This window comes from Actinomycetota bacterium, assembly GCA_040757835.1.
Lineage (GTDB): Bacteria > Actinomycetota > Geothermincolia > Geothermincolales > RBG-13-55-18 > SURF-21.
Window position 1 is genome coordinate 1 of sequence record JBFLWJ010000005.1, and the last position, 56,492, is coordinate 56,492.

Genomic DNA, 56,492 nt, shown 5'->3' on the forward strand with positions numbered 1-56,492 from the left:
CGCTAAGGCGAAAGGGGCAAGGTGCCCGTTCGGAGGCGTCCTCCCAAGCTAATAGTTTTCAGCAACCCCTTCCGAAAGGGGCATGGAGAGGCTTACCCTTGACTTGGGTCTTTAAAGGTGACCCCTTATTCTTATTCGTGCTTTTCTACGAGGTCGGCGCAGATGAGGCCCGAGCCGATGACCACCGGCACTCCCCCGCCGGGATGGGTGGAATTACCGGCCAGGTAGAGGCCCTTCACGCTGCGGGAGCGTGCCGCGGGGCGGAAGGCCGCCGACTGGGTGAGGTCCAGCTCCAGGTCGTAGATGGCACCACCGGGATAGAGGAGGCGCCGCTCGAAATCGTAAGGGGTTATCAGCTCCGCGACCTCGATGTGGTCCGCCAGCCCCGGCACGATACGGTCGAAGAACGCGACCGCCTTCTCCTTGCAGGTTTCCTTCTCCTTGTCCCAGTCCGTCCCCCGCAGTCCGTAAGGGCCCTCCATCACGACGTTGAGGGTGTGCTTGCCCTCCGGGGCCATGGCGGGATCGGAGAGGCTGGTCCAGCAGATAAGGCCCAGTTTCTCGTCGTGCAGGATGCCCTCCTCCCTCTCCTGGCTCTGCCGGTTCATCACCCCCAGGGGGGCGGCCATGGCGCTGAAGTGTGCGTCCAGGGGCGGACGGTAATCGAGGCCGAGATTGAGCATGCAGTCCGAAGCCGAGAGCTTATAGCTCCGGATGCCGTGACGCGCCAGCCAGGGCAGGTGCTCCTCGCCGATCATATCCAGGTAGAGGGTCTTTGCATTGACGTTGGAGATGACCACGTCCGAGGTTATCTCGCTGCCGTCGGACAGACTGACCCCTCGCGCCCTGCGGTCGCGCACCATCACCTTCTCCACGAGCCTGCCGGTCATCACCTCCATGCCGTGCGCCTCGCCGACCCTCTGGAAGGCCCTGGGTATCTGGATCATACCGCCTCTGGGATAGAACATGCCCAGGTGTTCCGCGTAGACGAGCATGGCGAAGATGCCGGAGGTCCTCTCCGGGGGCAGGTTCATATAGCAGGACTGGTATCCGGTGATCTGTTGCACTATATCGTGGCGGAAGAACTTCCTGATGGCGTCCTCGTAGTTGCCGCCGAAGAGTGGGAGGTACTTCAGGATGCGCGGACGGCTCGCGAACATCTTGAGCAGGTCGGTCATGGTGTTGGCGGGATTGACGAAGAAAGAGTCGATGACCTGGTCGTAGAAGTCGCCGAAATACGCCACGAACCTGCGCCAGTTCGTGGCCTCCTCCGGGGCGATCTTTGCGATGACCTCTGCGGCACCCTCCATGGAGAGGGGAACGCTCAGCCGCGAGCCGTCCTGGAAGACGAAACTGTAGATGGGGTCGCAGGAGACCAGGTCCACCTCGTCCTGGAAAGTTGTACCGAGCATCCGGAAGGCCACCTCGATGGGCTCCATGACCTCCACGATGCAGGCGCCGATATCGAAGGTGAACCCGTTTTTCTCGTAGCTCGCACAGGCACCGCCTATATCGTCCGACTGCTCGAGCACCAGGACCCGGCGGCCCTGGCGGGCCAGGATGGACCCGGCGCACAGGCCGCCGCATCCCGCTCCGATGACGATGACGTCGTAGTCGGCCACAGGTCATCACCCCACTTTATATTTGATACGTACAGGTGCCAGGCCAGGCCATGCTTCGCCAGGAATGGCGCTGGACAACGTTACGCCACCCTCCGGGTGCGTAATCGCTTTCGCGATGCATATATCGCGACCCCTATTCATATTTCTGAATGAGGTTCGCGCAGATGAGGCCCGAGGCCACTACCAGCGGCACCCCCCCACCGGGATGGGTTGAATTACCGGCCAGGTAGAGCCCCTTGATGGACCTGGACCTGGCCGACGGCCGGAACATGATGGTGGAGGTGAGGTCCTGCTGCAGGTCGTAGATGGCCCCCTCGGGCAGGAGCAGCCGCCGCTCGAAGTCCAGGGGGGTGGCGCAGTCCACGAACTTCACATGATCGGCCAGGCCCGGGACGGCGTTGCGTGACAGGTCCTCGATGGTCTTCTCGATGAAGGGCTGTTTCTCGCGGTCCCAATCCGTTCCCTCGAGGTGATAGAAACACTCCGGGATGATGCTCAGGATGTGGTGCCCCTCCGGCGCCAGCGCGGGGTCCTCGTGGGTGGGCCAGCAGATAAGGCCGGTGGTCTGCTCCGGCAGGATCCCCTTCTGGACGTTCTCCCACCAGTAGTCGTTCATGTGCTGCAGGGGGAAGGCCACCACGCCGTGATGGGCGGTGAGTGGAGGTTCGTAGTCCACCCCCAGGTAGAGCATGGTCACCGACTTGGAGTACCCGTAGCTCTTAATGCCGTAGCGAGCAAGCCAGGGCAGGTTCTCCTCGCCGATCATGTCCAGGTAGAGGGTCTTGGCGTTGATGTTGGAAATAACCAGGTCGGAGGTGATCTCGGTGCCATCGGCGAGCTCGACCCCGCGTACGCGGCGGCCGCTCACCAGCACCTTTTTTACCAGCGTGTCCGTGCGCACATCCATGCCGTGCTTCTCGCCCACGCGGCGGAAGGCGTTCGGTATCTGGACCATGCCGCCCCTGGGATACCAAATGCCCTCGTGCTCGGAGTAGGGGATGGTGGCGTAGAGCCCCGCCGTCAGCTCGGGGGGCAGCCCGACGTAGAGGGACTGGTAGGACATGGTGGACTGGATCTCTTCGCTCTTGAAGTAATTGGTGATCACGTCCTGGTAGCTCTGGGTGAAGAGCCCGGCGTACTTCATCAGCCCTGGCGTCTTGGCCATGATCCTCGCCATATCGGTGAGGGAGCTGGCCGGGCTCACGAAGAACCCGTCCATGGCGATCTTGGTAAGGCCCTTGAAATACTCCGCGAATTTGAACCAGTTCTTGCCGTCCTCCTGCGAATAGCGCGAGATGACCTCGCCGGTGGCCTCGACGGACAGCGGATAGGTGATGCGTCTGCCGTCCGGTAACACGAACTCCATCATGGGATCGCAGGGGATGAGGTCCACCTCCTCCTGGAACGTGGTGCCCAGCAGTTCGAAGGCCAGCTCGATGGGCTGGATCTCCTCCACGATTGAGGCCCCCACGTCGAAGTGGTACCCTTCCTTTTCGTAGGTCGAGCAGCACCCGCCGATGTTATCGCTCTGTTCCAGGACCAGGACCCGGCGCCCCCTGCGGGCGCAGATGGAGCCGGCGGTGAGCCCTCCCACGCCCGCTCCGATAACGATGACGTCATAATCGGCCATATGGCTCCCCTCCTCTTATGGGGTCAGTTCTTGTTTTTTGGATCCTTTTAATTTTGCTTGTTCTCCTATAACTCGCATTATCAGCCAATAATCCAGCATGTCATCTTCACACATACCGGGGTATCCAAAAAACAAGACCTGACCCCCAAACTCGGCTTAGGCGTAGTAACGGCCGGGCAGGTATGGTGCCTGCTTCGCCAGGTGGACGATGAAACGCTTCTTCGATTCGTCCAGTTGTGTGAACTTGAAGGCCAGGGCGGCCACCAGCACCAGCAGGATCAACGGCCTGAGCTTCTTCATCATCCCCCCACCTTTCACCTCTACGATCTCGTACTCGGACATCTTTACCTCCTGTTAAAGTCCCTGCCGTTTCGTAGCACCATTCCTCCTACGTACACGTGCCAGGCCATGCCGCGCAGACGCGCCATGGCGCTGGGACACCGCCGCGCCGCCCTGCGGGCGTCGCTGACGCTTTCGCGATACAGACTATCGATACCTCTGACATTATTCGTATTGATCGACCAGGTCCGCGGCTATGATGCCGGAACCGATGGTGGTGGGCACACCACCGCCGGGATGGGTGGAAGCACCCGCCAGGTACAGCCCCTTGACGCTCTTGGACTTGGACCGGGGACGGAACACCACCTGGGCGGCCAGGTCTTCCTGCAACCCGTAGATGGCGCCCCCGGGGTGCAGCAACCGCCGCTCGTAGTCCAGCGGAGTGATGATCTCCGCTTCCTTGACGTGGTCCGCGAGGCCGGGCACCGCCTTGCGGCCCAGGTAGTCGATGGAGTCCTCGAGGAAACGCTGCTTCTCCCTGTCCCAGTCCGTGCCGCTCAGGGTATGGGGACCCATGAGGATGACGTTGATGGTATGGCACCCCTCGGGCGCAAGCGAGGGGTCGGACTTCGATGCCCAGCAGACCAGGCCGAACTGTTCGTTGGGCAGCAGCCCCTTGCGGTAACGGTTATGCCAGTAGTCGTTCATCTCCTCGTAAGGGGCGGTGATGATGGTGTGGTGAGCGTCAAGGGGCGGCTCGTAGTCCACTCCCAGGCAGATCATGATGGCCGAAACCGAGGGTTCGTAGCTCTTGATTCCATGGCGGGCCAGCGGGTGCAGGTGCTCCTCGCCGACGAGGTCGAGGTAGAGGGTCTTGGCGTTGATGTTGGAGACCACCGCGGGAGCGGTGATCTCGGTGCCGTCCGCCAGCACAACTCCCTGCACCCGCTTGTCGCGCACCATCACCTTGCGCACTCGCTGGCCGGTGCGCAGTTCCATGCCGCTCCTCTTCCCGCATTCCGCCAGGCCCCGGGGGATGGCCACCATTCCTCCCCTCGGGTACCAGACCCCCTCGTGCTCCGCATACCCGAGGATGGAGAAGACGCCCGGCGCCAGTTCCGGGGGGAGCCCCACGTACCAGGACTGGAAGGACATAGTCTCCTGGACCTCGCTCCCCTTGAAGTACTTGCGCATTATATCCTGGTATGAGCTGGTGAAGAGGTCCTGGTAGTTGAGCAGCCCCGGGCTGGCACGGAAGATCCTGGCCATGTCCCCGAAGCCGTTGAGGGCGCTGGAGAAGAACCCCTTCTGGGTCTCGGCGAGAAACCCGCCCATGCGCTCGGCGAACTGCCGGTAGTTCTTGCCGTCCTGCTCGGATACGCGGGACAGGGCTTCCACCGTGCCGTCCAGGGAGAGGGGGACGGTCACCCTGGTGCCGTTGCGCATTACGCAGCTGTATACCGGGTCGCAGGGGATGAGATCCACCTCCTTCTGGAAGGTGGTGCCCAACCTGTCGAAGGCGTCCTCGATGGAGCCGATGACCTCCACTATGGACGCGCCTACGTCGAAGAGGAAGCCGTTCCTCTCGAAGGTGGAACAGCAGCCCCCTATGAGGTCGCTCTGCTCCAGGACCAGGACCTTGCGCCCCCGCTTGGCCAGGATCGCTCCAGCCGATAGGCCTCCCCCTCCCGCGCCGATGACGATGACGTCATAGTCAGGCATTTTCCTTCCTCCTTAATCCATACGTACCCGTGCGAGGCCGTGACATCCGGAAATGTCACGGCGCTGGACACCGCCGCATCGCCCTCCGGGCCTCCTATCCATACGTACCCGCTTTCGCGATGCATACACTGTCGAAACGTTATTCATAATTCGATACCAGGTCGGAGGCGATGATGCCCGAGGCCACCACCGACGGCAGGCCTCCCCCGGGATGGGTCGAGGCGCCCGCAAGGTAAAGGCCCTTGATGCTCTTGGACCTGGCCGCCGGCCTAAACACCGTCGAGGTCGGCAGGTCCATGTCCAGCCCGAGGATGGCCCCCTCGGGGGTGAGCAGGTGCCTTTCGTAGTCACTGGGGGTCAGGACATCCATCACCTCGACGTGGTCGGCGAGTCCGGGTATGGCCCTCTCGCTCAGCATCTCCAGCTGTCTCTCCCCATAGGCCTTCTTGTCACGGTCCCAGTCTATCTCCTTGACGTGATAGGGGCCGGACTGGACGATGTTGAGAACGTGGTGCCCCTCTGGAGCCATGGAGGGGTCCGAGAAGGTCGGGAAGCATACGAGGCCGAAGGTCTCCTTTGGCAGCAGCCCCTTCTGCATGTCCCCGAACCAGTACTCGTTCATCTTGTCCATGGTTTCCGTGATCAGGGTATGGTGGGCATCCAGGGGCGGCCGGTAGTCGAGCCCCACATTGATCATGGGCGCGGAAACCGAGATGCGATAGCTCTTCACCCCGTACCGGGCCAGCCAGGGCAGGTGTTCCTCACCTATCTTCTCCAGGTACAGCCGCTTGGCGTTGATGTTCGAGACCACGACCCGCGAGGTTATCTCGGTCCCGTCCGCGAGCACCACGCCCTCGGCCCTGCGGCCGCGCACCAGGACCTTCCTGACTTCCTGGTTGAGGCGGACCTCGAGACCGTACCTCTCACCGCACCTGCGCATGGCTTCGGGGATAGCGATCATGCCCCCCCGCGGGAACCAGGTCCCCTCGTGCTCCGCGTAGGAGAGGAAGGCGAAGATGCCGGGAGCCAGTGCGGGGGGCTGCCCGCAAAACTTGCCGGGGTAGGAGAGGGATTCCTGCACCCGCTCGTTCTTGAAGTACTTGCGCATTATATCCTCGAAGGAGCTGGTGAAGAGGGGAAAGAACTTGAGCAGGTGGGGGTCCTTGAGAAAGACCCTCGCCATGTCCGCCATGCTGTTGACCGGGCTGAGGAAGAACACCCCCAGGGCGGTGCGCATGAAATCGCCGATATAGTCCGCGTATTCAAGCCATGCCCTGCCGTCCTCGGGAGAGATGCGCGAGATGATCTCCGCCTTCTCCTCCACGGACGCGGGATAGGTCATGCGCGACCCGTCCGGGAAGATGACGTTGTACACGGGGTCGCAGGGCTCGAGGTCTACTTCCTCCTGCAGGGTGGTGCCCAGTCTCTCGAAGGCCAGCTCGAAGGGGGCCATGATCTCGAGGATAGTCGCACCCACGTCGAAACGGTAACCGCCGCGGTCATAGGTGGAGCAGCACCCGCCGATACTCCCGCTCTGCTCCAGCACCAGGGTCTTGCGCCCCTGCTTGGCCATGAGGGCCCCGGCGGTCAAGCCGCCCAGCCCCGCCCCGATCACGATGACGTCATAGTCAGACATAGTTTTCCTCCTTACGGACGTACACGCGTTTTGGGGTCAGGTCTTGGATTTTGGATACTCCCGTATCTCAGTCCAATCACACGAAATTCAGGCCCTCTATGCAGGGACTTTGAATATATTTCCATATTATGGTATCCTAGATCCAAGACCTGACCCCCTATATGCGGATACGCAGGTCGGAGAGCGGATAGCTCATGCAGGGGTGGATGTAGCCGGCCACCGCGTCCACCTGGCGGGCGAGTACCCGCTCGGGCACGAAGACCTTGCCCTCTATGAGGCGGGTGCGGCATACGGTGCATTCGCCGGCCCGGCACACCGCTTCCACGACGATGCCCGCCCGCTCCAGCGAGTTCATGAGCGGCTCGCCCGACCGGGCCTCGATGGTGCGTCCGGTGCGCTCCTCGGCCACCAGGAAGACCGCCGCGGGATCGGCTCCCGGCCACCCTGGCTCGGAGGTGATGTCTGCGGGCGGCCCATAGGCCTCGCGGCGTATACGGCGCCGCGGGACCCCCAGGGAGGCGAGTGCCCCCTCACAGAGAACGTACATCTGGGCGGGCCCGCAGATGTAGAAGGTCTTGCCCTCCACCTTTCCCACCAGCTTGGCGATCATCTTTGCATCCAGCAGGCCGCAGGGACCGGACCAGCCCTCGGTCACATCCGAGATGACGTAGTCCACCTTGAGGCCGGGAAGCTTCTCCTCCAGCCCTTTGAGCTCGTCCGCGAAGATTATGTCCGAAGGGTCCTTGCTGCCGTAGACGAGGTGCATCTTCAGCCCACCGCCCCCTGCCGCAGCCTCGCGGATGATGGAGGCGAAGGGGGTGATACCCGATCCTCCCGCCAGGAAGACCAGGTCGTCGGTGTCCATTAAGGGCTCGTAATAGAAGCTGCCGAAGGGCCCGGTGGACTCGAAACGGTCGCCCGCCTTCACCTCGTCCAGGAGGTAGCTGGATACGAAGCCGCCGGCCGTACGGCGCACGGTGATGTCCCAGTACCCGGACCCGGGGGCGGAGGCGATGGAGTAGGGGCGGGAAGTGAGGAACCCGCCCACCTCGCAAAAGAGGTTCACGTACTGCCCCGCCCGGAAATGCGGCAGCACGCCCTCGGCCGCCTGCATGCGCAGGGTCTTCGTGCTGGCCGTGTCCTCGATCACCTCGGCCACCTGCAGTTGGACACGGTCGGGGTGCAGGCCGGCGAGGGCCCGCTCCACCCGCGTGGTCGGGCTGTCGGGCAGCTCCATGCCCTCGATCTGCTTTTCCAGGTCCACCCGTAATCTCTCGATGGACTCGGGCTTGGCCCCTCCCGCCTCCAGGTCCTCGAGCACCTTGCGTGCGGTGAGGAAGCCGGAATAGAGCGAGGGCTCGTAGCCGCCGCCGATGTTCACCCAGGCGCCGGAGAAATAGAGCCCCTGCAGCGGCCCGGCCGCGGGCATGCGCACCAGCCCCGTGCCGGCGAAGGTCTCCTCGAAACCGATGATGCTCCCGCCAACGTTGCGTGAGTAGCGGATGTTGGTGAGCGGGGTGGCCACCTCGATGACCTCTATGTGGTCGCGCAATCCGGGGGCGACGTTCTCGGCCAGGTCCAGCGCCCTCGCGGCCACACGGTGTTTGGCGTCCGCGTACTCGGAGGGCTTGAGCCTCATCCAGGGCTCGGCGAAAGCGATGAAGGTGCATACGAGGTTGGAGGTGCCGGGCGGCGAGAAGTCGGGGTCCACGGAGTTGTAGGCGGTCACCGCGATATCGGATGGTTCCAGCGAGACCCCTGCCCTCATGTTCATCCAGTTTCCGTCCACGTCATAGCCGTCGCTGTAGAAGGTCTCGTGGTGGTCCAGTCCCAGCTCCTGATAGGGGCAGTCCACGCCCATGTAGAGGTTGACGGTGGAGGCGCCGCCGGACCAGGCGCCCAGGCGGCGCAGGTACCAGTCGGGTGTGTTCTCCCTCCCGATAAGCTCCAGGCAGGTGGCGTAGGGGTTGGCGTTGCTGACCACGGTGGGGCAGAGTATCTCCGTGCCGTCCTTGGCGACCACGCCCTTGACCTTGCCGCCCTCGGTGAGGATGCGGCTGGCGCCGTTGCGCAGCCACACGTCCCCCCCCATGTCCTCGATGGAATCGACGAAGGCCTGGGAGAGGGCCTGGCTCTTGCCCTTGATATGCCAGGGGCCGAAGCGCAGGTAGCTCACCGTGCCCAGGGCATAGGTCATGAACGAGAGCATCGAGGGAGGGTTGCAGTAATAGCCGCAGACCACGTTGAGCACGGTGCGTGCCCTCTCGTCCTTGATGAAGAGCTCCATGACCTCCTGCAGGTTCTTTCCGAAATAGGCGAGCAGGGTGGGGAACTCTTCCTGGTGCTCCATGACCATCTTCATGCCGACGCGGTTGGCGCGCAGTGCCTCCTGCGCGAACTTGAACATGACCTCGGTGAAGTCCCTGATGCCGTCGGCGTCGGCCGGGAAATACTCGGCCATGGCGTTCTCGAAGTTCTCCTTTCCGATAGGGACCACGAAATCCACGTCGGGCAGCACGCAGCGGTAGAACTCGGGGATGCGCAGGAACTCCACCCTGCGGGTGACGTCCACCGCATCGAGGAGCTTCCACAGCGGCCCCGGGTTGCTCTCGTCCCCCAGCCCCGAAAGCTCGTGTAGGGAGATCTCGAACTCGAAGCGTCCCCTCAGGAACGAGGAGGCGTAGCCGCCGGGCACGTAATGCCGCTCCAGCAGCAGCACCTTCTTTCCCGCCTTGGCCAGATTGGCGGCCGAGGAAAGCCCTCCCAGGCCGGCTCCGATGACCACAACGTCATAATCCTTCATCGTGTAACCCTCCCTTATCTCGCGGTCAGATCTCCCGCGGCCAGCAGGTCCGCAACGCGTTCCGCCTCCCTGACCATGCCGGAGACGATCTCGCTGACCGGTTCTATTTCGTGGATTATCCCGATATCCTGGCTGCAGACGATGATCCCCTCGTCGGGGTCTCCCGTCTCGAACATGCTGCGGGTGAGCGATCCGGCCACCACCTTGATTATCTCCTCGAAGGGTGCTCCGGCCGCCTCCAGCTCGGCCGCCTTCTCCGCCGCCCGGTTCCTCCACACCCGCAGGTTGTTGTGGACCGTCCCCAGCACGGTCACGGTGTCGGTCTCGCATGCCTCGAGCATGCTGCGCTTGAGGTCCGGGTGTATGGGGCTCTCCTCCGAGAGCAGCAGCCTGGTGCCGATGAGCGCTCCCTGCGCCCCCAGGGCCAGGGCCGCGGCCAGCCCCCTGCCGTCGGCGATACCGCCCGCGGCGATCACCGGTATCTCCAGCAGGTCCACGCAACGGGGGACCATGGAGAGGAAGGTGAGGCCGGCATCGCCGATATGCCCTCCCCCCTCACTGCCGAAGACGGTCACGGCGTCGTAGCCCATCTCCCCGGCGACGACGGCGTGGTGCACGCTCGTGCACTTATGCATAAGCACGATGCCCGCCTCCTTCAGCCGCGCCAGCAGCGACGCCGGCGGGCGCGAGCCGCTGGTCTCCACTATGCCCACGCCCCCTTCCGCGAGGATAGCGTCCACGTAGAGCTCGTTGTCTATGGGGCGGAGGGCGGGGAACAGGTTGAGGTTCACCGCGAAGGGCCGGGCGGTGAGTCCCTTCAGCCTGCGCAACGCTTCCCTGAACTCTTCCTGGGTGGGAAACATGGCCGAGGACATGATGCCAAGGGCACCGGCGTTGCTCACCGCCGCCGTGAACTCGGGGCCGGTAATCCACTGCATGCAGCCCCCGAGTACGGGGTGCTCGATGCCGAAGAGCTCGGTTATGCGGGTCTTTAACACCTTATCGCTCCACCGTTACGTACACGTGCCAGGCCTTACTCTCGCTCCGCTCGGTCCAGGCGTTGGGACACCGCCGCGCCGCCCTACGGGCGTCGCTGTCGCTTTCGCGATGCATACTGTAGTACCTATTTCTTATCTCCGGTTTGTTTTTCGAAAAATTTCTTTACGTCTTCGCGATGTTCCGGCGCCAGCACCGCCAGGGCCTGTGCGTGGGACTCGAAGTCGATGAGGGTCTGCAGGTCAACCGTGTATGCGGTGTTGAGCATGCGCTTGGTGAGGTTGAGGATGTGAGGAGAGCGTCCCGCCATCCTGCTCGCCAGCTTCATCACCTCGTCCGCTATCTCCTCATGGGGGACGATTCGGTTGATAAGCCCGATGCGCAGGGCTTCCTCGGACTCCACGATCCTGCCGGTGAGGGCGATCTCCTTGGCCTGGGCCATCCCTACCCGGTGGGCGAGGAAATAGGCGGAGCCGAAGTCAGGGACGATGGAGAGTTTGATGAAGCTGAGGTAGAAACGGGCCCGTTCGGTAGCATAGGTGATATCGGAGGACATGGCCAGGCCGAATCCCCCCCCCACCGCCCAGCCGTCCACTTCGGCGATGACCGGCTTGGGTCCCTCGTGCAGCTCGCGGATGAGGTGGCCCATGATCTGCATGTTGTCCCGCATCAACACCGGGTCCATCTTGTCGCCCATGATGGTGAGGTCAGCGCCCACGGAGAAATTGCCCCCCTCGCCCCTTATCACGATGACCCTGGCCTCGTCGTCGTCCAGGACGGACCGTAACCCCTTCATGAGGGGGAATAGCAGCTTGTCTCCCATGGCGTTCATCATCGGCCCGTCCATGGTGCAGCGGGCCACGCCGTCGACCATCTCTACCCTGAAAACCTCGGTCTCCATGTCTTACCTCCTAAGAACGATGACCGGTCCACCATGCGGTTCTTCTCCCAGGCCACATACAGTCATCTTCCCGCAGCTGGAGATCGCCACGCCCGTCCGCTCCGCTCCCTTCGCCCGTTGTGACGTTTTCAGCGCCTTGCCCCACCAGGTCCACTCCGGGGATCGGCTAGACCATCTCGAAGTGCTTGATGTCCAGCAGGCTGCCGGTGCGCTCCTCCTCGAAGACCGCCTTGACGCGCGCCCCGATCTGGATCTTCTCCGGGTCGGTCTCGTCGACGAAATGCAGCAGCACGGTGTCCGCGCCGTCCAGCATGATGGCAGCGTAGCAGTACGGCACCGGCTTCTGCTTGCCGGTGGCCGGGTCGACGAAGCCGAAACTGACCACTGTCCAGGTGACGATCTCGCCCTCGTCCGACACCGGCACCAGCTCCGTCAGCTCCACGAAGCACGGACCGCACACCCTGCGCGGCGGCACGTATACCTTGCCGCACTGCGGGCATTTCACCCCGACGAACTTCTTGTTGTCCCGCAGTTCGGTGAGGAATTTGGAGCCGTAGGTCCCGGCCGACCAGGCGAAGGGCTGCGCCATCTCGCCGCTCTCCAGCGTTATGAGGTCCTTTTTCTCCTCGCTCATCTCTCTCACCCCCTGGCCTTTTCCGGTTTCTCTTTGCCCAGGACCAGCACGTCGGACCAGAAGCAGCCCCCGAACCCCGTGGCCAGGGCCAGTTCGACGTCGGGGACCTGGCGGTCGCCCGCCCGTCCCTGTATCTGCCAGGCGCATTCCGCCACCCGGATGAGACCGGTGGCGCCGATGGCGTTGGAGGACATCACCCCGCCCGAGGGGTTCACCGGACACTTGCCCCCCATATCGAAGGTGCCGGCCCGGGTGAGGGCGGGAGCCCCTCCCTTTTCGCAGAACCCCAGGGACTCCATGTAGCGCAGCCCCGCGAAGGAGTACGGCAGGTAGAGTTCGGCCACGTCGAACTGTTCCAGTGGGTCGGTTATGCCCACCCGCCTGTAGACGTCCTGCGAGGATTTCTGCATGGCCGGGAACCAGGCCTCACCGGTCTTGAAATCCAGGTATGGGTCGCTGGTGTAGGCCCAGAGGTGGCGGTCGGCGACGCCATGGATCCAGGCCGGCTTCCGGGGAAACCCGTCCGCCACGTCCTCGGAGGCGAAGATAAGGGCGCAGGCCCCGTCGGTGCGCGGACACATGTCCCCCATCTTCACCGGCCAGGAGAGGTAGGGGGAGTTCATGACGTCGGCGATGGTCATGTTGAGGTGCAGGTGGGCGTAGGGGTTGTTGAGGGCGTGGGTGCGCTCGCGCACTGCCACGTAAGCCGCGTCCTCTTCGGTGGCGCCGGTCTCCTTCATGTAGGCGGTGGCCTCCATGGCCAGTCCCGCCACCGCGCCCGCGAAGATGGGGCGGTCCCAGAAGGGGTCGAAGGCGGTGATGATTGCGCCGGTGGTGTCGGACTCGGAGTTCTTCTCCCACCCGATGGCAAGCACGCGGTCGAAGAGGCCTGAAGCTACGTGGTAGTAGGCGGCCATGGCGATGGTGGTGCCGGTGGTGCCGCCGGTGGTCAGCTTCATGATAGGCTTCATGAGCGCGCCGCTGCCGTCCACCGACCAGGTGTCCACGTAGTTGATGCCCTCGAAGTGGTCCATGTTGCCGATGACGATGGCGTCGATGTCCTTGCGGGTCATGCCGGCGTCGTCCAGGGCCATACGAACCGCCTCGCCTATGAGTTCCTGGCCGCTGACGTCCGGGCGCGCCGAACGCTGGCGGGTCATGCCTACCGCGGTGACCGCTACTCGCTTGCCCATCACTTCTCACCTCCCAGGACCCATACGCAGTGGGATTGCCCGCAGGGACCGTTGATGCCGTGGGCCACGGCGGTCTTGACCCTCTCCGCCTGGTGCTCGCCCGCGTCTCCCCTGATCTGCAGCGCGCATTCGATGATACGGTTGAGCCCGGCCACCAGGACCGGGTTGCCGGAGAGGCAGCCTCCTGAGGCGTTGACCGGCAGCTCGCCGTCCAGGGCGGTCCTGCCCGACTCGGTGAGCTTCCCGCCCTCGCCCCGCTCGCATATTCCGAGCCCTTCGAGCCACAGGGGTTCCATGTAAGAGAAAGCGTCGTAGACCTCCGCAAGGTCGATATCCCTGGCGGGCTCGCTTACGCCCGCCATGGCGTATGCTTTCTTCGCCGCCTCCTCCAGGGCGCAGACGCAGTAGAGGTTGCGGTCCCCCAGTTGATAGGCGCTGCTGCAGTGGGCGACCCCTTTTACCCATACCGGCTTGTCCGTGATCTTCTTCGCCCTCTCCTCCGAAGCCAAGATGACCGCGGAGGCCCCGTCGGAGATGGGACAGCAGTCGAGGAGCTTGATGGGGTCCGCGATGTAGGGCGAGGACATGACCTTCTCCACCGTCAGCTCCAGGGGTAGCTGGGCGATGGGGTTCTTAAAGGCGTTGCCGTGGTTCTTCACCGAGACCATGGCGCACTGCTCCTCCGTGATGCCGTACTTCGCCATGTACGCCCGGGCCTGCAGGGCGGAGGAGGTCACCGCATCGATGCCCAGGGACCGCGCGAATATGGGATCGAACATGGCGTTGGTGATCAGCGGCATCTGGCTCTCCGAGCCCTTGTGGTGAGCACATACCAGGGTGGTGCCGTAGCTCCCGGAGAGGACGCGCATGACCCCGAAGAAGGCCCCGAAAGTACCGTCCCCTTCCACGGTGGTGACGTTCTTGTCGTAGGAGCCGCAGGCGTCCATGATGGCCATGGACGATATGGTCCGCCCGTCGAAAAAGTCGTTGGAGATGGTCACCACGTTGTCGATCTGGTCGATGGACATGCCCGCGTCGTCCAGGGCGGCGCGCGTGGCATCGAAGACCAGGTCCGGGTAGCCGTCCGCCTTCCTCTCCCGCTTGACCTGGGTCATACCCACTCCGACGACCGCCACCGGTTCCATCTACTCCACCCCCTTCGCCGGGCGGAAATACTTCACGTCGAGGATGTTGCCTTGCCTCGCGTCCGAGAAGACCGCCTCCACCAGCATCCCCACCTCCAGGTCTTTATCGTCGAACTCGCCGAGGAGGTGCAGAAAGCCGGTATCCGCTCCTTCGAGCTTGATGATGCCGTATCCGTAGGGCAGCGGCAGGGGCGCGAGCTGGGGGTGGTGCTTCCTGACGACGGTGTAGGTCTCCAGGATCCCCGATGATCCCAGCTCCACCCACTCCGAGCATTCCTCGAAACAGTCGGGGCAGTTGCGCCGCGGGACGTGATAGACCTTATCGCACCCGGAGCAGCGGGTCCCCAGGAACTTCCCCGCGTCGCGCAGCGACTCCAGGTAACGCGTGCCCACCTCGCCGGCGAACCAGCGGTAGGGCACCTTGATGCGCCCTTCCATGACCAGCAGCTCCTGGTCTTTTCTCCAGTCATCCATTCGTTCATCCTCCCCTTCTCGGTATACCTGCGATCCGGGTACTATCTTGCAGGCCTCTATCTCATCTTCTCTCACAGCCATTGAGGATGAGGTCGTAGAAGACGCCCGCGATGTCATCGGCGGTGGACCGCCCGTCCGGGCGGTACCAGTCGAAGAGCCAGTTGCACATGCCGGAGATGGCGCGGACCACCATGTGTACGTCCATGTCGCGGAATCTGCCCTCTTTTATCCCCAGGTCAAGAAGCTCGCGGTATGACGTCTCGAACTCCCTGCTCAGAGAGCGGATAAACTTTCTCTTGTCCTCCTGCAGCTCGCTCTCCTCGGCCAGGTAGACGGTGGTGAAGTCGCCGTGCTCCGAGAACATGTTGACGTGCCAGAAGATCAGTCGCCGCAGTTTTTCAACGGTGTCGCAGCGCTCGGCCATGATTGCCCTTACCCCGTCCATGAGCCTCTCTATGGCCGACTCGCAGACGGCATACAGCAGGTCGTGCTTGGTCGAGATGTAATAGTAGAGCGCGGGCTTGGTCACGTTAAGTTCGGCCGCGATGTCGTCCATGGTGGTAGCCCGGTAGCCCTTGGCCCGGAAGAGCCGGGCGGATACTTCCAGGATCTCGTTCCAGCGCGACTTGTTCATGGCCGTCTGCCCCTCTCAGTACAAGCCCATGGTGGTGGCGATGATCTCCCGCATGATCTCGTCCGTGCCGCCTCCGATGCGCGCGATGCGCACGTCCCTCCATGCCTTCTGCACCGGGTACTCCATCATGTAGCCGTATCCGCCCATGATCTGCATGGCCTCGTCAGCCACCTTGAACGCCACGATGGTGCTCATGAGCTTGGCCATGGATATCTCCTTCACCGGATAATCGCCGTTTTCGACCCTCCACGCAGTCTGGTAGGTGAGGGCCTTGACCGCCTCGAGTTCCGTCGCCAGGTCGGCGACACGGTGGGCGATGGCCTGGTTCTTGATGACGGGCTTTCCGAACTGAACCCTCTCCTTGCCGTAGTCGATGGCCTGCTGGAGGGTGAGTTCCGCGCTGGCTATCATCCCGACCGCGACCACGAGGCGCTCTCCCTGCAGCTCCCACATGATATTGTAGAAGCCGCGCCCCTCCTCCCCGAGCATGGAGTCCTCCGGTATGACCATGTCCTCGAAGAAGATCTCGGCGGTGTCGCTGGACCACTGCCCCACCTTGTCCAGCTTGCGGGACTTAACGAAGCCGGGCGTGCTCGTGTCAACCAGGAATATGCTCATCCCCTTGTAGCCTTTTTGTTCCCTGTCCGTGCGGGCGAGCAGGGTCATGAAGTCGGCCCGCCAGCCGTTGGTGATGAATATCTTGTTGCCGTTGACCCTCCAGCCCCCGGGGACCTTCTCGGCGTAGGTCTTGACGCCCGCAACGTCCGAACCGGCCCCGGGCTCGGTTATGCCCAGGCAGGCGATCTTCTCGCCCTGGATGGCGGGGACGAGGTAGGCCTGCTTCTGTTCCTCGGTGCCGAACTTGAGGATGGGGGGCGTGGCCATGCCGATCTGCACGCCGATACCCGTGCTCACGCCGAACGACCCGCACTTGGACAGCTCCTCCATGAGCACGATGTTGGTGAAGTAGTCCCCTCCGCCGCCTCCGTACTCCTCCGGGAAATGCAGGCCCAGGTATCCCAGTTCGCCCATGCGCTTGAAGACGGAGTCGGGGAAGAACCCTTCCTCCTCCCAGGCATCCGCGTACGGGACGAGTTCCCGGTCAACGTATTCGCGGACACTCTGCCTCAGCATGTCGTGTTCCTGGTTGAAAAACAGGCTCGCCGCTGTCATGGCACCTTCCTCCTCGGGGTTGAAGAGCTTCTTCCTTACGTATCTGCGGGCTCCTAGTGACGGAGTCGGGCATCTATCGATAACGTGAACTGTACATATGCTGGGACCATGTTTACTTAACGGTCAGTAAATATATATTAGAACGGCTTCCCCCTCATGTCAACCGGCATTAACCTGCGATTTTGAAGAACCACTGATTACCTGAGGTCGGCCTGATGCCGGGAACCGTGCGCGTACCGTGGTGAAAAAAGTGAGGATCCCGCCCGGGTGTCGCCTATATCAAGCCCACGGCCCGGGACGTCGCGGCGCCCGGGCTCACCCCGTCTGCGCAGCCACTTGCCCGAGAACTACCAGGTCGGTCTCCGTGAGGCTTTGCGAGCGGGACCGTTACCCGGAGGCCCCGGGCCGAGGACAACCGGGCATAAGGGTGGCTGAATGGCTGGAGTCGGTCCGGGTGTCGTTTGATATAAACCCACGGCCCGGGACGTGAGGCGCCCGGGCGACATTCCATCTGCGCTGCCCCCAGCCCGGGGAACTACCGGGTCGGTCTCCGAGAGGCCTTGCGAGCGGGACCGTTACCCGGAGGCCCCGGGCCGTAAAAGCACCTTGTGAGCGAGCCCGGTCACCTCACTCCCGGGCCTACTCCTCCCCTACGGAGCGGGCGATGAACTTCTTGATGCTGTCCACCATCTCCCTGAATGCCCGCTCGAGCCCCTCGAAGTCGCCGCCCTCGTGCACCTCGATCTCCACGTCCAGGTTGCCCTCCATTACCTCGCCCGCCGTAATCGCCAGAGCGTCTATGGGCTCGGTTATCTGCCTGCGGATGAGGGACCTCAGCACGAAGAAGGTGATGAGGATGACCAGCAGGACGGAGCCGGCGATGATCAGGCCGATGATCAGCACGGCCCGGTTCTTCTCGCTGGCGTAGAAGTCCTTTATGCTCGCCACGGCTTCACTCATGGGCACGAAGTGCGCGCCCCATTGCCCGGTGAAGAGGGGGTTCAGGTCCGACATATCGTAGAGGGAGAGGAGATACTCCCCCTCCAGGCCGAGCTCCGGCATACCTTCTTCAAGGTAGACATATGTCTTGCCTTCCGCTCTCACCTCCTCGATGGCAGCGAGTACCGCCTCGGGGGGCTTCTGCATTATCAACTCTTCGTTTGTGGAGACCATGACTAGGTCTTCCGAAACGAATGGTGGATTCGCCAAGCTGATATCCATCACCATGGCCAAGCCCAGCACCTTTTCAGCCACCAATTTCTTCATGCGCTCGGCGGCATCCAAAGCGAATTGGCTGGGTTCTCCCGTCTCCTCAGCCGTGTTGCTCATCTCGATCAGTTCTTCCATGGACAATTGCGAGAGGTCGCCTAATATGGACTCCGATTCCTTTTGCGCCACATACCTCAGGCCCGAATCGATGGTAGCCGCCTGTTCCTCGACCACCTTGTCGATGCTCTTGTCTACCAGGCGGTTGAAGGTAGCGTTGACGAAGAGGAAGGTCATCAGTCCCGAGACTATCACCAGGACGACCACCAGGCCGGTGACCTCGTACAGTATCCTGGATCTCTTGCTGTGAAGCTTGCGCGATTCCTTGCTCTCGGCCACGTCACTCACTCCCCTTACCTGTTCTGTCACGAGAAACATAATCCCTAAAACCTTCACTCGCACTAAACATCTCGGAGCGCGCCTGCTGCGGGTTGAGACGAAAGGACGGTATTATGTATGCGTAAGGGTGCGCGTTTCCGTCTCGAAGGATGATCTGGACCCGGTTGACAGCCGGCCCAACCCGGGGATGAGGACCGCATCCAAATGCATAATCCCACGCCCAAGAGCCTGTTGCGCAAACTGTTGCGCAAACCATGTGGCGGGCTGAAAAAGTGGGGTCATGTCTTCAGAATTCAATTTCCCCGCAGGCAAGCGGGAAGACCCGCCGTCTCCTGAAACAGAATTCGTGAAGACATGACCCCCCACGCGCCGTATCCGAGATTGCGCGACAGGCTCCCGGCCATATTTCCATTTATTACTAACATCATCCTTTCCTGCATCCCGGGACTTTAAACCCCCATGATGCATATCATGAGTTCGCGGCGCGCGGCGTGGAGCAGACGGCATCACCAGAAGTGTATGGTAGAATTATCACGGCGTCTCTGCTGGCAATGACGGTTCGATTTATTCGGGGGGTAGTCATGGGCATTACCAGAAAGATCGCGAAGTGCTCTTTCATCTCCGCGGCATCCCTGGGTGCGGCGGCAACGTGGCGCGTTTACCGGGAGCCCTTTCCCGAAGAGGACCCCGCCTGTCTCTCCCATCTCCAGAGCAGGGTGGAGAGCGTCACCACCACGGACGGGGTGACGCTGCGGCTCAAGAGGTACGTGAACGAGGGCGCCCAGCCGGTCCTCTTCGCCCATGGATTCACCGGCAACGGATTGGAGTTCGACCTCCCGCACCACGAGCACAACATCGCCCTCTACCTGGCGGAGCGGGGCTACGACGTGTGGATATCCAGCTTCCAGGGATGCGGGAGGGAGCCCTACATGTGCGGAGTCGGAGACTGGCGCCACTCCGTCGACCACCTCGCTTCCCTGGACGCGCCCGCCCTGGTCAACGGCGTCAGCGAGAAGACGGGGCGCAGGCCTATCTGGATCGGGCACAGCATGGGCGGGATCGTCCTCTACATGTACCTGCAGGGAGTGAAGCCGGTGAGCCTGGACGGCCACTTCCGCGTCGCCACCGACCCGGACCTGGCCAGGGAACGCAACGCGTCCCTCCTGGGGGGGGTAACCATCGGCAGCCCTCCCGGCCTGCACTGCGGCGGAGGGGACTGGATAGCCCGGTTGGAGCGCATACCCAACCTCGACAAGATCGCGGATGCTGCGGCCGGCCTCCTCAAAAAAGCAAGCGACGCTTCTCCCAAGGTCCCCATCAGCAGGCTGGGGGCTTTCGTCGCACGCTTCCCGCGCCTGGGCAGAATACTGGCCATACACGGTCCCGTCGCCATCGCCCTCTATAACGCCAGGAACGTGGACCCGGACGTGGGCTACAGCCTGATCAAGCAGGCCTCCGACAACGTCACCACCCTGATGACCGCCCAGATCGCCGTGCTGGCCAGCGATCCCGACCTCAAGGGCTATAACGGCGAGTGCAACTACACCGCCGGCATGGACCGGATAACCGCGCCCCTCTTTTTCATCACGGGCACCGAGGACTTCGTCGGCCCGGACAACGTGCGGGAATACGGCTACGAGAGGGTCTCCAGCGCGGTGAAGCGCTTCGAGAACTACCGGGGTTACGGCCACACCGACCTGGTCATGGGCAAGCGCGTCTACACCGAGGTCTACCCGGACATCCTGGACTGGATAGAGGGCATTGCTGGAACTTGATACTTCTGCCCGGTAAATTGCATCACGATGGTGACGGCGGCGCCGGGGGGCGACGCGGCGGTGCCTGTCGCCCGTCCATTTCCGGATGGCCGGACCCGGCACGTGCGCGTACGGAAAAGAATCGTCCAGTATTATTGAAGCAGTTACGATCGGTAGTCGTAGGTGCCGCGGAGAAGCCTGCGCAGCGCCACCTCGATGGAGTCCAGGCTGGGGCCGGGGGCCACGCCGCCGCCGCGTTGCCAGGCCAGGACCGCCCTCACGAAACGCAGCTTGGCGGAGAGCGGCAGCTTCATCAGCGCTTCCCGGAGCTCGGGCCGGGCCTGTCCCCTGAGCAGCCCCAGAAGCGACCACTCGCGGGCCGTCCTCTCCCGCTCGCCTTTGATGCTCGCGCGGTAGATCGCTCCAGGAGGGGATCCTCCGCTCGCGGCGGCGGCTTCTCCCGCCAGCCTTCCCGTGGCCAGTGCCGAGGATATCCCCTCCCCCAGGGCGTTCATGAAGCCCGCCGCCTCCCCGGACACGAGGACCCGCGAGGTCCCGAAGCAGAAGCGGTTGATGGCGGCGGTGAAGACCGCGCTGCACCCGAAGGTATATACCTCTTCGTGGGAGCGGAAACCGAAGTCCCTTGCCAGCATGGAGTGGAAGGCACTGCGGGTCGGGCCTATCTTGTTGCCCTTGCGGACGGTCGAGTCCACGACCATGAGGTCGTCCTTGAAATACACCGCCGGATACACGCCGTAGGCCGCGTCCATGAAGACGTGGAAAGCCCCCGGCTCCAGGTCGCAGTCGGCGCGGTGGTATTCGTGCCTGGTGCAGATGAAGGGGGCCCCGCCGATGAAACCGGGGTCGATCCTGCGGGCGACGGCGGAGACTCCGCCGTCCGCGGCGATGAGGCTGCGCGCGCCGATCCTGGTCTCCACCCCGTCGCGCCTGCAGACGACCTCCACCCCGTCCTTCCATTCCGAGAAATCAATGAGTGCGGTATGGTCCCAGAGCTCCGCGCCCGAGCACTCGCAGAGCCAGCGGTCGAACCTGTCGCGCCAGACGCTTAACCCGTCCTCCTCCACCTCTACGCGCAGGTTCCCGGCGTACAGCAGTATCTTGCGCAGATGGTACGGTTCGGCCTTGACCGCGCCTGGTATCTCGGGGTAGTGCAGCTCCAGCGCCTCCCGGGCTTCCTCGAAGATCAGGCCCGCGCACGGCTTGAACCGCGGCATGGTCTTCTTCTCGAGGAGGAGGGTCTTCAGCCCGCCCTCGACCGCCGCCTTCGCCGCGGCCGCTCCGGCTGGCCCTCCCCCCGCCACTACGACATCGTAATCAACGGGTCTCATACTCGTCCCCGCATCCCGGCGTCCTCAGGATCCCGCTTCGCCGATCCAGCCGTTGAGAGCTTCAACTATCTTCCTCGCCTGATCGACACTGGAGATGTTGAACTTCGCCTGCTGCCGGTATTCATCGTTCATCTTGCGATAGCGGCGAATGGTGAAGCGGTCCGGACCGTAGTCCTCCTTCGCCTGCTCCCACTGCCGGTAACGGAAGATGACGGTGGCCCAGGCCCCCTTGGAAAGTATCACCTTGTCCAGTTCCTCGACCACCAGCACGCCGTCCTCCTCATAGTTGATGGTGATCTCGTCGACGTCCGAAAACATCCCTGCCTCCTCCCGGTCAGACCTTCAGCTCGATGCACAGCGGGCAGTGGTCCGAGCCCATCACGTCCTCCAGCATATACGAGGCCTTCACCTCCTCGCGCAGGTCCTCGCTGACGAAAAAATAGTCTATCCTCCAGCCTATGTTCCTCTCGCGCGCCCGGGTCTTCAGATCCCACCAAGTATAATGGCCGGGCTCCTGGTTGAACATCCTGAAGGTGTCAACGTAACCGTGCTCCACGAGTTCGTCCATCCAGGCCCGCTCCTCCGGCAGAAACCCGGATACCTTGCTGTTCTCCCTGGGGCGGGCGAGGTCGATCTCCTTGTGGGCGGTATTGAAATCACCGCAGGCCACCACCCTCTTTCCCTTCGCCCTCAGCGCATCCGCATACCCCAGAAAGGCATTGTAGAAGTCCAGTTTATAGCGGAGGCGCTCCCTCGACTGCTTGCCGTTCGGGAAATAGATGTTGAAGAGTACGAACGCGCCGTAATCGGCCATGAGTGCCCTTCCTTCGCCGTCGAAACGCGGTATGCCGAAGCCGCTCCTTACTTCCAGTGGCGGCGGCTTCGAGTACAGCCCCACACCGCTGTATCCCTTGCGCTCCGCGGCGCTGTAGAAGGCGCTGTAACCCTCCATCTCCCTGAGACCGTCGGGCAGCTGCTCCAGGCTGGCCTTGGTCTCCTGCAGGCACAGGATGTCCGGCTGCATCTCCTGGAACCAGTCGAGGGAACCCCTGCCGTGGGCGGCCCTGATGCCGTTCACGTTCCAGGAACATATGGTCAATTTCTTCATGCGCATGGTCTCTTCATCCGCCCGCGAGCCGCTATTTCCCTCGTTAATCATACCAGAGCATGGGCACCTCTTCGTCTTCCGCGACCGCCGGCTGGGGCATCTCCCGGCGGCGGAGAGGACTTGAGCATCCCCGCTTCACGCTGCTCTTACCTCGCGCTCATCCCCGTCAACAGTTGTCCGGACCATATACGGCGCAGGGAATCGCTTCGGTGAGAAACCGACATTCGTGCCCCCTATTATCTGACATATATTTCATGCCGCGGGGTAGAATAAGGTTGACGGAGCGCTTTTTCTGATGGTCGCAGTCCACTCCGGCGCATATATCGTTTACGGTTATCCAACGGTATGGCGTACCGCTGTACTATTCTTCTCGAGGCGTCGTGGCCTCGGAAAAGTCGGAGGACGGAACGTGCGCGGCAGGCAAAGCAGGGAGACAGACCGGCTCCGCCGGGAGCTGGAGGAGCTGCGCCAGCGTAAGGCGGACCTGGAATCGTCCGCGGGCCTCTACCGCAGGCTGGCGGAGGAACTGCGCCACGGGGAAGACCTCTTCCGCTCCCTGGCGGACAGCGCCAACGACGCCATCCTGGTCCTGGACGAACGAGGCGTGGTCATCTATATAAACGGGGCGGGGGAAGCCCTGTTCGGACAGGCCGAGGAGGAAGTGGTCGGCAAGCGCATGCACGAGACGCTCATCCCCGAGAGGTTTCGCGACCGCTCCATACAGTCCTTCGCCGCCCACGGCGCCGGGGGCATGCCGGACATGATGGGCGCGGCCAGGGAGTTCCAGGCCCTGAGAAAGGACGGGACCGAATTCCCGGTGGAGGTATCCATATCCAGCGTGCGCTCGGGAGAGCGCACCTATTTCGTGGCCTTTTGCCGCGACATCACCGCACGCAAGCGTGCGGAGGAGGAACTCGCATCCCACCGCAGCCACCTGGAGGAGCTGGTGCAGGAGCGGACGCGGGACTGGCAGACCGCCACTGAAAAGCTGCAACGCAGCGAGAGCTACTACCGCTCCATCATCAGGAGCGCGGTGGACATGATCATCATCCTCAACCGGGACCTGACCCTGCGCTGGGGGAGCCCGTCGGCGAAGGCCATCACCGGATACTCTCCCGATGAGACATACGGGAAGAGCATCCTGGACTTCATCCACCCCGATGACCTGCGCGAGGGCAGGGAGGCCCTGGAGCATGTACTGGCCGATCCCTCGCGGCAGATTAAGATCATGGTGCGTTTCAGGCACAAGGATGGGTCCTGGCACTATCATGAAGCGGTGGAGAGCAACCTCCTGGACAACCCCGCGGTGGAAGGCATCGTCCTGAACAGCCGCGATGTCACCGACCGCGTAGCCCTTGACGAAGAGCTGCGCCGCAGCGAGCGATATTTCCGTGCTCTCATCGAGAACGCTTACGATATCATCGCCGTGCTCAACGCGGACGGGACCATGGGATATATCAGTCCCTCGCTGGAGAAAGTATCGGGGTTTTCCCTGGAAGAGCGGCTTGGAGAGGACGCCTTCAAGTTCTTCCACCCCGAAGACATCCCCAGGGTCGCGGAAGCTTTCGCAAGGGGAGTGCAGCAGCCGGGCCACTCGGACAGAGTGGAATACCGCTGGCAGCACAAGGACGGGTCCTGGCACTGGCAGGAGGCGGTGGCCACCAACCTCCTCGACGACCCGGCCGTGCGTGGGATCGTCGTCAATGCCAGGGACATAACCGACCGCAAGTCCGCGGAGCAGGCGCTGAGGGAGAGCGAGGAGCGTTATCGGTCCCTGGTGGATACGTCCCCCGACTCCATCATCCTCTCCACCCTGGACGGCAGGATACTCATGGCCAACCGCTCGAGCCTGGAACTCATAGGCCTCGGCGACCCGGACGAGCTGCTGGGGACAAATGTCATCGAGCTCATCGCCCCGGAGGAGAGGCAGAAGGCGCTGGAATCGATGCGTTCGAGGGTTCTGGCCGGCAAGGTCGTGACCGGCGAATATACTATATTGCGCCGGAGTGGAGGGAGTTTCCCCGGCGAGATAACCGCCACCCTCATCAGGGACGCCGAGGGAAATCCAGCGGGCTTCATCGCTATCACTAGGGACATCACCGACCGCAGGAGGGCGGAGTTGGCGCTGCGGGAGAGCGAGGAGCGCTACCGTTCCGTGGTCGAGACCTCACCGGACGGGATCATCCTGGTCGACCTGGAGGGGAGGATCACCATGGTCAACCGCTCCGCCCTCAACCTCTTCAGGTGCAAGGAAGAGAGCGAGATGGTGGGCAAGAGCGTGATAGAGTTCATGGTCCCGGATGAATGGCCGAAGGCGGAGGAACCTATGCGCCAGCGAGTCGACGTCCTGGGGGAGCCGATCCTCTTCACCTCGGTAAGGGCGGACGGGTCCCGCTTCCTGAGCGAGAGCAACTCCAGGATTATCAGGGACGCAGGGGGAACACCAGTCGGTTTCCTCAGCATAACCAGGGACGTCACCGAGCGCAAGCGCGCCGAGGAGAGGCTGCAGAAGCTGAACGAGTGCTTCCTCGGGATGGGGCCCGACCCCCTCGAGAACATACGCCTGCTGGCGCTGACCGGCAGGGACATACTCGCGGCGGACATGGTGAGATACGGCAGGATCGAAAAAGGCGATTTCTATGTCTTCTCCTCCCTGGAGGACGGGGAGGGGTTTATGCCCATAGGGGAAGTGGATGATTATCTCTGCTACAAGCTCCTCCTCCATGGAGCCAAGGGGCCCGTCACCACCGGGGACGTCGAGGAGGGCATCTTCGCGAATGACCCCGATGTGCGGCTGCACGGTTTCGCCTCCTTCCTCTTCCATCCTATCATCGTGCGGGAGGAGAGCACGGGATGTTTCAACATGCTATACAAGGACGCGAGGGAGTTCTCCAGGATAGAGATGGACACCATGGCCATGCTGGCACGGGCTATAAGCATCGAGGAGGAGCGTTACGCCTTCAATGAGAGCCTGCGGGATTTCGTGGACATCGCCTCCCACGAGCTGCGCCATCCCGTGGCGCTCCTGAGCGGCTTCACCGAGACCCTGGAGGCACACGGCAGCGAGATGGACGATCCGACCAGGGAAGAGGTCGTCGGAGCAATACGCCAGGCTACGGAGAGGATCGGCCGCATGGTCATGGGACTGATGAACGTCTCCCTGGTTGAGCGGGAACGTTTCCACATCTCGAAACGCCGGACCGATCTCATCGCGCTCGCGGACCGCGTATTGCGCGAGATGAGGTCCAAGGCCCCGGAGTGGGAGTTCGAGCTGAAGCCCGCGGACAGAACCCTGGAGTGCGAAGTAGACCCCGAGAGGTTCCACGACCTCCTGGTCATCCTCCTGGACAACGCGGTGAAGTACTCCGACCAGGGCACCGTGGTGGAGGTGGTGATCGAACGGTACGGCGAGGAGGTTGCCGTCTCGGTGCTTGACCGGGGGGTCGGAGTCCCGCCCCAGCACCGCGATAAGGTCTTCAACCGCTTCTACCAGGTGGAGGAGGCCCAGTACCACTCGACCCCAGGCCTGGGGCTCGGCCTCTTCCTGGCCAGGCAGATCGTCGAGGTCCACGGTGGCAGGATCTCATGCGAGCCGCGTGAGGGCGGCGGCTCCATCTTCAGCTTCACCCTGCCCTTGACTTGACCATCCGCATCTGCGTTGATGTAGCCAGCGATACTTCGCATACGGCCCGCCGCGGAGTGCAGGTGCCCGGGGAGGCGGCTGGAAGGAGTGAGCGGCATGAGGAAAGCCGAAGTTTTCCTGGGGCCCGTGGCCTGCTTGTGCTCGGGCGTTTTCGACCTGCGGGACCAGGAGAAGCATTCCCTGGCCGAGATGCTCATCGCCGCCTTGAGGGAGCGCGCGGACCAGGTGGAGCTGCGCGTGTTCAACCCCTCCGAGGACAGCGCCTACGCCGAGTATGTCAGAAAGCTCCGTGGTTACCTGCGCCAGGCCGGCGAGGACGATCTGGCCGACCGCATCGCCTTCTCCCTCGAGCAGATAACCCCGGCCATCGCCGTGGACGGCAGGCTGGACTGCTTCGGGACCGTTCCCCCCGTAGATGAGTTCCTCGAGAGGGTAACCGAACAGGCGAACCTGTCCGGATAGGGGGTGAGGCATTGAGAAGACTGGAAGAGGTGCCGCGGGAGGAACTAAAGGACCTCCTGGGCAAGGGATGGCTGACCCATGACGGCACGTGGTTTTACCATACCTGTCTTGACTCCGGCATGGAGCAGGCCAACCGGGTCAACCGCCAGGCGATAAGGTCCCTCGCCGCCATCGAGATGGCCCGAGCGAGGAAGGCGCTGTGGGTGGAAGATGAGGACCTGCGTGGTTTCGAGGGGCTGCGGCTCTTCGTGTATGAAGCCCTGCGCATGACCCTGCCGGAATCGGTCTTCTCCCGGGCGAGCTTAACCTTCGTCCCGCCCAACGTCATCCACTGGGAGTGGATGGACGGCGAGTGCTTCGCCTACAAAGCCATGCGGCAGATGGGGGTCATCGACGAATACGAATGCGGAGTCATGTACCGTATCGAATGCTGGCTGGAGAGTTTGGGCATCCCCTACACGGTGGAGCCTAAAATAGAGAGATGCATCATGCACCAGACCGGACACTGCCGGGGAGACTTCACCATCGATATCGCAGGGGGTGAATGATGGATACCACGCCGCTTTACGAAGAGCGCAGGGAGCGCGTGCTCAAGACCATCGCGCTGGAGAGGACCGACCGCACTCCAGTGGTCCTCGAATATTCCGGCTTCGGGGCCGGCGCCATCGGAGCGCGCCTGGGCGATTACGTAAAAGATATGCCGACAGCCACGCGGATGATGATCCAGGCCTGGGACGCCGTGGGGGGCGCCGACGCCATGGAGTATGCCACCTACACCCCGGACATGCTCAGCCTGGCGTGGCTCTCCCGCATACACGTGCCCGGACGGGAGCTGCCTTACGATGAGGCCTGGCAGGTGCAGGAGAAGGAACTCATGACCTCGGGGGACTACGACCGCATCGCCGAGGTGGGCTGGAACGCCTTCATGGTCCCCTTTCTCGAGGAGAGGGTAGGCCTGGATTTCGGGCAGGCCCTGGGCGGCTTTATCCAGTACGCGCCCCAGGCCATCGAGGAGTGGGCGGCGCACGACGCCCCGGTCCTGGTCATGGGAATCATCACCACCCCCTACGAGATGTTCTGCGGCGGGCGCACCCTGGCCCAGTTCGTCCTCGACCTCTACCGCATGCCGGACAAGGTGCAGGCGGCCATGGACGCCGCCCTCCCCGAGATAGCGCCCATGGTGGTCAATGCCAACAAGCAGTTCGGGTTCCCGGCCATGTGGATAGGCGGCTGGCGCTCCGCCTCGGAGATGCTCTCCCGCCCCCTGTGGGAGCGCTTCGTCTGGCCATACCTGGAGAAACTGGCTTACGAGGTGCTCGACTCCGATATCATCGTCATCTTCCACCTGGACTCCGACTGGACCCGCGACCTGGACATGTTCAAGTCTCTCCCGGCGGGAAAGTGCGTGCTCTCCCTGGACGGCTCCACGGACATCTTCAAGGCCAAGGAGGTCCTCGGGGACACCATATGCATCATGGGCGACGTCTCCCCCGTCCTGCTCTCCCACGGGACACCCGACGAGGTCTACGAGTACAGCCGCAGGCTCGTGGAGGGGCTTGGCCCCACGGGCTTCATCCTCCACTCCGGCTGCGACATCCCCATCGACGCCAGGGTGGAGAACGTGCAGGCGATGATCGCCGCCGCCACCGGGAAATAGAGACCGCATGGACCTTGGCCCGTACCGCGAGGCGACCTTCCTGCGGCGCCCCAACCGCTTCCTGGCCGTGGTGGAGATAGACGGTGTGCGCCAAGAAGCCCACGTGCCCGACCCGGGACGCCTCACGGAACTGCTCTTGCCCGGTGCCCGGGTGCGGGTGAGGCCCGCGGCGGCCCCGGGCAGGCGCACCTCCTGGGACATGATCGGGGTGAAGTGCCCGCGGGGCTGGGTGAACATCGACTCCCGCCTCCCCAACCTGCTTTTCGCGGAGGCGCTGCGGGCGGGCGGCCTGGCCGAGTTCGACCCGGATTGTTCCATCAGACCTGAACCCATCTACGGCACGAGCAGGCTGGACTTCCTGCTGGAGAGCGACGGGTCTCCCTGCCTGGTTGAGGTCAAGGGATGCACCCTGGTCCGCGGCGGGGTAGCCCTCTTCCCCGATGCGCCTACCCTCAGGGGCACCCGCCACCTGGAGGAACTCATCTCGGCCGCCGGAGGAGGATACCGTACGTGCATGGTCATGGTGGTCAAACACCCCGGGGGCGAGGTCTTCTCCCCGCACGGGGACACCGACCCGCTCTTCTCCGCCACCCTGCGCCGCGCCGCTTCCTCCGGCGTGGAGGTCCTCGCCTACCTGTCCCCCTGGAGGGGCAGGAGGATGCTGCTGGAGAGGCGCCTGCCGGTACGTCTGGATTGACCGCCTCCGCACCGAACGGCTCAAGTAAGGGGTCAGGTCTTGTTTTCTGGATACCCCGGCACCCTGGTTGAAGTACCGCTTTTCACAGGGCCCTCTTGCTGCATAGATATATGTTTCCCATATTATGGTATGCAAGAAACAAGACCTGACCCCATTTTCACATTATAATCGAGTTGGTCGAGTCGGCACGGATCAGGCTGGGAGGTCGAAAGGGATGGAACTGCGATGGGACCCCTTCCTGAGGACCTGGGTGATGGTGGCGCCGCGCCGCCAGGAACGGCCGCTGCTCGAGGATGAAAGGTGCCCCTTCTGTCCGGGCTCGGGCAAGGTCCCCGACGATTACGATATCCTCGCCTACGATAACGATTTCCCTTCCCTGGTCCTGGATCCCCCCCCGCCGGATATCGACGGAGACGACCTGTTGCCGGTGAGGCCCAGTCTCGGTAAATGCGAGGTCACCTTGTACTCGCCCGACCACGACATCACCCTGCCCGAGCTGCCGCTGGACCATATCGCCAGGCTGGTCGGGCACTGGGAGGAGCGCTACCGCGAGCTGGGGAGCATGCCCGGCATCGATTACGTCTTCATCTTCGAGAACCGCGGCGAGGCGGTGGGGGTGACCATCCACCACCCCCACGGCCAGATCTATGCCTATCCCTTCATCCCGCTGCGGGTCAGGACCGAGCTGGAGTCAACACGCGCCTACTTCGAGGCTCACCACCGCTGCCTCCTGTGCGACCTGCTCGAACACGAGCGTAAGGCGGACGCGCGGGTGGTATGGAGAGGTGAGGGCTTCACCGCATTCGTGCCCTCCTTCGCCCAGTACGGCTACGACGTCATCGTCATGCCCGACCGCCACCTTGGGTCCCTGGCGGAGCTGGGCGCGGCCGAGAAAGGTGGCCTCGCCCGCGTGCTGAAGTGCGTGACCGGCGCCTACGACAGCCTCTTCGGCATCCCATTCCCGTACATGATGTGCATGCACCAGAACCCCACGGACGGGAAGGACTACCCCCATTACCACTTCCATATCGAGTTCTATCCGCCCATGCGCGACCGCGACAAGCTGAAGTTCAGCGCGTCCTCCGAGACCGGCGCCTGGGCCCACATCAACACCACCGTCCCCGAGGAAAAAGCGGCGGAACTGCGGGCGGCCGCGAAAAGGTTCGCGGACCGGCAGGGCATGGATGCCTGACGGGGGTGAGGGCTTGCTGGAGGCGGCGGAGATAGAGGAAAGGCGGGCCGAGTTCGAGTCCCGCTTCGGGGAGGGCACCGCTGCCGACCTCTACTTCGCGCCGGGGCGCGTCAACCTCATGGGGGACCACACAGATTACAACGGCGGCCTGGTACTCCCCCTTGCCATAGCGGAGGGCACCTATGTGCTGATACGGCCCAGGGATGTGCCCCCCTCGCGGCTCTACAGCGCCACCACCGGTGAGGCAGCGGAATTCGACCCGATGGGGATAGACAGGCGTGGGGACTGGGCCGACTACGTTCGTGGCGTGTTCTTTATCCTCTCGCTTACGCGGGGGGAGCCCCCTCCTTGCGACGCCATGTTCTTCAGCAACCTCCCCCTGGGAGCCGGCCTCTCCTCCTCCGCCTCCCTGGAGATCGCCGCCGCCCTGGCCGCATCGAGCCTGGGCCTGCAGCTCCCGCCGGAGGAGGCGGCGCAGGCCGCATGGCGCGCCGAGAACGAGTTCGTCGGCATGAACTGCGGGGTGATGGACCAGTACGCCGTCGCGCTCTCCCGTGAGGGCCACCTCATCCTCCTCGACTGCCGCACCCTCGCCTATGACTTCGTGCCCTTCGACCTGCCGGGTACGTCGCTGCTCATCGGGCACACCGGCACCGGACGCTCGCTGGTGGACTCTCAATATAACCAGCGGCGCCGGGAGTGCGAAGAAGCCCTCGGGCTCATGGCTGCGAGGTTAGGGCCGAGGGATGACCTGAGCGCCTTCACCATGGAGGAGTTCCAGGTGGTGAGGGATACGCTGCCCGAGGTCTCGCGCATGCGCGCCGAGCACGTCCTGCGCGAGAACGCACGCGTCAGGGAAGCGGCGGCCTCGCTGCAGGCGGGCGACCCCGAAAGACTGGGCCGGCTCATGAACGAGTCCCATGCCTCCCTGCGCGACCTCTACGGGGTGTCGTCTCCCGAGCTCGACTCCCTGCAGGAAATATCCCTGGCCCAGCCGGGGGTGTGGGGTTGCCGCATGACCGGAGCGGGCTTCGGGGGCTGCGTCATCGCTCTCGCCCGCGACGAGTCCCTGCCCGCATATCTTGCCGGGGTGCCTGGCCTCTACCGCGAGGCCAGCGGGCGCGAACCGTTTTTCATCTCCGCGCGGCCGTGCGCGGGCGCCCGCAGACTGGCCTGAAGCCCGGCACTTTTCGGGAGCGTGGGGAGCTTTTCGGGGAAGTTATATCTACAAGAGAATGCTTACCCTCTTATCGCCGTCGTTTGTTTGGGTGTCCATATACCAGATTCACTGGCGTGGATGCTCCTAAAGAGGCATGAGATCGAAATTCGAACACTTAGGATGACGACGGAACCGGCTCAACCGAGGCCTAACTTCTTCAGTTTCACGGCCTTGTCCTCCAGACCGCGGTAGAAATTCTCGGAACTGGCGGAACTGCTACGGATGGCCGACCTGGGACACTTGTTCAGGCAAGCCCAGCACCCGATGCATGAGTTTGAGAAAACGGGTAAGGGATCTGGCGGCCTCCACATATCCCTCCAGGCCCTCGGGCTTTATGCACCGTTGCTAAATGGACACGATTTGGACACCGCGCCCTTCGAGCTGGATGAGCTTACATTATTTACCATACTATATTTCTTACAGCTCCGTAAGGATTAAGGCGGGGTGATAAACCTCGACTCACAATACTGACTAAAGATATGGCTTGTTCAGGAGCAACATGCATATCTGAATACGCATTTTCACACCGAGAGTTTCAATTGCAGGGATTTCCGGGGAAGCTTAACCGCTCGTGGTCCTGCCCTTCATTAAGCGAGTATTTCCCATATGCGGCTCCCGATGTTATTTTTCTACACTCCTTGAATACAGATCAGCATATCGGAACCCTCTCCCCTCCCCCACCGCTCCTCCAGATATAGTAAAAGTGGATTGCTAAAATTCTAGCATCAACCTCACTTGCCCGGGAGACCCGTATAGCTCCTCGAAGCTCTTATGGGTTTTCTCCTTGTCTACCTTGAATCCCACTTTTTCGTACGCTTTCTTCGATGCCAGGTTCCCTATCCAGGTTGTGACCTGCATCCGGGGATAACCCTCGCTCTTGGCCTTCTCGATCGCGTCCTCGAGTAGAACCGTGATGACCCCTTCCGACATCATGGTTCTACCCAGAATCAGGCAAGTCAAAACGTCAGAGTGCCGGTATTCTGCCTTCCCCATGATGCTCTTCCCCTTTTTCGCACGGAGAGTTTCAACGAGAAGCTGTACGGCTCTCCCGGGATGATAAGGTTAGTGCTTGAGCTCTAGACAGACGTGGGCTTCTGTTGAATATATGCATCAGCCGGATGGAAGCAGGTGGAACTCGACGGAGGCGGGCTCTTTAACCCTGCGTGAGGCATCGAGGACCTCGATACCCACCATGTTTCCCTCCTCGTCGAAGTCGATGATGACTCCGGGTTTCTCCTCATCGCTCTCGACTATAGGATTTTCGTTGAACCTTATGGTAAGGGTATCGGTCTCCTTGTCATAAGTTACCTTCATGCCTCGTTCCTCCAGTACTTGTCGACCTTGCTCGTCCGATAGACGGTAACCACCTCGATTAGCCGCCTATCCACATCTACGAAAACCCGATACAGATAAATGCGAGGTGGGTCACCATCCAATCTCCGGGCTTGATACACCTTCCGGCCTTTGCGAACCTCATATTCCTGCTCATGCATTTCAATAATCTCATATACCGTCTCTTCTGGTATACCCCTCCTCGACATCTCTCTCAGCGCATGATCCGTAAACCGGAAATACATGTCGGTATTCTTCCTATCCTTCTATGCCCTATATCTATCTGAAAACAGCGTAACATGCAGCAATGACCTGTCCGGTTGCAGATTGAAGGCTGGGTTCAGGTCATCTTAACGTTCGGAAATGGGCACGATTTGGATACAACAGAGAACTCGTCCTTTTGCGACTCCTTCATGTATAGCAACCTTTATCCGTAAAAGCGCAGCTTAAGGCAGTGATTAGAGAAGAGCTAGGATCTTGGTTCTGCCGGGTTTCTTTCAGAGCAAAACGCCTTTCGAGCCATGTGATCCTTACATATATTACCATCTATCTATAAATGTAATATGGGCAACAGATTACGGTCATTCCCCATATTTAACATGCCATTGGCTGCTATGATAATAAGAGCAGCAGAAGGTATATGTTGACGGAGCAGGCATGAAGCGAATCCGAAAGGCTGGGAATGGTTGATCGAGGCTAAGAGGCCTCGATCGATATCCGGAGGCTTTCATCGTCGCCTTTCGTGTAGCTGGCCTTCGCTGCACGGCCGGCGCGTATTTCGAACATGCCGTGTAGAAGGCCGGCCACCAGAAGATATGGATATGCGTTCTCCACTACTGCCTCCAGATGGTCATCATCGAGACGGCAGTCGGTGAGTTCGCCCAGGCCCCTTATGGCCAGGAAGCTCCTTATATCGGTTTCTGACTCTATCTCCTCGCTCCGCAGGGCGCTCTTCGTGTAATCCTTCTGGGCTTCCAGGATGACTGGTATGATGTCCTCTCCCAACTCGACCTCCAATTCCTTGAAGATCGCCTCGAGGTTGCTCGTGCTGAGAAAGGTCATGCGCCTTCCGGTCTTCCTGTCCGTTATGATCCCCTCCTCATGGTCATAGATGACCTCTTTCAGATAGAGAGGGGTGTCGCACTTCGAACACCTGTCAAAGCGGACCGATCCGGGCTTGGGGGCGATGTATTCCGGTTGAAGCCGGGAGCTTATCGTTTCGTCTTCCGCTCCCCGGCTTATCGTGCAGAGAAGACCGTTTGCGGTCTCCTCGAAATCAACGGCGGCCGGTAGTCTTTCGAGCGCGTTGAAAGCAGCCGCAAGATCCCCGGCCAGCAGGGGTTCGCTATAAACATTCCTGCAGTAGATGGTGACGTGGTCTCCCGCCCTGATGTCCCGGACCTCGAAATGACCGAGCCCGAATGTGGCTCCCATGGTCGCTACGCTGTTGTAGACGATCCGCCTTCCTATCGAGCGAGCCATGACGCCCCTTATTCCAGACAGATACTCTTCGAGAAGGCCGAGGATGTCTTTGCGCCTTGCTTCGATGACGATCCGAAAGATAGACTTGCCGATCATCGCCTCGATATTCTGGAACAATCCGTTCAGGCCGTCTACCTCATAAAATGCACTGCGTTCCCGGGCGGTATCCTTATCTTTGTCGAAGGTCAGGATAGCCCCGTTGTTCTGCCAGCGGTTCTCCCGGGATATACTCTTCGGCACTCCGCATTCCGGACATACCCTTACTCTTTTCACGACGCCTCTCCTATAAGTTCCGTATGATAAGCCCGAATACGGTCTCAGGCCTGGCTCTCGCTCTTTGCTTTCACCGCGCGCGGCAGGAAGAACCACTTTCTGCCGTTCCCCGCCCCCGCGTGGTCGCCCACCTCGTGGGAGCGGCCGCTCGAGAGGGAGTGGCGGTAGAGCAGGTTGAAGGCGAACCAGTAGCTCCAGTGGCGGTGGTAGTACATGCGCCTGGCGATGGAGCGGTAGGAGTAGAAGTCCCTCTGCACCTTGTGGGTGCGTTCGGTGAGCCAGGCGGCGCTGAAGTTCTTCGGCGTATAGACCACCCTGGAATCCCAGGAGGGCTCGAACCAGAACTCCGGCTCAACCCTGCCCTGCTCCATGAGTTCGCGGTATAGGCGCGTCCCCGGATAGGGCACGAGGTGGGCGAACTGGGCCACCTGGATCTGGTTGCGCATGGCGAAATCCAGCGTGTCGGTGAAGGCGGACTCGTCGTCTGAGTCGAACCCGAAGACGAAGGCCCCCATTACGTGGATGTCGTATTTCCGCAGCAGTTGCAGCGCTTCGCCGTACTCCTCGATCTTGTTCTGGGACTTGCCCATCTCCGACAGGGCTTTCTTGGACATCGTTTCCAGCCCGATGAAGAGGAAGTGGCAACCGCTCTCCGCCGCCAGGGCCACCAGCTCCTCGTCGCGGGCGAAGGTGATGGAGGCCTGCGACCCCCACCTCAATCTCATGGGGATGAGTTCCTTGAACAGTTCCTTGGCGCGCCGGGGGTTGGCCGCGATGTTGTCGTCCACGAAGGGCACCACCTTGTGGCGGATACGGTTGTGGCGGGGCAGGGACTCCACCTCTTCCAGGATATTGTCCACCTCGCGCATGCGCACGCGCCGGCCGTTGAACGCGGTGACAGAGCAGAAATTGCAGGCGTGGGGGCAACCGCGTGAAGTCTGCACCCCATTGGCGCTCCAGTATCTCCCGGGATCGATGATGTCCCGGCGGGGCGGCACCGGCCGCGAGAAATCGATGAACTCCTCCTGGTGGTAGAGTGGCTGGAGGTCATCCGCCTGGAAGTCCTCCAGGACCCGCGGCCATATGCTCTCGCCTTCCCCCACCACCACCGCGTCGGCGTGGCGCAAGGCCTCCTCCGGCATCATCGACGCGTGGATGCCCCCCAGCACCACCTTTGCCCCCCGGGCGCGGTAGCGCCTGGCGATCTCGTATGCACGGGGGGCGGTGGCGGTCATGGTAGTGATCCCCACCAGGTCGGGGACCTGGGAAAAGTCGATACGCTCCACGTTCTCGTCGATGAGGCGCACATCGACCTCGGGCGGGGTATGGGCCGCCAGGTACATGAGGCCGAGGGGTGCGAGCAGTCCTTTATTGAAGAGATATGTCTCGCCCTGCTTCGTGGGGGCGATGAGATTTAATTTCAAACGTTCTTTCTACTTTCTCGTCCCACCTTGATATACAATGGCTGATTATACGCTTCAGCATCGCTAATAACAATCGACCATATCAGTATCGGCCGCCCCGCGCCCCATCTTGAAAGCACGGCATGATCGCGGTCAACCAGTTAGCTGGTGACAGTCTCCTCACGTGCCGGGAGACGCCGGGCCCAGCCTGCGAGGGTGGCCGGAAGGGACCGCCGACGTGTGGCGGAAGCCTGGCCATGACGGAAAACGGCCGTGTCATCGCCTTGGCTGTTATTATATTGACAAGCAGAACACGGTGATTTGCCCCGCCGAGATGGTTACAGTGCGCGGTTAGGGGCACTCGCTCGAGAGGAGGAAGCGTGAACGGGAGATCATCCGCCAACCTTCTTGCCGGCACTGCGCTCAGGCTCATGGCCGCGAACTACAACCACCGCTCGTCCCTCCGGGATTACCTGCGGGGCAACGGCTCCTGGCTGGACTTTGTGATCGGGTTCCGCACCGAGAGCGGCAGCGTGGAGCAGGCCCTCATCTCCCGGGGCGGCAAGATGAAGGTCAAGGGAGCCATACCAGCGGACGTGGACGCGCTGATGGTCCTTTCCGGGGACGATGTTATCATGAGTATCCTCAGCGTACCCCCCAACGAACTCCTTAACATGCTGCTCAAGAACCGCTATCGCGTGGAGGGAAACCTCACTTACCTCACGCTCTTCAACTTCTACGTCTCCCTGGTCACCGACAAGATGAACCGCAAGCGACTGGAGAAACAGGCGCGCGAGGACGCCGAGGAGCGCCTGCGGCAGTGTCCGGACCCCGATCCCGAGCTGAGGAAAGAGATGCCGAGGCGCAAGAAGGGCCTGCTGCGGGGCGAGAAGACCGACCCCGGGGTGAAGTACCTCGAGGACCCTTACCTCTCGCACCTGTGCCTGGAGGACTTCCCCCGCCTGGAGCGGTTCCTGGACATCCATTTCACGGTGAAACCGGAGATCTGCCATGAGCGGCCCAAACTGCTCACCGACTGGTTCATGGCCAACGGCTTCGAGACGGACAACAGCGGCAACGCCTGGGTCCCCGAGCTGCGGCAGGGACACGCCTTCAAGCACCTCATGGAGGGCCGCAAGCCCATCATCAGGAGCGGCGACCTCGTTGCCGGAACCACCACCTCCAGGGAGATAGGTGTGGTGCTCTACCCCGACACCCACGGCACCCTGATCTGGTCGGAGCTGACCACCTGCCCCGACCGGCCGCTCTTTCCTTACGACATCTCCGCGGAGACCGTGGAAGTCCTCCACCACCATGTCTTCCCTTACTGGACGAAGCGCAACTGCCGCGAGTGGGTGAGGGACAGGTATGGCCAGCCCCTCTCCCAGAAACTGGACGAGCGCTTCGCGGTCTACTTCATGTGGAAGACGGCGGCCCTCTCCCACACCATCGCCGACTTCCCCAAGCTGCTGCGCCTGGGCACCAGCGGCATCATCGCCGAGATCACCGAGGAGCTCACGCGCGACACCGGCGCCTCCCCGGAAAAGAGAGACGCCCTGCGGGGGATGGTCCTCTGCCTGGAAGGGCTCACCTCTTATGCACACAACCTGTCGGAGCAGGCGCGCAAAGATGCCGCGGAGGAGAGCGACCCCACGCGCAGGGCCGAGCTGGAGCGCCTGGCCGAGATCTGCGCCAAGGTGCCCGAGAATCCCGCGGAGACCCTGGACGAAGCGGTAAACGCCATCTGGATAGGCTGGGTGGGGCTGCACATGGAGAGCACCAACGCCGGGCTCTCCATCGGGCGCATGGACCAGTGGCTGCAGCCCTTCTTCGAGGCGGACATGGCCGGGCTCCATACCCCCGCGGAACGCGACGAATACGTCAGGCGCGCGGTGGAGCTGGTAGGCTGCTTCTACATGCGCTGCACCGACCACCTCCCCCTCATCCCCGACATCGGCAACTACCTCTTCGGCGGCAGCTCATCCGACCAGGCCATCACCCTGGGAGGGGTGACGCCGCAGGGTGAGGACGCGGTCAACGACATGACCTACATCTTCCTCAAGGTCACCGAGATCCTCGGCATCCGCGACCCCAACGTCAACGCCAGGTACCACCCGGAGAAGAACTCCGAGACCTATCTCAAACGCCTGTGCGAGGTCAACCTCATCACCGCGGCGACCCCCTCCATGCACAACGACGCGGCGGTCATGGAGTCCCTGGCCGAGTTCGATTACGCGCCGGAGGACCTCAGGGACTGGGCCGCCACCGGCTGCGTGGAGCCCACCCTCTCCGGCAAGCACCTCGGGCACACCAACAGCATGATGATGAACATGGTGGCCGCCCTGGAGATGGCCCTTAACAACGGCAAGCACCCCCTGATGAACTGGGAAGTGGGGCCGAAGACCGGGCGGCCGGAGGCCGGGGACTTCCCCACCTTCGAGGACTTCTACGCCGCCTTCACCACCCAGTTCAAGTTCCTCATCGACAACTCGGTGGAATACAACAACATGCTTGGAGAGGCGCACAGCGTGCTGCGCCCCACTCCCCTGCTGTCGTCGCTCATCTCCGACTCCATCGCGAGCGGCAGGGACGTCACCAAGGGTGGAGCCCGCTATAACTCCTCGGGGGCGGCCTGCATCGGCCTGGCCGACGTCACTGATTCGCTCATGGCCATCAAGAAGCTCGTCTACGACGAGGGCCGGGTGAGCTTCGCGGAGATGAAGAAGGCCGTCGACGAGAACTTCGCCAACGACCCCGCCCTGCACGCCATGGTCACCAGGAAGGTGCCCCTCTTCGGCTCCGGCAGCGAGGAGGCGGTGGCCATGGCCGACCGCGTGGCCGGCTTCGCCCACGACACCTATGGGGCTCACCGCAACTTCAGGGGAGGCCCTTACACGGTGGGCTTCTGGTCCATGTCCAACCACGTGGCCTTCGGGACCCTCTCGGGCGCCCTCCCCTCCGGCAAGCTGGCGGGGAAAGCCTTCACGCCCGGGCTCACCCCCCAGCCCATCGCTTCCGCGAACCTGCTCGACAACATCAGGGACGTGGCCAGCCTCGACCCCCACAACATGAACAACAATATCGCCTTCAACGTCAAGGTTGTGCCGGGGGCTTCCGACAACCACCAGCGCGTAGTGGACAACATGTATTCGTACGCCAAGACCTACTTCGACCTGGGCGGCATGCAGATGCAGATGAACGTGGTCACCTCGGACATGCTGCGTGACGCCATGGCCCACCCCGAGGACTACCGCAACCTGCTGGTGCGCATCTCTGGATACAACGCCTATTTCGTGACCCTCAACCGCGACATGCAGATCGAGCTCATCGAGAGGGCTGAGTACGGGATATAGGAGCGCGGGGTGGCGGAAACAAGCGGTGAGAAAAGGCGGCCCCTCATCCTCGAGGTAAAAGGGAACTCCCTGGACGACGGTCCCGGTATCCGCACCGTGGTCTTCTTCAAGGGCTGTCCCCTCTCCTGCGTATGGTGCCATAACCCCGAGAGCAAAGGCGCGGGCCAGGAGATATCATTCGACCCCCAGGAATGTGTGGGCTGCGGCACCTGCCTCGAGGTATGCGGGAAGGGCGCCCTGGACCGCGGCAACCCACTTTTCGTGGAGCGTGAGAGGTGCGACCTCTGTTTCGAGTGCGCCGACGCCTGCCCGTCAGACGCCCTGTCCAGGGTGGGCAGGTACATGGAGGTGGAGGAGATCGTGGCATCGGTGGAGAAAGACCTCCCCTTCTTCCGCACCTCCAGCGGCGGGGTGACCCTCTCCGGTGGCGAGCCTACCCTGCACATGGGCTTCGCCTCCAAGTTGCTGCGCCGGCTCAAGGATCTTGGGGTCCACACCATCGTGGAGACCTGCGGCCACTTCGACCTCGGTGAGTTCGAGGAGAAGGTGCTCCCCTTTACCGATGCCGTATACTTCGACCTCAAGCTGAGTGACCCGGAAGAGCACAGGCGGCACTGCGGCATCTCCAACCAGGTGATCCTGGAGAACTTCTCCAGCCTGTTACGCGCGAGCCTCGCTGGGGACCGCGGCCTTCTGCCCCGCATCCCCCTGGTACCCGGGATCACCACCACCAGCGATAACCTCAAGGGGCTGGCGGCGCTCCTGCGCCGCGAGGGAGCGGGAGAGGTCGCGTTGCTGCAATACAATCCCCTGTGGTTCGAAAAGAGCCACAAGATCGGCAAGCGCAACCCCCTGGAGGGGCGCGAGGCCACCACCACCTGGATGTCCCCCGCCGAGCTGGAACGCTGCCGCTCCTTCTTCGAGGGGCTGAAGGTGACGTGACGCGCGGTCCCGCCCGGGCCGTTACGCGAACCGACGCCGCCACGGCCTTGAAAGGGCCGGTATCATCACGCTTTGTGATACCATGAATCCGGAAATCGCACAGCGACCATCTCGAGCGTCACCGGGAGGTGATCCGGATATGATTACCGTCTTCAAGAGACTCAACCTGCTGGTGAAGATCGGGATTATCGGAGGCCTGCTCGGCGGCCTGGCGGGTCTCATCGTCGTCTTCATCGTCGATCCCATCATCGGCGTGATCTGCGTCGTTGTCTTCGTCCCCTTATTCTATTTCTCCCTCCGTGCGGCCTTCGGTTCGATGATCCTGCAGGAGGAACTCAGGGAAACGGGGGTGCAGGCCGAGGCGACCATCCTGGAGGTAAGGGAGACCGGCGTGACCGTGAACCAGAACTACCCGCTGGCGAAACTCACCCTGCAGGTGCGCCCGCCCCAGGGGGAACCGTTTACGGTGACGATGAGGCAGCTCATCAACCGCTTCGACATACCCAACATCCAGCCGGGGGCGGTGGTTTCGGTCCTCTACGACCCGAAGAACCACAAGAAGATCGCCCTCGGCAGCAAGGGCGAGATGGCCGGCACCCCGAGCCAAGCGGGCACGCCGGGCCAGGCCTACCCCCCGTCGGCAGGCGTCCTGGATGCGCAGACCTTGAGCCTGCTGCAGCAGCACCTGCCGCCCGAGCAGATGCAGGCCGTCACGGCGGCCCTCGCCAACCAGGACCCGGAGAAGACGCGCATGGTGAGCGATTTCCTCACACGGGAGGACCAGAAGAACGCCGAGATCCGGGCCACCGGCAAGCCGGCCAGGGCGAAGATCATCACCGCCGCGCCGCTGGGCATCAACGCCAACGGCAACAACCCGGCCATGACCTTCGTGCTGGAGGTGTATCCCGAGGGAGAGCAAGCCTTCCAGGCCCAGACCACGGGGGTCATCGCCGAGGTCTCGGTGCCCAAGTACCAGCCGGGAGCCGAGATATACGTCAAGTACGACCCGGCCGACAGGTCGCGGGTATCCCTGGACCATTCCTGAGATCCGGCGAGGAAGGCGGCAGGCATGGGATTGTTCGAGGAACTCAGGGACATAGCCTTGGGGCAGGGCATCGATTATTTCGGCATCGCCGACCTCGCACCGGCAAGGGAGGCCATCCGCGAACAGGGGGGTGATGCGGTAGCGGGATTCCCCCGCGCCGTGTCCATGGGCATCGTCCTCCCCCATGCCGTGGTCGACCAGCTCCCACACCGTTCCGATCCCGATGTGGCCGCGAACTACCTGCACCACGCGTACTATGTCATCAATCAGCGCCTGGATGTCGCCAATTCCCGCATCTGCAGCGAGCTGCAGCGGCGCGGATACCGTCCCCTGCCCATCCCCACCAAGGAGCACGAGGACGAGGAGCGCCTTTGCGCCATGTTCTCGCACAAGCTGGCAGCCCACCTGGCGGGGTTGGGGTGGATCGGCAAGAGCTGCCTGCTGGTGACTCCGGAAGCCGGCCCCAGGGTCCGCTGGACCAGCGTGCTCACGGACGCGCCGCTTGAGCCCACCGGAGGACCCATGGAGGAACGCTGCGGAAAGTGTCGCGAATGCGTTGATGTCTGCCCGGTCGGCGCCTTCACCGGCCGTAACTTCGTCGCGGACGAAACGCGGGAGATGCGTTACGAAGCCCGCGCATGCCGCGGGTATTTTGATGAACTCGAGGGGGAGGGGCGCCTGCCGGCATGCGGACTATGCCTCTACGCCTGCCCCTTCGGCAGGAGATAGCAATCGCCACCCGGCCACGGGCGTCATATCCAGTGCTTAGTGCGGCCAGCGGCAGGACTACGGATGGGCAAACGGACCGGTAAGGGAGAACGAGGCAGAGGAACTTGTATGAGCGTTCACGGTAACGGGGCTCCATGTTCGAACCGGCTGAACCTGGCGGTGGCCATAACCCTGTCCCTGCTGATGGCGGCCATCGCCGCCCTCGCGGCCGGGTGCGGCGAGAAGGGGGTCTCCCTGGAATATGAGCCCCAACCAGGGCTGTGCGTGGTCAAGGTGGAGCGCGGGGGCGGGCTTCCCTACCCGGGCGACGACCTCATGCCCCTCTTCCAGCTCTACGGTGACGGCCGCTGCATAAGATATCAGGAGGAGCCCGGCGGCGGTGGCGGTTACGTGCGGGGCGAGCTGGACGAGGCGGCCATGGCCGGCCTGCTGGGGGAGATATCGCAAGCGGGTTACTTCGACCTCGAGGACTCCTACGTGGACCCCGATGCATACGACGTCTCTTACCGCACCATCACCGTGGACCTGGCGGAGACGGAAAAGACGGTCGTGGTCGATATGCTCAACGAGGTCCCCACTTTCGACGAGGTCTACGAGCTCATCCTGCAATACCCTGTCGGCGCGACGAGCGTATACGTACCGGAGCAGGGCTACCTGGTGGTGGTGAAGTACCCGCTCGAGAGCGTCGAGGACGCCGTATCCCTGGACCCGAACGGCGACGTCTTCAAGCTGCTGCCCGACCTGGCCACCCTGTACCGGGCCGCCGCGGACCACGTCGCGGTGGCGGTGGACGGCGCCACCTTCATGAAGCTGAAAGAATACTATGACTCGCAGGCCCCGGAAGGCCTCTATATCCTTCAGCCCGACGCCGTCGTGGCCGTCTACCCGGTCTACGAGCCGCGCATCGTGGACAAGCCCTGATTCAAGCCCGGCAGCCACCGTCCGATAACAAAGTAAGCTCGGGTTTCTTATCGAGACGAGGAGGGGGACCATGAAGCGGAAGCTTTTTTGTCTGTTCACAATACTCGTGATCGTCGCTGCCGGCAGCCTGTCGGGATGCGGCGGATGTGGCTGCCAGGACGAGCACCCGGTGTACCTGCCGCCTGAAGACTTGCCGCAGTCCGACTATTCGGGCTCGTTGCCCTCCGAGGCGGAATTGGGGGCGCCGGTGTACAGCGACAATCTCGATCCCTCTTCCGTCCAGTCCTCCAAGACCGAGACCGATGGTGAGGTCACACATGTGGGGGTGGACTATTCCACCTTTGACGATTTCGATACCGTACTCGCCTGGTACGAGGGCCAGCTGGGAGAGCCCAAAGAGACCCAGGAGATAAATGGGCAATACACGGTCTGGTGGATACTGGTGAAGGACGGCAAGCAGGCCGAGGTGATCATCACCGGCAAGGATGACGGCACCGCCATCAGCATTCTGAACGACAAGTTATAGGGGGCCCCGGACGGCCGGGGCGGCCGCCTGTCGCCGCCTACCTGTAACCCACCGTGAACATGGTCCAGGGCTGGGTCGGGCGGTCCTTGAGGTACCTCTCCAGGTAATCCCGCTGCGGGTTCTTCTACAGGTATTCCGAGGCCACGAAGGGCATGCCGCTGGAGTTGCCGAAGCGGGTCCAGAAACTCATGTTCCTGGCCATTGAGCTGTCCATGACCTTGCCGTCGACCGCTCCCGAGGGGTGGTAGGGCATCCTGTCCGGCCAGTACTCGAAGGCGTCCAGCTCATAGTGGCCGCCCATGGTGCGGGAGCAGGGGTGGTCGTCCTGCCCCAGATAGACGTCGTAGTGGTCGGCCAGTATCTCCCGGGCCACCGCGACATCTATGCTTCCCCTGTTCTCCTCCATGAGCTGGGTAAGACGCACGCGGCGAGCCCCCATGGCCGTGCGGATGTCGTAGAACCCGGTGTCGGAGCATTCCAGGTTGCGCAGGACCGGATCGAAGGGGGCGTTGCAGCCGATAAAGTAGCCGTCCCTGGTCTTCTCCACGTCCTGGTACTTCAGGCCCTGCTCGAAGCGCATGATCTCACCGCTTTCCATATCGCCCAGCAGCCAGCTGTTGGCGTAGCCGCCGTTGTTTTTCTTCTGCATGATCTCCACGAAGGCGTCCAGGTCATCCGCGTACTGCATGGCCTTGCGCACGCGGAAGAACTCCGCCTCCTCGTTGGGGTCAGAGTCGCTGTAGCCACCCAGGGTGGTCTCGGTGCCCATGATGCCAGCGCCGGTCACGAAGAAATGGGTCATACTGTCGATATAGCCGGGTACGCTCTGCATGAACATGCGGTGGCCCTCGGAGGGCTCGATGTCCAGGATGACGTTGAAATACTGCCTCTGGACGAAGAGGTCCCAGGAATTATGGGCGATGACTACCCCGCCGTCCGCGGTGTAGGAACCGGGGCGATGAAGGCGCTGCAGTGCTCGTTGTCGGACTGGTCGTCGTAGGCGCCGGCTTCCTCGTTAGGCCACCAGTAACCGGTGATCTCCATATCGCCGTTCCAGGCCAGCACCTCCTGCCAGGTCATCTCTGCCCCGGCCTGTGTGGCCCCGTCGGCGATACCCTTCATCTCTTCGATGTATCCTCCACGGCGTTGGGCATGAAGACCCGCTCGGCCTGTTCGACGAAGTAAGCCCATTCCTTTCCGGTGTCCTGGAGGGTGGTGTATTCCAGCATCTCTTTTATCTCCGCAAGCTCGGGAGCCACGAGGTAGCCGTGCTGGAAACCCCTCTCGTAGGGCTCGCCCTGGATATGGAGGTAGACCCAGCCATTGTAATCGAAACGGTATCCGCCCTCGTATGAGACGATGGCGTCCGGGTCCGGTACGGCGACCTCTTCCTGGCTCTCCTGGGTGCCCCCACCGCACCCCATGAGCAACGCGGTTATAAGGATAAAGACCGCTATGGGGGTGATGAGATAGAGCACCTGCCTCCTGGTCATGACACCCTCCCTCTTTCCGGTGACATCCGCTGTGAAGATACGGACGATCACTACACCCTGCCGTAGAGTTATTCCTTGCCACCTGCGTTATGCCCTTCCCGTGCCGGCCCGGCACCTCTCCGCCAGGGTCATCATGAGGAGGCGAAGCCGGCAAAGCGATCTCGGAGTGCCCGTAACGTGCCAGGTGCGCGAAATGGTGATCGGCGGCGCCGGATATCCGGATCTGTCTTGCAGGCTTTATGGTATCTGTTTTTTACTAGTAAGTACTACTTTGATATTAATTATTCATGATACGAGGAACATACGAAGCCGTGGTCGCCGGGGCCGGTCCGGCGGGGTTGGCCATAGCCGGGGCCCTGGCCCGCAAAGGCCTGCACGTAGCCTGCTGCGATCCCGACCCGGGGCGTGTCTGGGAGAACAACACCTGCGCCTGGGCCGACGACATCGAGCCCCTGGGACTTGCGGGACACTGCGGGCATATCTGGCCCGCGAGCCGCATCATCTACGGCGAGAAGACCAGCCAGCTCCTGGACCGCGGCTACGCCATCTTCGATAACGAGAGCCTGAAAGGCCGGCTGCTGCACCCCTCCGTCACCACCGTGCAGGGCAGGGCCGTAAGGGTGGAGCACGACCGCAAGGGAAGCGACGTGGTGCTGGAAGGCGGAGGAAGGCTACGGGCGGACGTGGTCATCGACGCCACCGGCCACGCCCACGCCCTGCTGGAGGTGGCAAGGGACGCGGACTCCTTCCAGAACGTCTATGGCATCCTGGCCCGGGTGGACCGCCACCCCTTCGACCCCGGCGAGATGGTCCTCATGGACTTCCGCCATAAGTTCCTGGGTAGCCGCAAGCGTCCTCCCACCTTTCTCTATGCCATGCCCTACGACCGGGAGCTGGCCTTCTTCGAGGAGACCTCCCTGGCGGACTCCCCAGGGGTGCCCTTCGAGATACTGCAGGGCCGCCTCTACCTGCGCCTGGCCAGCCTGGGCATCAAGGTGCGTGAGGTCGAGTCGGTGGAGGTGGGGGCTTTGCCCATGAACCAGGCCGTGCCCGACCTGGACCAGCGCGTCATCGGCTTCGGGGCGGCCGGCGGCTTCGTGCAGCCCTCGACCGGCTGGAGCGTGGCCCATTCCCTGCGCACGGCCGGCCCTCTGGCCGATTGCATCTCCACGGCGCTGGGCGAGGGCAAACCGCCCGAGAAGATCGCACGTCAGGCCTGGAGGATGATATGGACGCGGCCGCTTCTGCGCATGCGCGCTTTTCACCTACGCGGCGGCGAGTTCTTCGGCCGCATCGGCATCCGCACCCTCTCCCTGTTCATGCGGGGCTTCTTCAACGCCCCGGGAGATATGTGGAGGGTCTACCTCTCCAACGACTGCACCATCGCCGGGATCAACCGCTGCTTCCTGCCCGGCGGTTCGCGCTAGTCGTTCATGTGGTAGGCGCCGACGGTGGCGTAGACGTACTTCTCCCACACCCGCTCGAACCTGGCCTCGTCGATCACCGGTTTGCGGATCATCTTCAGGCAGAGGTCCATCTGCTCGGGGGTGCTGGACGTCTTGGAGTACAGCTGCAGGGCGTAGCGGGAGAAGTCCCTGACCATGAAGTCGAACATGGACTCCATGAGGTCGTCCTCCACCCCGTAGATGGGCTGGTTCTCCAGCAGCAGCTGCCCGTAGGCCACCAGGGTGAAGAGCTCGCCTAATGTGAGCAGGAAGTCGATGTCCTTGCGCTGTCCCTCCGTGGGCGGGGCCTTGAGTAGCAGTTCCCTCAGCACCTCGATCTGGTCCTTGAAGATGCTCACGTTGGGCAGGCCGGCGGGCCCGTAGGCCAGCATGAAGTCGTGGAACTGGATGCCGCCCAGTCCCTTGGTGGGCCCCTGCTGGAAGAGGAAGTCGTCGTTGGCGAGGTCGCTCCGCTGCGGGATCTCCGGGAAGGGCGCCGGGTTGAAGAAATAATTGGGCATGAACTTGATGATCAGAGCCATGTTCACATGCACCGTGCCCTCGAGCTTGGGCAGGGCGCGGATATCGCGGGCTGCCATCTCGAAGTAGGTGTCCTTCTCGAACCCCTTGGCGGCGATGACGTCCCAGAGCAGGTTGATAACCTCTTCGCCCTGGGTGGTGACCTTCATCTTCACCATGGGGTTATAGAGCAGGTACCTGCGGTCCTCGGGCGAGGCGGAGCGCATATAGTCCGCCGCCCGCAGGGCGAAGAGTTTCATAGCCACCAGGCGGGTGTAGGCGTCGGTGAGGAGCTGCCGGATGTGGGGAAAGTCGCTGACGTGCTTGCCGAAGAGAACGCGGTTAGCGGCATGGTCCATCGCCTCGTAGAGGGCGTGGGTGCAGATGCCGATGGAGGCCCAGCCGAGGTTGAACTTGCCCACGTTGACGGTGTTGAGCGCGGCGTCCCAGGCGTCCCGGCCCATGGACAGGATGTCCGTTTCGTGGATGGGGTAGTCGTTGAGGGCGTACTCGGCCACGAAGTTCTGCGAGTTGACCACGTTCTTAACCAGCTCATAGCCGCCGTGCTTAGAGCTGACCGCGAAGAAGACGTAGTCTTCGGTGCCCTCCATCTTGCCGAAGGTGGAGACCAGCGCCGCCTCGTTGCCGTTCCCGATATAGTACTTGCGGCCGTTGGCGCGGTACTCCCCCCCGCCTAGCGCCTTTAGCGACATCTCGGTGGAGTAGAGGTCGGCACCGTGCTCCTTCTCCGAGAGCCCGAAGGCGAAGATGCCGCCGTCCCGCAGCAGCTGCGCCGTCTTCTTCTTCATCTCCTCGTTCTCGCTCATCCACAGGGGCCCCAGGCCGAGGATGGAGACCTGCCAGGTGTACCAGTAGGCCAGCCCGTAGAAGGCGAGGATCTCGTTGAAGTCGCAGTTGCGGAAGGTGTCCCAGCGCGCGTCCTCGCCCAGCGCGTACCGCGACGGGGTGAGCAGGTCGGAGAAGAGCTTCTCGTCTTTCTGGAACTCCAGGAAGTCCGAATACCATGTCCTCTCGTGGTCGTCTTTCTTTATTCTACCTCTGCCTTTTTCCTCGAAGAAGGCGATGGTCTTCAGCATCATCTCCTTGGAGCGCTCGTCGCCCGGGTACTCCACCTTGTGCTGCTTGGGGTTCAGAAGGATCACGGTAACCACTCCTCGGTGTTTGAGGCCCGTTCCTGCCGGAGGAAAGAGGGCCTGGAGTCATCAGTACTCTCATTATACCCGGGAAGCCAGCCGCGTTTACCTTGCCTGTGCCCCGGCAATAATATTTCCCGTCCGTGGGCTAGACCTGTTGCAAAACAAGGAAAGGAGCACTGCTGATGGACGGACCGCGTATAGCAGTAGTATCTTGCGGGTCTTTCAGGGAAGACCTCGAGGAATTGAGAGCGGAGGGCCTCCTTGAAGACATCGAGGTCTTCTACACCGAGCCCTGCCTCAAGGAGAGGCCGCGGAAGCTCGAGGAGCTGCTGACGGCGAGGATAGAGGAGGCAAAAAGAAGGGCGGACTGTATCCTGGTAGTTTACGGTGACGGTTGCTTCATCGACACGTCGGACTTCTCACGCGGCATCGACAGCCTGGTGGCGGACACCGGCGCCGAGCACGAAAGGATCCGGGAGCACAGCTGCATCGAGATGATGCTCTCCGATGAGGACAAGGAACGGCTCGCGGAGGGCATGAAGGTCTACTGGATGATGCCCGCGTGGGTAGAGAACAAGGACGATGTCTTCGAGGAATGGGACCTCGGGAAACGCAACCAGACCTTCCCCCAGAACGACACGGCCATCGTCGTGGACAGCCGGGGCTTCTTCGACCGGCTCATGGAGGAGGACCCCGAGAGGATCCTTGATTTCTCCGACTGGATGGGTATCCCCCTGGACGCCAGGGCTATCAACCTGGACCGCTTTCGGGAATTGCTGCAAGCAGCCTTGGAGCGGTTGAAGGAAGCGTGAGTGCGGCGGCCGCTGGCATCTCCGTGTTTTCTCTCATCCTCGACCCCCATACGAGCTCACATGATAACATGAAGCCCACGGGGGATAGTCGGGGGATGGGCATGCTGGAAGAGGACATCCGCAAGCGCAAGATCTACGCTGCCGCGCCGAGCACCTGGTATAAGTTCTGCACGATCCTGCTTTTGGGAAGCGCCTGCAGCAGGAACTGGGACAGGACTTCGGTCCACCCGGTACTGGCAGTGCTTCCTAGGATTCGGAACGCTTAACGCGGCCGCACTTTCACCCCGCAGCAACAGACCGGATACCGACTGTGGCACGGGCCGGGGTTGACCCCAAACGTGTCACGTTAACTCTGGTCGTAGAGGTCGAGGAAGTTCTGGAGCATTTCCATGCGCCTGCGGATGGCCTCGGCCCAGGCGGCCAGCCGCCTCTTTCCCTCCGCGGTTATACTGTAGGTGCGACGGCGCGGCCCCCTGCCGCTTTCGTCCCAGCGGGAGCGCACCAGTCCCCTCTCCTCCATCTCGCGCAGCTTGCGGTAGACCGCGCCGGTGTCGGGGACCGGGCCGGGTAAAGGGATCTCGTCCATGCGGCCGATGAGCTCATAGCCGTGGGCGGGACCCTGCGAAAGCAGGAAAAGGATGCGGGACTCGATGAAGCGCTTACCCGGCCCCTCGCGCATATATGTTTCGACGTCGGATTCCGGGGAATCCTTATCTTTGTCGCCACCTGTAGTACGGCTCTTGGCCATCGGCGCTTCCAGTTTGATATATGTATTTGATATATATATATTATTCACATATATTAAGGCCTGTCAACCTCGGCGGCATGACCGCCTCATGAGAGTCCCGGGAGGAGGAGATATGAAGATCATCAAGGCGACGGAAGCGGAAGCCACGCCCAACCCCCACGGCGTTCATACCAGCAGGATCTACGACAGCGAGCACGCGCAGGCGGTTCATATCCTGCTCAAGCCGGGGGAGAGCCTGAAGAAGCACGTCACCCCCGTGGACGTCTTTTTCTACGTGCTCGAAGGAGAGGGCGTCATCGAGATCGGCGAGGAGCGGGAGACGGTGGGTCCGGACACGCTCATCGAGAGCCCGGCGAAGATACCGCACCGCTGGCTCAACGAGAGCGGCGCGGACTGCCGCATACTGGTAGTGAAGATACCCCGTCCCACGGAACAGACCAGGTTGCTTTGAGCCAGGCGGTTTTGCCGCTGCGGAAGGCCACTTGGACCAGTGAGAGCCACAGAAAGAAGGGAGTAGACCATGGAGGATGACAGGATCTCCTACCACGAGTCCGTGAGGACCGCTTACCGCCGCATCAAGGAAGACGGCATGGCCAACATCTGGGACCGCTACGAGGCCCAGGGGCTGGGAGACAGCCCCGACAAGCGGTGCCCCTTCTGCCAGGCGGGCGCCAGGTGCGACCTCTGCTCCAACGGGCCCTGCCGCGCCGACGCCGCCAAGGACAAGCGCGGCGTGTGCGGCATCACTGCCGACGGCATGGCCATGCGCATGATGGCCCTGCGCAACGTCATGGGCACTTCCACCTACCACTACCATACCGAACAGACGGTGAAGACCCTGCGCGCCACCGCGGAGGGCAAGACCCCCTTCGGGATAAAGGAGCCCGGCAAGCTGCGTGATTTCGCCGCCCGCCTGGGGCTGGACACCTCGGGCTCCGACGCAGAGGTGGCCCTGCGGCTGTGCGATTTCGCCGAGGCCGATTTCAACCGCAAGGCGGACCAGCCCAGCCTCATCGTGGAGGCGCTGGCCACCGCGGAGCGCAAGGAGACGTGGAAGAAGCTCGGCATCTTTCCCGGGGGAGTCTATGGAGAGATGCTGCGGGTCACCAGCTCCTGCCTGACCAACGTGGACGGGTACTACCAGAGCCTGGCGCTCAAGGCCATGCGTATGGGAGTGGCCATGGCCTACCAGAGCCAGATCATAAACGAGTACTGCCAGGACATCCTCTTCGGCCTTCCCCGGCCCCACCCAATGCGCGTGGACCTGGGGGTGCTGGACCCCGATTACGTCAACGTGCTCCCCAATGGCCACGAGCCCTTCCTGGGCTTCGCCATGGTGCAGCTGGCGCGCCAGCCGGAGTGGCAGGAGAAGGCGAAGGCGGCCGGCGCCAACGGTATGCGGGTCATCGCCAATATCGAGACGGGGCAGGAGATGATCCAGCGCTGGGAGATGGACGACGTCTTCTACGGCTTCACCGGCAACTGGATAACACAGGAGGCGGTCCTGGCCACCGGATGCGTGGACCTCTTCGCCTGCGACATGAACTGCTCCATGCCCATCGACCCCGCCTACGCGGAGAAATACAAGTTCAAGCTCATCCCCGTGAGCGACCTGGTGGCCTTCGAGGGCGTGACCGACCGCCTGGACTACGAGCCCGAGCAGGCGGAGGCCCAGGCCGCCCAGCTGCTGGAGATGGCCATAGCAAACTTCAAGCAGCGCCATGATACGGTGGAGCCTATCACCGGGCTGCGCTGCGGCGACGCTGTGGTCGGCTTCTCCACCGAGAGCATCCTGGAGGCCCTGGGCGGTACCCTGGACCTGCTCCTCGACGCCATCAAGTCGGGGGCCATCCGGGGTATCGCGGGGCTGGTCTCCTGCACCACCCTGCGGGACTCAGGCCAGGACGCCCATAGCGTGGCGGTGGCCAGTGAGCTCATTGCGCGGGACATCCTCATCCTCTCCATGGGCTGCGGCAACGGCGCCATGCAGGTGGCGGGGCTGTGCGTGCCCGAGGCGGCGCATATGGCCGGCCCCGGGCTCAAGGCGGTCTGCGAGCAGCTGGGGGTGCCGCCGGTGCTCAGCTACGGCACCTGCACCGACACCGGGCGCATCGCCGACCTGCTGGCCGCGGTGTCGGAGGCCCTGGGAGACGTCCCCATACCCGACCTGCCGGTGGTGGCGGCGGCGCCGGAGTACATGGAGCAGAAGGCGACCATGGACGCGGTCTTCGCCCTGGCCCTTGGCCTCTACACCTACGTCAACCCGGTGCCCACGGTCACGGGAGGGCCCGACCTGGTCAAGCTGCTCACTGAGGACTGCGCGGACGTCACCGGCGGGGTGATGCGGCTGGAGACGGACGCGGCGCAGGCCGCGGACGGCATGCTCGCCCACATCGAGGCTAAGCGCGGTAAGCTGGGTATCTGACCTGATCGAGAGCAGGTCGGGGAGTTCCCTCACCGACCTGCTTTCTTATTGGCTCATACCGCTATCCGGACCTCCATTGCCCCTCGAAACCCTCGAAGACCCGGTCCGCTTGTGCATCATCGGTGGAATGATCATACTGACAGAAATGTATATTTGGACGGCTCGCTAGAGGGATGGCAACAGGAACGGCTAGCATGCCCTGATTCATGCGCCGCCTGCCTCTTGGAAGAGCGATGTTTCTTGAGGGAGAAGAGTTTGAGCGAAGAAACATACGCCAGACTGCGGGAGTTGCTGCACGGGATGCCGGGAGGGTTTCCCGCCACGGAGAGCGGGGTGGAGATGAGGATCCTGAAAAAGATCTTCAGCCCCGAGGACGCGAAGATAGCCTCTTGCCTCTCCAGGGACCCGGAACCCCCGGCAACGATTGCCAGGCGTTGCGGAACGGGAGAGGCTGAAGCCGCGGAGAGACTGGCGTCGATGGCATCCCGAGGCCTGATCTACCGGGAGGGCGAGGGGGAAGGGGTGCTCTTCAGGGCGGAGCAGTTCATCGTGGGCATCTACGAATACCGCCTGGGCGCCATGGATAGGGAGATGGCCGAGCTGGTGGAAGAGTACATACCCCATATCGGGCTGGCCATGGCTGGGGTCAAGACCCTGCAGACACGCTTCATTCCCGTGGGCTCGGCGGTGGACGCGAGCCACACCATCGCCACCTACGACCGTGTCAGAGACCTGGTAAATGCACATGAAGTGCTGGGGGTAAAGGAGTGCATCTGCCGCAAGCAGCAGGGGCTGCTCGGCAAGGGCTGCGAGAATCCGCTGGAGATCTGCCTCATGTTCGGGGATTTCGCCGGCTACCACCTGAAGAACGGGTGGCCGGGCAGAAGGATAGACGCAGAGGAGGCGCTGCGGTTGCTCGACCTCTCGGAGGAACTGGGATTGGTGCTCCTGGCCGAGAACACCCGCGAGATACGGTTCGTATGTTCCTGCTGCACCTGCTGCTGCTCGGGCTTGAGGATAATAAAGGCCCTCCCCAACCCCGGGGAACTCCTGCACTCCAACTACCGTTCCGTGCTGGATGCCGGAAGATGCAACGCCTGCGGGGCGTGTGCAGAGCGCTGTCCGATGGACGCAGTTACCGAGGATGGGGATTCCCTGCGCATCGACCCCAGGAGGTGTATCGGGTGTGGGGTCTGCCTGCCGACCTGCGCCCAGAACGCTATAGCCTTCGTGGAGAGGGAAGAGATCGCGGTCCCCCCTTTGGACTCGAAAGACACCCTGCACCGTATACTGGTAGAGCGCGGCCTGGCCTGATCGTTTTCTCGCGCAGGCCGGTTCAAACCACCAGTATGCATCGGTCAGCGCCTGTTCAGCCGGGTTTGTCCCGGGTCCCGGCGCACCCCGGTTAACCGCCGCGGATGGCGTTGAGGATGTCGGGATCCAGGTCCTCGAACCTCTCCAGCCATTCGATGCGCTCGTTGCGCAGGGCTTCCTCCAGGGATGAGATCTCGCTGGGTTGATAGAAATTCCCCAGGTCGAAACGCGAGTAGTCCATGCCGGGGATCTCCTCGGGTACCTCGTATCCCCAGAAGGGGTCCTCCTTCCACTTGATCTCGTCACGGGCGATCATCTCGATGATCTTCACGGAGTCCCTGACGCTGATGTTCTCTCCCGCCAGCCCCTCGGTCCCGCCTACCCGGCCGGTGTTCATCATGTAGCACTGGATGTCGGGGTTTCCGCGCAGGATGGAGAGGAAGATATTCCCCTCCTCGGACTCGGAGCCGACGATGAAGGGATTGGTCCCTACCACCCTGATGGCGCGGCCGGCCATGGTGGGGTCCCCGGCGGAGGTCTCGATGGACTCGCCGAGCATGAAGGCCGCGGCCCCGAACTCCGGGCTGAGCCTGGCTATGGGCGGCACCACGTCCTGGCGGCGGGTGATGAACACGATGTTGTGCACCTTTGGCAGGTCGATCTGGTCGTCGGTGAAAGCCACATCGCTCCTCTTGACCATGGCGCGGCCGTTGGAAGTGATGGTGCTGTCGCGGAAATCTATAGCCAGGGTGTCCTCGTGCACCATGACGTTTTCCAGGATGGTGCGCGGGCTGAGGCAAGCGGCGTAGAGCAGGGGCTGGGAATCCAGGTCCAGGGCGTCGGTCTTGACGTAGTAGGAGTTCTCCGTCCCCAAAGCGCTGCCGTCCGGGCGCAGGATGACCACATCGTCCTGGCGGATGATGATCCTCTCGGGATGATCCAGCCAGTGGGAGTGGCAGGTGAGGCTGGTCTTGCCCGTGCCCGAGAGCCCGAAGAAGAGAAACCCAACGTCTGTGAGTTCCCCCTGCCGCTTTACCCGGATGATCTTGGAGCCCGCGTGCAGGCCCAGGCATCCCCTTTTCTTGACCGCGTACATGAGCTGGCGCAGCATGGCTTTCTTGTTCTCGCCCTTGTAGTCACTGCCCAGGATGATGGTCAGGCCTTCCTCCGGGAAGACCATCACCCGGCGCTCCGGCCACTCGGCGATGGTGATGGTGATGAAATCGGGCTTCCCATCGGGATCGTCAGGCTCGAAGAGGGTGTTGCCCCACATCAGCGGTATGCGCGCATAGTCGGCGGTGATATAGACGCGTGCGTGGAAGAGGTAGTCGGGATGCATGCACATGCGGCGGTCCAGGCGGATCACCTCATTGTTCTTGAGGTGTTCGAAGACGTCGTGTATGAGTTTCAGGTCTTTCTCCTCCGGCGCCTTGTCGTGGTAGATCTCGGTGAACTTCGCGCTGCGGCTGCGCACGTTGGTGATGACCGCGAGGTTGCCGGTCTGGGTCATCATCCCTCCCTGCTCGAGGGCCCATTCCCGCAGCTGGAGATCGCTGGGGTTATCGATGACCTTGCCGGGCTCGAACTTCTGGCCGTAGATCTCGAACGTATCGTTCATGCGCACCGTCTCCTTTCCCGTATCCCCATCAATATATAGAGGCGGGTGCGGGGCACCCGCGAGGTTCGTCCTTTCTGATACCAGATATTGCCATGAGGCTTTTTCGCAGCATTTATTCTATCATCCCGGCTCCGCGGGTACTATACATGCCGCTGGAGGCCGAACGGCCCGCCGGCTCCATCCGCCGCACGAGCAGAAGCCATGGCGGATGGGCGTAGAGCGCGAACGGCCGCCACCTCCCCCGGAGCCGTGGGTTGAAGGAGCGCGGTATCATTTCCGATACAGAGCGATGCATGGTTTTTCGTTAACCAGCCATACCGGTACAAGGAAAAGCGGATTTTCGGGAGGAGATAATGAAGAAGCCCTTGAAGCTGCTGGCGGTCCCAGTCCTGCTGTTGCTGCTCGGCGTTACCGTGACCGCCTGCGGAGGCTCGCAGGGCGGAGGCGATACGCCCGGTTACCCCACCCCGGCCGCGGGGAGCGCGTTCTTCACCCGTGATTACGATATGCCTCAGACGCAGTCCGCGGAGCAGATGTCCGAGTGGCTGGTGAGCGAGCACTTCGAATACGACCTCGACGGCTGGTTCTTCTTCGGCAGCCTGGTGGACAGCGCGGCGCCCACGGAACCCGGGACGTTCATCATCTCGATGCAGCGTATCGAGGAGGTGCAGGGCAGCTCGCGCCTGGCGATGGTACCGGCTATCGTGGCCTACGGCAGCCCGACCCTGGGTCAGTACATGTATGGCGGCGAATATGCGCTTGACGTCAGCCCACAGGTCAACGTGGAATCCGACCCCTGGAAAGTGGAGCTGAACTCGCCAACACAGGCAGAGCCGATAATGACCATGGAACTGGTCTCCGGGAGCATGGGCGCGGCCGGCGCGGAGTACCGTCTCTCCGCCGATATCGCGGACCAGCTGGGCGGCAGGCTCCAGGCGGAGGCGCTGATGCGCGACCGTTTGGGGGTGGTCAACCAGGGTTACGGCAAGGCCTCTTTCTTCCCGCAGTTCCTGACCAACGAGCAGCGGGATGAGATCACAAGGTCGCATGGCAACTCTGTAGGCGCCTATCTCGAGGCCACCGGCGACCCCATGGCCGCCCAGGGCTCATACTACTATTCGCAGCCGCTGATGGACGTCGAGCGGTTCACGATCACGCGCGACGGCGCCACACTGAGCAGCGGCGTCGCGGGCACCATGTGGATGGACCAGGTCGTCCAGACCTACGACGAGTAGGCCTACGAGGTCCTGGTGAAGGGCGATGCCTCGTGGGAATTCTACGCCATCATGCTTCCGGACGCCGACGCGTCGGTCATGGTCATCCAGATAACCAGCGCTACCGGCACCCTCCCGGTGGCTAGCCTGTTCACCGGGGACAGCGAACGCACCCGCAACTCCGCGCGCCGGGCCGTGCACGCCTGGAACCTG

Annotated in this window: 49 protein-coding genes; 20 read left to right on the plus strand and 29 right to left on the minus strand. The window is 62.6% G+C overall.

The genetic code is table 11. The annotated features are described in order from the left end of the window. Positions 1-131: 131 nt before the first annotated feature. The 15 genes from AB1384_06510 to AB1384_06580 all read right to left on the minus strand — a co-directional run bounded on the left by AB1384_06510 (position 132) and on the right by AB1384_06580 (position 18,486). A complete protein-coding gene (locus AB1384_06510) occupies positions 132-1,622 on the minus strand; it encodes an NAD(P)/FAD-dependent oxidoreductase (protein ID MEW6553920.1) in 1,491 nt (496 codons plus the stop codon). 133 nt (positions 1,623-1,755) lie between these two features. Beyond that, positions 1,756-3,252 carry an NAD(P)/FAD-dependent oxidoreductase gene (locus AB1384_06515; protein ID MEW6553921.1) on the minus strand — a complete coding sequence of 499 codons (1,497 nt, stop codon included), beginning with the start codon at positions 3,250-3,252 and terminating at the stop codon, positions 1,756-1,758. 156 nt (positions 3,253-3,408) lie between these two features. Then, positions 3,409-3,594 carry a hypothetical protein gene (locus tag AB1384_06520; GenBank protein ID MEW6553922.1) on the minus strand — a complete coding sequence of 62 codons (186 nt, stop codon included), beginning with the start codon at positions 3,592-3,594 and terminating at the stop codon, positions 3,409-3,411. Between the two features lie 162 nt (positions 3,595-3,756). Next, on the minus strand, positions 3,757-5,253 hold the full coding sequence (locus AB1384_06525) for an NAD(P)/FAD-dependent oxidoreductase (protein ID MEW6553923.1): 1,497 nt from the start codon (positions 5,251-5,253) through the stop codon (positions 3,757-3,759). A 139-nt stretch (positions 5,254-5,392) separates the two neighbouring features. Further along, a complete protein-coding gene (locus AB1384_06530) occupies positions 5,393-6,889 on the minus strand; it encodes an NAD(P)/FAD-dependent oxidoreductase (protein ID MEW6553924.1) in 1,497 nt (498 codons plus the stop codon). A 157-nt stretch (positions 6,890-7,046) separates the two neighbouring features. After that, the gene (locus tag AB1384_06535) at positions 7,047-9,692 is read right to left on the minus strand and encodes an FAD-dependent oxidoreductase (protein ID MEW6553925.1); all 2,646 of its coding nucleotides are present in this window, start codon (positions 9,690-9,692) and stop codon (positions 7,047-7,049) included. A 14-nt stretch (positions 9,693-9,706) separates the two neighbouring features. After that, positions 9,707-10,690 carry a nitronate monooxygenase gene (locus tag AB1384_06540; GenBank protein ID MEW6553926.1) on the minus strand — a complete coding sequence of 328 codons (984 nt, stop codon included), beginning with the start codon at positions 10,688-10,690 and terminating at the stop codon, positions 9,707-9,709. Between the two features lie 125 nt (positions 10,691-10,815). Continuing rightward, positions 10,816-11,589, minus strand: a complete 774-nt coding sequence (locus AB1384_06545; GenBank protein ID MEW6553927.1) for an enoyl-CoA hydratase/isomerase family protein — start codon at positions 11,587-11,589, stop codon at positions 10,816-10,818. A 166-nt stretch (positions 11,590-11,755) separates the two neighbouring features. Continuing rightward, the gene (locus AB1384_06550) at positions 11,756-12,223 is read right to left on the minus strand and encodes a Zn-ribbon domain-containing OB-fold protein (protein MEW6553928.1); all 468 of its coding nucleotides are present in this window, start codon (positions 12,221-12,223) and stop codon (positions 11,756-11,758) included. Between the two features lie 5 nt (positions 12,224-12,228). Further along, entirely contained in the window at positions 12,229-13,416 is a 1,188-nt protein-coding gene (locus tag AB1384_06555; GenBank protein MEW6553929.1) for a thiolase family protein, read from the minus strand. Further along, complete coding sequence (locus tag AB1384_06560; GenBank protein MEW6553930.1) at positions 13,416-14,561, minus strand: thiolase family protein; 1,146 nt, start codon at positions 14,559-14,561, stop codon at positions 13,416-13,418. Before AB1384_06560 ends, AB1384_06555 begins: the two co-directional genes overlap by 1 nt. Next, on the minus strand, positions 14,562-15,035 hold the full coding sequence (locus tag AB1384_06565; protein ID MEW6553931.1) for a Zn-ribbon domain-containing OB-fold protein: 474 nt from the start codon (positions 15,033-15,035) through the stop codon (positions 14,562-14,564). Positions 15,036-15,096: 61 nt separating this feature from the next. Then, entirely contained in the window at positions 15,097-15,669 is a 573-nt protein-coding gene (locus AB1384_06570; protein MEW6553932.1) for a TetR/AcrR family transcriptional regulator, read from the minus strand. Positions 15,670-15,684: 15 nt separating this feature from the next. Continuing rightward, positions 15,685-16,842: an acyl-CoA dehydrogenase family protein gene (locus AB1384_06575; GenBank protein ID MEW6553933.1), complete on the minus strand. Its 1,158-nt coding sequence runs from the start codon at positions 16,840-16,842 to the stop codon at positions 15,685-15,687. A 639-nt stretch (positions 16,843-17,481) separates the two neighbouring features. Next, positions 17,482-18,486 (minus strand): HAMP domain-containing protein, encoded by a 1,005-nt coding sequence (locus AB1384_06580; GenBank protein ID MEW6553934.1) that lies wholly within the window; start codon positions 18,484-18,486, stop codon positions 17,482-17,484. 542 nt (positions 18,487-19,028) lie between these two features. Between AB1384_06580 and AB1384_06585 the strand changes: the two genes are divergently transcribed. After that, positions 19,029-20,222 (plus strand): alpha/beta fold hydrolase, encoded by a 1,194-nt coding sequence (locus AB1384_06585; GenBank protein MEW6553935.1) that lies wholly within the window; start codon positions 19,029-19,031, stop codon positions 20,220-20,222. 143 nt (positions 20,223-20,365) lie between these two features. On the opposite strand, the gene AB1384_06590 is transcribed toward AB1384_06585, so the two are convergent. The 3 genes from AB1384_06590 to AB1384_06600 are packed head-to-tail and all read right to left on the minus strand — an operon-like array spanning position 20,366 to position 22,658. Then, the gene (locus tag AB1384_06590) at positions 20,366-21,550 is read right to left on the minus strand and encodes an FAD-dependent monooxygenase (protein MEW6553936.1); all 1,185 of its coding nucleotides are present in this window, start codon (positions 21,548-21,550) and stop codon (positions 20,366-20,368) included. A gap of 24 nt (positions 21,551-21,574) precedes the next feature. Beyond that, positions 21,575-21,868, minus strand: a complete 294-nt coding sequence (locus AB1384_06595; protein MEW6553937.1) for a hypothetical protein — start codon at positions 21,866-21,868, stop codon at positions 21,575-21,577. Positions 21,869-21,884: 16 nt separating this feature from the next. Next, positions 21,885-22,658 carry an exodeoxyribonuclease III gene (locus AB1384_06600; GenBank protein MEW6553938.1) on the minus strand — a complete coding sequence of 258 codons (774 nt, stop codon included), beginning with the start codon at positions 22,656-22,658 and terminating at the stop codon, positions 21,885-21,887. A 409-nt stretch (positions 22,659-23,067) separates the two neighbouring features. Between AB1384_06600 and AB1384_06605 the strand changes: the two genes are divergently transcribed. From AB1384_06605 to galK, 7 genes are all read left to right on the plus strand, one after another. Then, positions 23,068-26,301: a PAS domain S-box protein gene (locus tag AB1384_06605; protein MEW6553939.1), complete on the plus strand. Its 3,234-nt coding sequence runs from the start codon at positions 23,068-23,070 to the stop codon at positions 26,299-26,301. 96 nt (positions 26,302-26,397) lie between these two features. Further along, complete coding sequence (locus AB1384_06610; GenBank protein ID MEW6553940.1) at positions 26,398-26,763, plus strand: hypothetical protein; 366 nt, start codon at positions 26,398-26,400, stop codon at positions 26,761-26,763. 11 nt (positions 26,764-26,774) lie between these two features. Then, a complete protein-coding gene (locus AB1384_06615) occupies positions 26,775-27,311 on the plus strand; it encodes a DUF6125 family protein (protein MEW6553941.1) in 537 nt (178 codons plus the stop codon). Beyond that, positions 27,311-28,420: a uroporphyrinogen decarboxylase family protein gene (locus AB1384_06620; GenBank protein ID MEW6553942.1), complete on the plus strand. Its 1,110-nt coding sequence runs from the start codon at positions 27,311-27,313 to the stop codon at positions 28,418-28,420. The genes AB1384_06615 and AB1384_06620 overlap by 1 nt, the downstream gene beginning before the upstream one ends. 7 nt (positions 28,421-28,427) lie before the next feature. Continuing rightward, positions 28,428-29,117, plus strand: a complete 690-nt coding sequence (sfsA, locus tag AB1384_06625; protein MEW6553943.1) for a DNA/RNA nuclease SfsA — start codon at positions 28,428-28,430, stop codon at positions 29,115-29,117. A gap of 214 nt (positions 29,118-29,331) precedes the next feature. Further along, positions 29,332-30,309, plus strand: coding sequence for a galactose-1-phosphate uridylyltransferase (gene galT / locus AB1384_06630; GenBank protein MEW6553944.1), 978 nt, complete (start codon positions 29,332-29,334; stop codon positions 30,307-30,309). After that, positions 30,302-31,486, plus strand: coding sequence for a galactokinase (galK, locus tag AB1384_06635; GenBank protein ID MEW6553945.1), 1,185 nt, complete (start codon positions 30,302-30,304; stop codon positions 31,484-31,486). Before galT ends, galK begins: the two co-directional genes overlap by 8 nt. Positions 31,487-31,665: 179 nt before the next feature. On the opposite strand, the gene AB1384_06640 is transcribed toward galK, so the two are convergent. From AB1384_06640 to AB1384_06660, 5 genes are all read right to left on the minus strand, one after another. Further along, positions 31,666-31,839 carry a 4Fe-4S binding protein gene (locus AB1384_06640; protein ID MEW6553946.1) on the minus strand — a complete coding sequence of 58 codons (174 nt, stop codon included), beginning with the start codon at positions 31,837-31,839 and terminating at the stop codon, positions 31,666-31,668. Between the two features lie 400 nt (positions 31,840-32,239). After that, positions 32,240-32,524: a GNAT family N-acetyltransferase gene (locus tag AB1384_06645; protein ID MEW6553947.1), complete on the minus strand. Its 285-nt coding sequence runs from the start codon at positions 32,522-32,524 to the stop codon at positions 32,240-32,242. 114 nt (positions 32,525-32,638) lie between these two features. Then, complete coding sequence (locus AB1384_06650; GenBank protein ID MEW6553948.1) at positions 32,639-32,842, minus strand: DUF2283 domain-containing protein; 204 nt, start codon at positions 32,840-32,842, stop codon at positions 32,639-32,641. A gap of 714 nt (positions 32,843-33,556) precedes the next feature. Next, positions 33,557-34,615, minus strand: a complete 1,059-nt coding sequence (locus AB1384_06655; GenBank protein ID MEW6553949.1) for a hypothetical protein — start codon at positions 34,613-34,615, stop codon at positions 33,557-33,559. Positions 34,616-34,659: 44 nt separating this feature from the next. Continuing rightward, positions 34,660-36,039 (minus strand): radical SAM protein, encoded by a 1,380-nt coding sequence (locus tag AB1384_06660; protein ID MEW6553950.1) that lies wholly within the window; start codon positions 36,037-36,039, stop codon positions 34,660-34,662. A gap of 359 nt (positions 36,040-36,398) precedes the next feature. Here AB1384_06660 and AB1384_06665 point away from each other — a divergent pair, with 359 nt between their 5' ends. The 6 genes from AB1384_06665 (at position 36,399) to AB1384_06690 (ending at position 43,534) form a co-directional block, all read left to right on the plus strand. Beyond that, entirely contained in the window at positions 36,399-39,371 is a 2,973-nt protein-coding gene (locus AB1384_06665; protein MEW6553951.1) for a pyruvate formate lyase family protein, read from the plus strand. A 9-nt stretch (positions 39,372-39,380) separates the two neighbouring features. Then, positions 39,381-40,313 (plus strand): glycyl-radical enzyme activating protein, encoded by a 933-nt coding sequence (locus AB1384_06670; GenBank protein ID MEW6553952.1) that lies wholly within the window; start codon positions 39,381-39,383, stop codon positions 40,311-40,313. A 139-nt stretch (positions 40,314-40,452) separates the two neighbouring features. Continuing rightward, positions 40,453-41,358 carry a hypothetical protein gene (locus AB1384_06675; GenBank protein MEW6553953.1) on the plus strand — a complete coding sequence of 302 codons (906 nt, stop codon included), beginning with the start codon at positions 40,453-40,455 and terminating at the stop codon, positions 41,356-41,358. Between the two features lie 24 nt (positions 41,359-41,382). After that, positions 41,383-42,087 carry a 4Fe-4S double cluster binding domain-containing protein gene (locus AB1384_06680; protein ID MEW6553954.1) on the plus strand — a complete coding sequence of 235 codons (705 nt, stop codon included), beginning with the start codon at positions 41,383-41,385 and terminating at the stop codon, positions 42,085-42,087. Positions 42,088-42,195: 108 nt separating this feature from the next. After that, on the plus strand, positions 42,196-43,008 hold the full coding sequence (locus tag AB1384_06685) for a hypothetical protein (GenBank protein ID MEW6553955.1): 813 nt from the start codon (positions 42,196-42,198) through the stop codon (positions 43,006-43,008). 70 nt (positions 43,009-43,078) lie between these two features. After that, a complete protein-coding gene (locus AB1384_06690) occupies positions 43,079-43,534 on the plus strand; it encodes a hypothetical protein (GenBank protein ID MEW6553956.1) in 456 nt (151 codons plus the stop codon). 124 nt (positions 43,535-43,658) lie between these two features. Here the strand turns inward: AB1384_06690 and AB1384_06695 are convergent, their stop codons facing one another. Genes AB1384_06695 through AB1384_06705 form a run of 3 tightly spaced genes read right to left on the minus strand, consistent with a single transcriptional unit; the run spans position 43,659 to position 45,027 of the window. Next, complete coding sequence (locus AB1384_06695) at positions 43,659-44,507, minus strand: hypothetical protein (protein MEW6553957.1); 849 nt, start codon at positions 44,505-44,507, stop codon at positions 43,659-43,661. Continuing rightward, positions 44,459-44,656, minus strand: a complete 198-nt coding sequence (locus tag AB1384_06700) for a hypothetical protein (protein ID MEW6553958.1) — start codon at positions 44,654-44,656, stop codon at positions 44,459-44,461. The genes AB1384_06695 and AB1384_06700 overlap by 49 nt, the downstream gene beginning before the upstream one ends. Then, positions 44,653-45,027, minus strand: a complete 375-nt coding sequence (locus tag AB1384_06705; protein ID MEW6553959.1) for a hypothetical protein — start codon at positions 45,025-45,027, stop codon at positions 44,653-44,655. The genes AB1384_06700 and AB1384_06705 overlap by 4 nt, the downstream gene beginning before the upstream one ends. Positions 45,028-45,314: 287 nt before the next feature. Between AB1384_06705 and AB1384_06710 the strand changes: the two genes are divergently transcribed. After that, entirely contained in the window at positions 45,315-46,454 is a 1,140-nt protein-coding gene (locus AB1384_06710) for a lycopene cyclase family protein (protein ID MEW6553960.1), read from the plus strand. Here the strand turns inward: AB1384_06710 and AB1384_06715 are convergent. Next, positions 46,451-48,154, minus strand: coding sequence for an acyl-CoA dehydrogenase (locus AB1384_06715; protein ID MEW6553961.1), 1,704 nt, complete (start codon positions 48,152-48,154; stop codon positions 46,451-46,453). The genes AB1384_06710 and AB1384_06715 overlap by 4 nt on opposite strands. Before the next feature lie 176 nt (positions 48,155-48,330). Between AB1384_06715 and AB1384_06720 the strand changes: the two genes are divergently transcribed. Then, positions 48,331-48,960: a DUF1638 domain-containing protein gene (locus AB1384_06720; GenBank protein ID MEW6553962.1), complete on the plus strand. Its 630-nt coding sequence runs from the start codon at positions 48,331-48,333 to the stop codon at positions 48,958-48,960. Positions 48,961-49,306: 346 nt separating this feature from the next. Here the strand turns inward: AB1384_06720 and AB1384_06725 are convergent, their stop codons facing one another. Further along, a complete protein-coding gene (locus AB1384_06725; GenBank protein MEW6553963.1) occupies positions 49,307-49,708 on the minus strand; it encodes a PadR family transcriptional regulator in 402 nt (133 codons plus the stop codon). A gap of 112 nt (positions 49,709-49,820) precedes the next feature. Between AB1384_06725 and AB1384_06730 the strand changes: the two genes are divergently transcribed. The 3 genes from AB1384_06730 (at position 49,821) to AB1384_06740 (ending at position 53,447) form a co-directional block, all read left to right on the plus strand. Beyond that, positions 49,821-50,159: a cupin domain-containing protein gene (locus tag AB1384_06730; GenBank protein ID MEW6553964.1), complete on the plus strand. Its 339-nt coding sequence runs from the start codon at positions 49,821-49,823 to the stop codon at positions 50,157-50,159. A 69-nt stretch (positions 50,160-50,228) separates the two neighbouring features. Beyond that, complete coding sequence (cooS, locus tag AB1384_06735) at positions 50,229-52,133, plus strand: anaerobic carbon-monoxide dehydrogenase catalytic subunit (protein ID MEW6553965.1); 1,905 nt, start codon at positions 50,229-50,231, stop codon at positions 52,131-52,133. 255 nt (positions 52,134-52,388) lie between these two features. Next, entirely contained in the window at positions 52,389-53,447 is a 1,059-nt protein-coding gene (locus AB1384_06740; GenBank protein ID MEW6553966.1) for a 4Fe-4S binding protein, read from the plus strand. 91 nt (positions 53,448-53,538) lie between these two features. Here the strand turns inward: AB1384_06740 and AB1384_06745 are convergent, their stop codons facing one another. Beyond that, positions 53,539-55,065, minus strand: coding sequence for a phosphoenolpyruvate carboxykinase (ATP) (locus AB1384_06745; protein MEW6553967.1), 1,527 nt, complete (start codon positions 55,063-55,065; stop codon positions 53,539-53,541). Positions 55,066-55,418: 353 nt separating this feature from the next. Between AB1384_06745 and AB1384_06750 the strand changes: the two genes are divergently transcribed. Then, positions 55,419-56,300: a hypothetical protein gene (locus tag AB1384_06750; protein ID MEW6553968.1), complete on the plus strand. Its 882-nt coding sequence runs from the start codon at positions 55,419-55,421 to the stop codon at positions 56,298-56,300. The last annotated feature ends 192 nt before the right edge of the window (positions 56,301-56,492 follow it).

Excerpts from the sequence above, each read along its gene's own strand:
- AB1384_06515 (MEW6553921.1), bottom strand. The coding sequence starts at position 3,252 with ATGGCCGATTATGACGTCATCGTTATCGGAGCGGGCGTGGGAGGGCTC.
- AB1384_06520 (MEW6553922.1), bottom strand. The coding sequence starts at position 3,594 with ATGTCCGAGTACGAGATCGTAGAGGTGAAAGGTGGGGGGATGATGAAG.
- AB1384_06525 (MEW6553923.1), bottom strand. The coding sequence starts at position 5,253 with ATGCCTGACTATGACGTCATCGTCATCGGCGCGGGAGGGGGAGGCCTA.
- AB1384_06530 (MEW6553924.1), bottom strand. The coding sequence starts at position 6,889 with ATGTCTGACTATGACGTCATCGTGATCGGGGCGGGGCTGGGCGGCTTG.
- AB1384_06535 (MEW6553925.1), bottom strand. The coding sequence starts at position 9,692 with ATGAAGGATTATGACGTTGTGGTCATCGGAGCCGGCCTGGGAGGGCTT.
- AB1384_06545 (MEW6553927.1), bottom strand. The coding sequence starts at position 11,589 with ATGGAGACCGAGGTTTTCAGGGTAGAGATGGTCGACGGCGTGGCCCGC.
- AB1384_06550 (MEW6553928.1), bottom strand. The coding sequence starts at position 12,223 with ATGAGCGAGGAGAAAAAGGACCTCATAACGCTGGAGAGCGGCGAGATG.
- AB1384_06555 (MEW6553929.1), bottom strand. The coding sequence starts at position 13,416 with ATGGGCAAGCGAGTAGCGGTCACCGCGGTAGGCATGACCCGCCAGCGT.
- AB1384_06560 (MEW6553930.1), bottom strand. The coding sequence starts at position 14,561 with ATGGAACCGGTGGCGGTCGTCGGAGTGGGTATGACCCAGGTCAAGCGG.
- AB1384_06565 (MEW6553931.1), bottom strand. The coding sequence starts at position 15,035 with ATGGATGACTGGAGAAAAGACCAGGAGCTGCTGGTCATGGAAGGGCGC.
- AB1384_06570 (MEW6553932.1), bottom strand. The coding sequence starts at position 15,669 with ATGAACAAGTCGCGCTGGAACGAGATCCTGGAAGTATCCGCCCGGCTC.
- AB1384_06575 (MEW6553933.1), bottom strand. The coding sequence starts at position 16,842 with ATGACAGCGGCGAGCCTGTTTTTCAACCAGGAACACGACATGCTGAGG.
- AB1384_06580 (MEW6553934.1), bottom strand. The coding sequence starts at position 18,486 with ATGTTTCTCGTGACAGAACAGGTAAGGGGAGTGAGTGACGTGGCCGAG.
- AB1384_06585 (MEW6553935.1), top strand. The coding sequence starts at position 19,029 with ATGGGCATTACCAGAAAGATCGCGAAGTGCTCTTTCATCTCCGCGGCA.
- AB1384_06590 (MEW6553936.1), bottom strand. The coding sequence starts at position 21,550 with ATGAGACCCGTTGATTACGATGTCGTAGTGGCGGGGGGAGGGCCAGCC.
- AB1384_06595 (MEW6553937.1), bottom strand. The coding sequence starts at position 21,868 with ATGTTTTCGGACGTCGACGAGATCACCATCAACTATGAGGAGGACGGC.
- AB1384_06600 (MEW6553938.1), bottom strand. The coding sequence starts at position 22,658 with ATGAAGAAATTGACCATATGTTCCTGGAACGTGAACGGCATCAGGGCC.
- AB1384_06610 (MEW6553940.1), top strand. The coding sequence starts at position 26,398 with ATGAGGAAAGCCGAAGTTTTCCTGGGGCCCGTGGCCTGCTTGTGCTCG.
- AB1384_06620 (MEW6553942.1), top strand. The coding sequence starts at position 27,311 with ATGGATACCACGCCGCTTTACGAAGAGCGCAGGGAGCGCGTGCTCAAG.
- sfsA (MEW6553943.1), top strand. The coding sequence starts at position 28,428 with ATGGACCTTGGCCCGTACCGCGAGGCGACCTTCCTGCGGCGCCCCAAC.
- galT (MEW6553944.1), top strand. The coding sequence starts at position 29,332 with ATGGAACTGCGATGGGACCCCTTCCTGAGGACCTGGGTGATGGTGGCG.
- galK (MEW6553945.1), top strand. The coding sequence starts at position 30,302 with ATGCCTGACGGGGGTGAGGGCTTGCTGGAGGCGGCGGAGATAGAGGAA.
- AB1384_06640 (MEW6553946.1), bottom strand. The coding sequence starts at position 31,839 with ATGTGGAGGCCGCCAGATCCCTTACCCGTTTTCTCAAACTCATGCATC.
- AB1384_06650 (MEW6553948.1), bottom strand. The coding sequence starts at position 32,842 with ATGAAGGTAACTTATGACAAGGAGACCGATACCCTTACCATAAGGTTC.
- AB1384_06675 (MEW6553953.1), top strand. The coding sequence starts at position 40,453 with ATGATTACCGTCTTCAAGAGACTCAACCTGCTGGTGAAGATCGGGATT.
- AB1384_06680 (MEW6553954.1), top strand. The coding sequence starts at position 41,383 with ATGGGATTGTTCGAGGAACTCAGGGACATAGCCTTGGGGCAGGGCATC.
- AB1384_06685 (MEW6553955.1), top strand. The coding sequence starts at position 42,196 with ATGAGCGTTCACGGTAACGGGGCTCCATGTTCGAACCGGCTGAACCTG.
- AB1384_06690 (MEW6553956.1), top strand. The coding sequence starts at position 43,079 with ATGAAGCGGAAGCTTTTTTGTCTGTTCACAATACTCGTGATCGTCGCT.
- AB1384_06700 (MEW6553958.1), bottom strand. The coding sequence starts at position 44,656 with ATGAAGGGTATCGCCGACGGGGCCACACAGGCCGGGGCAGAGATGACC.
- AB1384_06705 (MEW6553959.1), bottom strand. The coding sequence starts at position 45,027 with ATGACCAGGAGGCAGGTGCTCTATCTCATCACCCCCATAGCGGTCTTT.
- AB1384_06710 (MEW6553960.1), top strand. The coding sequence starts at position 45,315 with ATGATACGAGGAACATACGAAGCCGTGGTCGCCGGGGCCGGTCCGGCG.
- AB1384_06720 (MEW6553962.1), top strand. The coding sequence starts at position 48,331 with ATGGACGGACCGCGTATAGCAGTAGTATCTTGCGGGTCTTTCAGGGAA.
- AB1384_06725 (MEW6553963.1), bottom strand. The coding sequence starts at position 49,708 with ATGGCCAAGAGCCGTACTACAGGTGGCGACAAAGATAAGGATTCCCCG.
- AB1384_06730 (MEW6553964.1), top strand. The coding sequence starts at position 49,821 with ATGAAGATCATCAAGGCGACGGAAGCGGAAGCCACGCCCAACCCCCAC.
- cooS (MEW6553965.1), top strand. The coding sequence starts at position 50,229 with ATGGAGGATGACAGGATCTCCTACCACGAGTCCGTGAGGACCGCTTAC.
- AB1384_06745 (MEW6553967.1), bottom strand. The coding sequence starts at position 55,065 with ATGAACGATACGTTCGAGATCTACGGCCAGAAGTTCGAGCCCGGCAAG.
- AB1384_06750 (MEW6553968.1), top strand. The coding sequence starts at position 55,419 with ATGAAGAAGCCCTTGAAGCTGCTGGCGGTCCCAGTCCTGCTGTTGCTG.